Origin of the sequence: Streptomyces sp. NPDC058576 (assembly GCF_042718715.1) — a bacterium.
Classification (GTDB): Bacteria; Actinomycetota; Actinomycetes; order Streptomycetales; family Streptomycetaceae; genus Streptomyces.
This window is the reverse complement of record NZ_JBHXPF010000025.1, coordinates 55,130-106,644: the sequence shown is the minus strand read 5'-3', so window position 1 is coordinate 106,644 and position 51,515 is coordinate 55,130. Positions and strand designations below refer to the sequence as shown.

At 73.1% G+C, this 51,515-nt stretch carries 44 protein-coding genes and 1 pseudogene (1 of these 45 cut by a window edge); 16 read left to right on the top strand and 29 right to left on the bottom strand.

Annotated elements, in window-relative coordinates; genetic code table 11:
- Positions 1–74 precede the first annotated feature (74 nt).
- Positions 75–1,766 (bottom strand): tetratricopeptide repeat protein, encoded by a 1,692-nt coding sequence (locus ACFWRV_RS19400; protein WP_384336093.1) that lies wholly within the window; start codon positions 1,764–1,766, stop codon positions 75–77.
- A 92-nt stretch (positions 1,767–1,858) separates the two neighbouring features.
- On the opposite strand from ACFWRV_RS19400, the gene ACFWRV_RS19395 reads away from it, so the two are divergent.
- Complete coding sequence (locus tag ACFWRV_RS19395) at positions 1,859–3,226, top strand: FAD-binding oxidoreductase (protein ID WP_384336091.1); 1,368 nt, start codon at positions 1,859–1,861, stop codon at positions 3,224–3,226.
- A gap of 22 nt (positions 3,227–3,248) precedes the next feature.
- Here ACFWRV_RS19395 and ACFWRV_RS19390 read toward each other — a convergent pair whose 3' ends face one another.
- Positions 3,249–3,731, bottom strand: coding sequence for an SsgA family sporulation/cell division regulator (locus ACFWRV_RS19390; protein WP_384336101.1), 483 nt, complete (start codon positions 3,729–3,731; stop codon positions 3,249–3,251).
- A 270-nt stretch (positions 3,732–4,001) separates the two neighbouring features.
- Here ACFWRV_RS19390 and ACFWRV_RS19385 point away from each other — a divergent pair, with 270 nt between their 5' ends.
- Both ACFWRV_RS19385 and ACFWRV_RS19380 read left to right on the top strand, forming a co-directional pair.
- Positions 4,002–5,645, top strand: coding sequence for an RDD family protein (locus tag ACFWRV_RS19385; RefSeq protein ID WP_384336089.1), 1,644 nt, complete (start codon positions 4,002–4,004; stop codon positions 5,643–5,645).
- A gap of 179 nt (positions 5,646–5,824) precedes the next feature.
- Positions 5,825–6,493, top strand: coding sequence for an RDD family protein (locus tag ACFWRV_RS19380; RefSeq protein ID WP_384336087.1), 669 nt, complete (start codon positions 5,825–5,827; stop codon positions 6,491–6,493).
- Positions 6,494–6,501: 8 nt separating this feature from the next.
- Here ACFWRV_RS19380 and ACFWRV_RS19375 read toward each other — a convergent pair whose 3' ends face one another.
- Positions 6,502–6,825: a hypothetical protein gene (locus ACFWRV_RS19375; RefSeq protein WP_384336085.1), complete on the bottom strand. Its 324-nt coding sequence runs from the start codon at positions 6,823–6,825 to the stop codon at positions 6,502–6,504.
- Positions 6,826–7,253: 428 nt separating this feature from the next.
- Between ACFWRV_RS19375 and ACFWRV_RS19370 the strand changes: the two genes are divergently transcribed.
- Positions 7,254–9,656 carry an immune inhibitor A domain-containing protein gene (locus ACFWRV_RS19370; protein WP_384336083.1) on the top strand — a complete coding sequence of 801 codons (2,403 nt, stop codon included), beginning with the start codon at positions 7,254–7,256 and terminating at the stop codon, positions 9,654–9,656.
- A 124-nt stretch (positions 9,657–9,780) separates the two neighbouring features.
- Complete coding sequence (locus tag ACFWRV_RS19365; protein ID WP_384336081.1) at positions 9,781–10,260, top strand: hypothetical protein; 480 nt, start codon at positions 9,781–9,783, stop codon at positions 10,258–10,260.
- A gap of 31 nt (positions 10,261–10,291) precedes the next feature.
- Here the strand turns inward: ACFWRV_RS19365 and ACFWRV_RS19360 are convergent, their stop codons facing one another.
- Entirely contained in the window at positions 10,292–10,882 is a 591-nt protein-coding gene (locus tag ACFWRV_RS19360; protein ID WP_384336079.1) for an isochorismatase family protein, read from the bottom strand.
- A gap of 350 nt (positions 10,883–11,232) precedes the next feature.
- The gene (locus tag ACFWRV_RS19355; RefSeq protein ID WP_384336077.1) at positions 11,233–12,561 is read right to left on the bottom strand and encodes a nicotinate phosphoribosyltransferase; all 1,329 of its coding nucleotides are present in this window, start codon (positions 12,559–12,561) and stop codon (positions 11,233–11,235) included.
- Between the two features lie 79 nt (positions 12,562–12,640).
- On the opposite strand from ACFWRV_RS19355, the gene clpS reads away from it, so the two are divergent.
- The 4 genes from clpS to ACFWRV_RS19335 all read left to right on the top strand — a co-directional run bounded on the left by clpS (position 12,641) and on the right by ACFWRV_RS19335 (position 14,531).
- The gene (gene clpS / locus ACFWRV_RS19350) at positions 12,641–12,958 is read left to right on the top strand and encodes an ATP-dependent Clp protease adapter ClpS (protein ID WP_026290599.1); all 318 of its coding nucleotides are present in this window, start codon (positions 12,641–12,643) and stop codon (positions 12,956–12,958) included.
- 73 nt (positions 12,959–13,031) lie between these two features.
- A complete protein-coding gene (locus ACFWRV_RS19345) occupies positions 13,032–13,643 on the top strand; it encodes a DUF2017 domain-containing protein (protein WP_384336075.1) in 612 nt (203 codons plus the stop codon).
- A gap of 269 nt (positions 13,644–13,912) precedes the next feature.
- On the top strand, positions 13,913–14,251 hold the full coding sequence (locus tag ACFWRV_RS19340) for an SCO5918 family protein (RefSeq protein WP_384336073.1): 339 nt from the start codon (positions 13,913–13,915) through the stop codon (positions 14,249–14,251).
- 64 nt (positions 14,252–14,315) lie between these two features.
- Complete coding sequence (locus tag ACFWRV_RS19335) at positions 14,316–14,531, top strand: hypothetical protein (protein ID WP_384336071.1); 216 nt, start codon at positions 14,316–14,318, stop codon at positions 14,529–14,531.
- A 30-nt stretch (positions 14,532–14,561) separates the two neighbouring features.
- Here the strand turns inward: ACFWRV_RS19335 and ACFWRV_RS19330 are convergent, their stop codons facing one another.
- Positions 14,562–15,653 (bottom strand): acyltransferase family protein, encoded by a 1,092-nt coding sequence (locus ACFWRV_RS19330; protein ID WP_384336069.1) that lies wholly within the window; start codon positions 15,651–15,653, stop codon positions 14,562–14,564.
- Between the two features lie 97 nt (positions 15,654–15,750).
- A complete protein-coding gene (locus ACFWRV_RS19325; protein ID WP_384336067.1) occupies positions 15,751–18,021 on the bottom strand; it encodes an MMPL family transporter in 2,271 nt (756 codons plus the stop codon).
- 247 nt (positions 18,022–18,268) lie between these two features.
- Here ACFWRV_RS19325 and ACFWRV_RS19320 point away from each other — a divergent pair.
- Together ACFWRV_RS19320 and ACFWRV_RS19315 are read left to right on the top strand one after the other, a co-directional pair.
- Positions 18,269–19,814: pseudogene (locus tag ACFWRV_RS19320) on the top strand (alpha/beta hydrolase).
- A gap of 37 nt (positions 19,815–19,851) precedes the next feature.
- Positions 19,852–21,078, top strand: a complete 1,227-nt coding sequence (locus ACFWRV_RS19315) for a cation:proton antiporter (protein WP_384336065.1) — start codon at positions 19,852–19,854, stop codon at positions 21,076–21,078.
- Between the two features lie 138 nt (positions 21,079–21,216).
- Here the strand turns inward: ACFWRV_RS19315 and ACFWRV_RS19310 are convergent, their stop codons facing one another.
- Together ACFWRV_RS19310 and ACFWRV_RS19305 are read right to left on the bottom strand one after the other, a co-directional pair.
- Positions 21,217–21,654 carry a universal stress protein gene (locus ACFWRV_RS19310; protein ID WP_384336063.1) on the bottom strand — a complete coding sequence of 146 codons (438 nt, stop codon included), beginning with the start codon at positions 21,652–21,654 and terminating at the stop codon, positions 21,217–21,219.
- A gap of 1 nt (position 21,655) precedes the next feature.
- A complete protein-coding gene (locus ACFWRV_RS19305) occupies positions 21,656–23,158 on the bottom strand; it encodes an APC family permease (protein WP_384336061.1) in 1,503 nt (500 codons plus the stop codon).
- Between the two features lie 170 nt (positions 23,159–23,328).
- Between ACFWRV_RS19305 and ACFWRV_RS19300 the strand changes: the two genes are divergently transcribed.
- Complete coding sequence (locus tag ACFWRV_RS19300; protein WP_384336059.1) at positions 23,329–24,099, top strand: peptidoglycan recognition protein; 771 nt, start codon at positions 23,329–23,331, stop codon at positions 24,097–24,099.
- A gap of 17 nt (positions 24,100–24,116) precedes the next feature.
- Here ACFWRV_RS19300 and ACFWRV_RS19295 read toward each other — a convergent pair whose 3' ends face one another.
- The 14 genes from ACFWRV_RS19295 to ACFWRV_RS19230 form a co-directional block, all read right to left on the bottom strand.
- Positions 24,117–24,482, bottom strand: coding sequence for a PH domain-containing protein (locus ACFWRV_RS19295; protein ID WP_032781970.1), 366 nt, complete (start codon positions 24,480–24,482; stop codon positions 24,117–24,119).
- A 124-nt stretch (positions 24,483–24,606) separates the two neighbouring features.
- Entirely contained in the window at positions 24,607–26,565 is a 1,959-nt protein-coding gene (locus tag ACFWRV_RS19290; protein WP_384336057.1) for an ABC transporter permease, read from the bottom strand.
- A 75-nt stretch (positions 26,566–26,640) separates the two neighbouring features.
- Entirely contained in the window at positions 26,641–27,453 is an 813-nt protein-coding gene (modA, locus tag ACFWRV_RS19285; protein ID WP_384336055.1) for a molybdate ABC transporter substrate-binding protein, read from the bottom strand.
- A 98-nt stretch (positions 27,454–27,551) separates the two neighbouring features.
- Positions 27,552–27,947, bottom strand: a complete 396-nt coding sequence (locus tag ACFWRV_RS19280; RefSeq protein WP_384336053.1) for a molybdopterin-binding protein — start codon at positions 27,945–27,947, stop codon at positions 27,552–27,554.
- 208 nt (positions 27,948–28,155) lie between these two features.
- Positions 28,156–28,959 (bottom strand): VOC family protein, encoded by an 804-nt coding sequence (locus ACFWRV_RS19275; protein ID WP_384336051.1) that lies wholly within the window; start codon positions 28,957–28,959, stop codon positions 28,156–28,158.
- 142 nt (positions 28,960–29,101) lie between these two features.
- Entirely contained in the window at positions 29,102–29,302 is a 201-nt protein-coding gene (locus ACFWRV_RS19270; RefSeq protein ID WP_384336049.1) for a hypothetical protein, read from the bottom strand.
- 61 nt (positions 29,303–29,363) lie between these two features.
- On the bottom strand, positions 29,364–30,338 hold the full coding sequence (locus ACFWRV_RS19265; RefSeq protein ID WP_384336047.1) for a TerC family protein: 975 nt from the start codon (positions 30,336–30,338) through the stop codon (positions 29,364–29,366).
- A 24-nt stretch (positions 30,339–30,362) separates the two neighbouring features.
- A complete protein-coding gene (locus ACFWRV_RS19260; RefSeq protein WP_384336045.1) occupies positions 30,363–31,268 on the bottom strand; it encodes an enoyl-CoA hydratase-related protein in 906 nt (301 codons plus the stop codon).
- Positions 31,269–31,349: 81 nt separating this feature from the next.
- On the bottom strand, positions 31,350–32,759 hold the full coding sequence (locus ACFWRV_RS19255; protein ID WP_384336043.1) for a cytochrome P450: 1,410 nt from the start codon (positions 32,757–32,759) through the stop codon (positions 31,350–31,352).
- Between the two features lie 64 nt (positions 32,760–32,823).
- Complete coding sequence (locus ACFWRV_RS19250) at positions 32,824–33,414, bottom strand: ATP/GTP-binding protein (protein ID WP_205086219.1); 591 nt, start codon at positions 33,412–33,414, stop codon at positions 32,824–32,826.
- Positions 33,389–33,763: a DUF742 domain-containing protein gene (locus ACFWRV_RS19245; protein ID WP_384336041.1), complete on the bottom strand. Its 375-nt coding sequence runs from the start codon at positions 33,761–33,763 to the stop codon at positions 33,389–33,391. The genes ACFWRV_RS19250 and ACFWRV_RS19245 overlap by 26 nt, the downstream gene beginning before the upstream one ends.
- Positions 33,760–34,164, bottom strand: a complete 405-nt coding sequence (locus tag ACFWRV_RS19240) for a roadblock/LC7 domain-containing protein (protein ID WP_384336039.1) — start codon at positions 34,162–34,164, stop codon at positions 33,760–33,762. Before ACFWRV_RS19240 ends, ACFWRV_RS19245 begins: the two co-directional genes overlap by 4 nt.
- A complete protein-coding gene (locus tag ACFWRV_RS19235; protein ID WP_384336037.1) occupies positions 34,161–35,441 on the bottom strand; it encodes an ATP-binding protein in 1,281 nt (426 codons plus the stop codon). The genes ACFWRV_RS19240 and ACFWRV_RS19235 overlap by 4 nt, the downstream gene beginning before the upstream one ends.
- A 354-nt stretch (positions 35,442–35,795) precedes the next feature.
- Positions 35,796–36,806, bottom strand: coding sequence for a LacI family DNA-binding transcriptional regulator (locus ACFWRV_RS19230; RefSeq protein WP_384336035.1), 1,011 nt, complete (start codon positions 36,804–36,806; stop codon positions 35,796–35,798).
- 134 nt (positions 36,807–36,940) lie between these two features.
- Here ACFWRV_RS19230 and ACFWRV_RS19225 point away from each other — a divergent pair, with 134 nt between their 5' ends.
- Positions 36,941–37,885 carry a carbon-nitrogen hydrolase gene (locus tag ACFWRV_RS19225; RefSeq protein WP_384336033.1) on the top strand — a complete coding sequence of 315 codons (945 nt, stop codon included), beginning with the start codon at positions 36,941–36,943 and terminating at the stop codon, positions 37,883–37,885.
- Between the two features lie 22 nt (positions 37,886–37,907).
- Here ACFWRV_RS19225 and ACFWRV_RS19220 read toward each other — a convergent pair whose 3' ends face one another.
- From ACFWRV_RS19220 to ACFWRV_RS19210, 3 genes are read right to left on the bottom strand one after another with little or no spacing between them, the layout of a single operon-like run.
- Positions 37,908–39,119 (bottom strand): LLM class flavin-dependent oxidoreductase, encoded by a 1,212-nt coding sequence (locus ACFWRV_RS19220; RefSeq protein WP_384336031.1) that lies wholly within the window; start codon positions 39,117–39,119, stop codon positions 37,908–37,910.
- Positions 39,116–40,531 carry an NtaA/DmoA family FMN-dependent monooxygenase gene (locus ACFWRV_RS19215; protein WP_384336029.1) on the bottom strand — a complete coding sequence of 472 codons (1,416 nt, stop codon included), beginning with the start codon at positions 40,529–40,531 and terminating at the stop codon, positions 39,116–39,118. The genes ACFWRV_RS19220 and ACFWRV_RS19215 overlap by 4 nt, the downstream gene beginning before the upstream one ends.
- Complete coding sequence (locus ACFWRV_RS19210; RefSeq protein WP_384336027.1) at positions 40,528–41,796, bottom strand: MFS transporter; 1,269 nt, start codon at positions 41,794–41,796, stop codon at positions 40,528–40,530. Before ACFWRV_RS19210 ends, ACFWRV_RS19215 begins: the two co-directional genes overlap by 4 nt.
- Positions 41,797–41,971: 175 nt before the next feature.
- Between ACFWRV_RS19210 and ACFWRV_RS19205 the strand changes: the two genes are divergently transcribed.
- Positions 41,972–45,766, top strand: a complete 3,795-nt coding sequence (locus ACFWRV_RS19205; protein WP_384336025.1) for a BTAD domain-containing putative transcriptional regulator — start codon at positions 41,972–41,974, stop codon at positions 45,764–45,766.
- 201 nt (positions 45,767–45,967) lie between these two features.
- Here the strand turns inward: ACFWRV_RS19205 and ACFWRV_RS19200 are convergent, their stop codons facing one another.
- The 3 genes from ACFWRV_RS19200 to ACFWRV_RS19190 form a co-directional block, all read right to left on the bottom strand.
- On the bottom strand, positions 45,968–47,125 hold the full coding sequence (locus tag ACFWRV_RS19200; RefSeq protein ID WP_384336099.1) for an NADH:flavin oxidoreductase: 1,158 nt from the start codon (positions 47,123–47,125) through the stop codon (positions 45,968–45,970).
- 187 nt (positions 47,126–47,312) lie between these two features.
- Positions 47,313–48,377 carry a nucleotidyl transferase AbiEii/AbiGii toxin family protein gene (locus tag ACFWRV_RS19195; protein ID WP_384336023.1) on the bottom strand — a complete coding sequence of 355 codons (1,065 nt, stop codon included), beginning with the start codon at positions 48,375–48,377 and terminating at the stop codon, positions 47,313–47,315.
- The gene (locus ACFWRV_RS19190) at positions 48,374–48,982 is read right to left on the bottom strand and encodes a hypothetical protein (protein ID WP_384336021.1); all 609 of its coding nucleotides are present in this window, start codon (positions 48,980–48,982) and stop codon (positions 48,374–48,376) included. The genes ACFWRV_RS19195 and ACFWRV_RS19190 overlap by 4 nt, the downstream gene beginning before the upstream one ends.
- A 261-nt stretch (positions 48,983–49,243) precedes the next feature.
- Between ACFWRV_RS19190 and ACFWRV_RS19185 the strand changes: the two genes are divergently transcribed.
- Positions 49,244–49,930, top strand: coding sequence for a DUF3159 domain-containing protein (locus ACFWRV_RS19185; RefSeq protein ID WP_384336019.1), 687 nt, complete (start codon positions 49,244–49,246; stop codon positions 49,928–49,930).
- A 126-nt stretch (positions 49,931–50,056) separates the two neighbouring features.
- Positions 50,057–51,515, top strand: the 5' portion of a protein-coding gene (locus ACFWRV_RS19180) for a CocE/NonD family hydrolase (protein WP_384336017.1). The gene runs 446 nt beyond the window's last position; 1,459 of the gene's 1,905 nt are visible here — the first part of the coding sequence; it begins with the start codon at positions 50,057–50,059; its stop codon lies beyond the right edge, outside the window.

Here is a 51,515-nt window from a genome sequence, read left to right as displayed (position 1 = left end):
GGGCAGTACCCCGGGCCGCGGCGGCGTTCGCCGTTCGCCCTCCCGCTGTTCGTCCTCCCCTTCCAGCGGCTCGCTCACGTGCCCGTCGTCGCCGGGGCCGCGCTGCCCGCCTCGGCCTCCTCCCGCTTCTTCTCCTTCGACGCGGAGGGCGACGGGGACGTCGCGGGTGCCGTACGGGACGGGGCCGGGGCCGGGGCCTCGGGCTTCTTCGGCTCCGGCTTCTTCTCGGCCTCGGGCTCCTCCTCCGGCTCCGGGGCGGGCGGGGGCGGCGGCTGCATGTCGCCCGGTCCGTCCATCGCCGGCTCGCCCAGCGCGTCCAGCGCCTCCTGGGCCAGCGGCGCGGCGAGCGGCGAGAAGGCCGGGTTGGTACGCACGGCCTGCTCCAGACTCCGGCGCGCCGGACCGTAGTCCGCCAGCTTCCGCTGGATCACGCCCAGGTGGTACGCGTACGAGGCGTTCCGCACGCCCGTGCCGACGGCCCGCTCCGCGTACTCCAGCCCCTCCTCGGACTTCCCCGCCCGGTGCAGCGCCCAGCCCAGCGCGTCCGCCACCGCCGCACTGCGGTGCTGCCCCCGCCACTGGGCCCGCAGCAGCTCCACCGCCGCCTCCGGGTCCCCGTGGTCGGCCTCGAACCGGGCCAGCACCAGGGACTCGTCGACCCCGTCCTTCTTCGCCGCGGCCACCATCTCCCGCAGCGTGGCGTACTGGGTGCGGGCGTCCCCGTCCAGCCCCAGCGACTCGTACAGCTCGCCCAGCTCCAGCGCGTACTGCGGGCGAGGCAGCTTCTCCAGCGCGCTCCGGTACGCGCCGAGCGCCTCATCGGTCCGGTCCAGCGCGGCCAGGGCCCGGGCCCGGCCCGCCAGCGAGTCGTGGCTGCCGGCGTCCGTGCGCAGCGCCGCGTCGAACTGCGCCACTGCCTCCTCCGGTTCGCCCCGCTCCCAGGCCAGCTCGCCGAGCCGGTGCAGCGCCTCGGCCTTCTCGGCGGGCCGCGTCGCCCGGTCGGCCGCCTCCCGGGCGGTGGCCAGCGCGTCCTCGCGCCAGCCCTGGCCCCGGTACAGCTCGGCGGTGCGGGCCAGCGCCGGAACACCCTTGCGCAGCTCGCCGAACTTCTCCGTCGCCGCGGTCGCCGCCTTCTGGTCGCCGAGCCCCGTGTACGCGTCGATGAGGACCGGATACACGCTCCAGGCCTCCGGCTGCTGCTTCCTCACCGTCTCGCCCCACCGCTTCGCCGCGAGGAAGTCGTGCCGGGCGTTGGCCAGGGCCGCCAGGCCCACCCACGCCTCACCGTTCCCGCGCTCGCCCGGCCGCGCGTCCAGCGAACGCTTCAGGGCCTGTTCCGCGCGGGCGTAGTACGCCGTGTCCGCCGACCGCCGCGCCCACTCCACGTACGCCGCGCCGAGCGTCGCCAGGGACGGGGCGTCCTTCGGGTGGGACTCCACCCACATCTGCCGGTCCCCGATCAGCGCGGTCAGGTCCGACAACGAGGCCGGGGACCCCGCGGTCGTCGCCGCCTCGGCCCGCTCGACCGGCCCCGGCTCCTTCGGCCGTTCGCCCTCCCCGTCGTCCACCGCCACCAGCGCCCCGGCCAGCAGCACCCCGGCGGCCAGCGCGCCGAACGCGGCCCGGCGCAACGTCGTCCGCAGGGTGGGCGGCGGCGGGGGTACGGCGGTGGCGCCTTCGGCTGGCAGCACGTAAGGGTCCTGCGGGGACGGCTCGGGCGTCCGGCCGGAATCCGGGCCCTGCTGCGGCATGACATCCATGGCCATCACTCTGCGTCAGTCATACGAGCACACCGCGCCTTGAGATCGCCCCCCGCCCACGGGTTCACACCATTGGCCCCGGGTGACACGCTTGGATCATGAGCGATCTCCTCGAACGGCTGCGCGCGGGACTGCCTCCCGAGGCGCTGATCACCGATCCGGACGTCACCGCGTCCTACGCCCACGACATGGCGAGCTTCTGCGAGGCCGGCACCCCGGCCGTCGTGGTGCTCCCGCGCACGGTCGAGCAGGTCCAGCACGTCATGCGCACCGCCACCGCGCTGCGCGTCCCCGTCGTCCCGCAGGGCGCCCGCACCGGCCTGTCCGGCGCGGCCAACGCCTCGGACGGCTGCATCGTGCTCTCCCTGGTGAAGATGGACCGGATCCTGGAGATCAGCCCGGTCGACCGGATCGCCGTCGTCGAACCGGGCGTCGTCAACGCGGTGCTGTCACGCGCGGTGAACGAACACGGCCTGTACTACCCGCCGGACCCCTCCAGCTGGGAGACGTGCACCATCGGCGGCAACATCGGCACCGCGTCCGGCGGCCTGTGCTGCGTGAAATACGGGGTCACCGCCGAATACGTGCTGGGCCTGGAGGTCGTCCTCGCCGACGGGCGGCTCCTGACCACCGGCCGCCGCACCGCCAAGGGCGTCGCCGGATACGACCTGACCCGGCTCTTCGTCGGCTCCGAGGGCAGCCTCGGGATCGTCGTCAAGGCGGTCCTCGCGCTCAAACCCCAGCCGCCGCAGCAGCTCGTCCTCGCCGCCGAGTTCCCCTCGGCGGCCACCGCCTGTGACGCTGTGTGCCGGATCATGGAGCGCGGTCACACCCCGTCACTCCTCGAACTGATGGACCGTACGACCGTGCGTGCCGTCAACGCGATGGCCTCCATGGGCCTGCCCGAGACCACCGAGGCGCTCCTCCTCTGCGCCTTCGACACCCCCGACCCGGCGGCCGACCTCGCCGCCGTCGGCGAGCTGTGCACCGCCGCCGGGGCCACCGAAGTGGTCCCCGCGGACAACCCCGCCGAATCCGAGCTCCTCCTCCAGGCCCGCCGTATGTCCCTCACCGCGCTGGAGACCGTCAAGCCCGCCACGATGATCGACGACGTCTGCGTACCGCGCTCGCGGCTCGGCGCGATGCTCGCCGGCACGGCGGCCATCGCCGAGGAGTACGACCTCACCATCGGCGTCTGCGCCCACGCGGGCGACGGCAACACCCACCCCGTCGTCTGCTTCGACCACAACGACCCCGACGAGTCCCGCCGGGCCCGCGAGTCCTTCGACGCGATCATGTCGCTCGGTCTCGAACTCGGCGGAACGATCACCGGCGAACACGGCGTCGGCGTCCTCAAGAAGGAGTGGCTCGCCCGCGAACTGGGCGAGACCGGCGTCGAACTGCAGCGCTCCATCAAGGCCGCCTTCGACCCGCTCGACCTCCTCAACCCCGGCAAGCTCTTCTGACAGCCCTCCTGTCCGGCCGCTCTCACCCCTCACCGTCCTGCGACGGCGACTCGTCCGCCGACCACGGGTCGCTCAGCCACAGGTCGTCGGCCGGCAGCGGGGCCAGCAGCTCCGCCAGCGCCTCGTCGATGCCGAGCCGGTCGCTCTCGGTGCCCGGCGGCACCACCCGCAGGGTCCGCTCCACCCAGGCCGCCGCGGCGGCCGACTCCACCTCCAGCAGGGCGTTGCCGTCGGGGGAGGTGAGGGCCACGCAGATGACGCTGCGGTTCTCCACCTTCGTCGGCCAGATCCGCACGTCCCCGTGCCCGCACGGCCGGAACACGCCCTCCACCAGCAGCTCCCGGGCGAACGTCCAGTGCACGGGCGACTCGGAGCCGATGTGGAAGGCGATGTGCACGGCGTACGGGTCGTTCGTGCGGTACGTCAGCCGGGCGGGCACCGGGATGGACCGCTCGGGGGACAGGACCAGCTTCAGCTCCAGCTCACGTTCCACGATGCTCATCATCGACATGCACAGCCTTCCGGTGCTCATGGGCCGGTCCCGTGACCGTCCCGCACAAGGAGAGAGCGCCCTCCCCGCCACCTATTACGCGACTTCGCGAAAAAACTTCGGGCCGTGACGAAAGCCGTCCCGAAAGCGGTCCCGAAAGGGGCCCAAAGAGGTGGACCGGCCCGGGGGCGGGCGGCTGTCTGATAGATGTGGACCCTTGTATTGAGGCCGTCCGCCCGCCCGGCGGGGACGGCCTGAGGCCTCGAAGAGATACGGGACCCGCTGATGAGCGCGCCAACTCCGGCACCCGGTGACGAAAGCCCCCGCGAGGGCTACTACCCCGACCCTTCCATCCCCGGCTACGTCCGGTACTGGAACGGCGCTTCCTGGGTCCCCGGTACGAGCCGGCCCGCGCCCCGGCAGACCGGACCGGCCGCCGCCGCGCAGACCGCTCCGGTGGAGGAGACCGGTCCGATCTTCTTCGACGAGGAGGACGGCCTCCAGGACGGCTCGGTGGCCCGGACCGGTTCCGAAGCACCCGTCGCGGACCACGCGGACGCCGCCGACGCAGCGTCCGTCTGGCAGGCGGACACCGCACGCCAGAACGGTTTCGGCGGCGAACGGGACCGCCGCGTCGAGTGGGGCGGACCGGGGCAGGAGCCCGCCGTCCCCGGTCCCGCACGCCCGTCGGCGCCGGCCGACCCGAGGGCGCCGCTGACCCAGGACCCGACCGGCGGCGCGCTGCCGGGGATGCGGGAGAGCGGCGGCCGGCCCGCCGAGGAGGCCGGCGCGCGTCCGCCGACGGACGGGACGGTCACGATCCGCGCGGTCGGGCCGCAGCCGAAGGCGGTACGGGGGAGCGCTCCGGCGCCCCACGCCGCACCGCCGAACTCCGTTACGCCGCAGGGGCCGCAGAACGTGGGCGCACCGCGGAACAGCCTCGCCCCGGCCCCGGAGCCCCGCGCGCTTCCGGCGCAGGCACAGCAGGCACAGCAAGCGCAGCAGTCACAGCAGGCGCAGCAGTCACAGCAAGTGCAGCAGGCGCAGCACGCACAGCCGCTGGCTCCCGCCCCCGCCCCCGCACCGGCGGCCCCCACCCCGGCTCCCGCCCCCGCTCCCGCCCCCGCTCCGCAGGAAGTGCGCCAGGGACCGGTCCAGGCCCCCGCCGCCCCCGTACACACGCCGTCCCCCGCCCCGGTGCCGCCCGCGGCCCTGCACACGCCCCTGACGCCCGGCCCCGGCGGCGGCTCCGCCTCCTGGGCGCAGCAGGTTCACCAACTGGCCCAGCCCGAACCGCAGCAGCAGCACCAGGTTCAGCAGCCGCACCAGCACCCGGGCCAGCAGCCGCACCAGGGACCGGCGGCGGGGGCCGGGGCGGACCAGCCCGTCGTGCCCTGGAAGCCGCCGGTCGACGATCCCTTCCAGCAGCTCGCCCGCAACCAGGCCTCGGCCCGCCCCGCCGGGCTCGGCAAGCGGTTCGCGGCCCGGCTGGTCGACACCCTCGTACTCGGCGCGGTCGTCGGGGCGTTGGCCGTCCCGCTGACGGCCCGGGCGCTCGACCACATCGACCGGAAGATCACCGCGGCGAAGGAGACGGGGGAGACGGTCACCGTCTGGCTGCTGGACTCCACCACCGGGGGCCTGCTGGGGGCCCTGCTCGCCGCGTTCCTGCTCCTCGGCTTCCTCCTGGAGGCCCTGCCGACGGCCAAGTGGGGCCGGACGCTGGGCAAGAAGCTGTTCGGGCTCGACGTACGGGACATCGAGTCCCATGACGCCCCGTCCCTGGGCGCGGCCCTGCGCCGCTGGCTCGTCTACGGCGTGCTGGGGCTGCTCGTCCTCGGCGTGGTCAACGTCCTCTGGTGCCTGGTCGACCGGCCGTGGCGCCAGTGCTGGCACGACAAGGCGGCCCGTACCTTCGTCGCCGGCTGAGTCGGCTGAGTCGGCTGAGCGGGCTGCGCGCGCTGAGCGGCCCACGCGCATCCGTCCGCTTATCCGAAAACCTGGCCGGGCGGGTGGCGACATGCCGGTCTAGACTCGTATGCCGCCCCGCATCCCCCGAACGCACCTGAGCCGTTGCGGGGCCCGGTGGTGCGGGATGCACTGCCCCCATGAGCAACGACCAGCCGACGCCCGGCCAGCCGCCCGAGGACGACGATCCGTTCCTCAAGAAGCCGCAGGAGCCCCCGCCGCCGTCCGAGGGTCAGCCGTACGGCAGTGCGCCGCCCCCGCCGCCGCCTCCGCCCCCGCCGAACGACCCGTACGGCAGCGGCGGCGGTTTCGGGACGCCCGATCCGCTGGCCGGAATGCCCCCGCTCGCCGAGCCGGGGAAGCGGATCCTGGCGCGGCTCATCGACTTCCTCATCATCTCGATCCCGCTGTACCTGATCTCGCTGCCCTGGGGCGGCGCGGTCGACGTCAACGGGGACGGCGACGACGGGTTCGGCGACGCGGTCGCGAGCGGGTACAGCGGGCACCAGTTGCTCTGGTCGATCATCGGCCTGGTGGTCTACGTCGCCTACGACACCTACTTCACCCACAAGGACGGCCGCACGCTGGGCAAGCGGCTGCTGAAGCTGCGCGTCGCGATGCTCAACGACGGGCGGGTGCCCGACACCGGGGCCGCGCTGATGCGGGCGGTCGTGCTGTGGGCCCCGGCGCTGCTGTGCTGCCCGTGCCTGTGGTGGCTGATCAACATCGTGCTGATGTTCACCGACAAGCCCTACCGGCAGGGGCTGCAGGACAAGGCGGCCAAGACGGTCGTCGTGGCCGCCCGCTAGCGACGTGGCTAGCGGCGCAGCGAGTGCTCGTCCGCCCGCGCGGACGAACGGCCCGCCGTGACCCGCTCCCGGGCCCCGATGCCCTCCAGGGCGTGCTGCGTACGGGCGGCGGCGGAGGCCAGGTCGGTCGCCGACTGCCCGGCCCCGTCCGCCGCCCGGTGGCGGGGGAGCGGCAGGCGCAGGGCGACCAGCAGGCCGAGGGCCAGTGCGATCGTGCCGACGGCGGCCACGCCGACGCCGGACTCCGTGCGGAACAGCAGCAGCAGGGCGAGCGTCGTGACGACGACGGTGGCCGAACCGTAGGCGAACTGTGCGGCAGTCGGACGCGGCATGGCGGTTTCCGTCCTCGGGACGTCGGATGGGCGGGCGGCGTTCGGCACGGTGGTGCGCGCCGAACGACCCTACGACGGTGGATGCCCGACCGGGACCGGTAGTAAGCGTGACCTAACACACGGTACCGGTGCACAGGGGGCGCACGGAGTCACGGCTCTCACCAACCGGACAGCGGGGCGCGCCTGTTGACGTGTCTCGCCGGACCGGATCGGGCCCGGTGGCCGTTCCTTTGCCGTTCCCATGCCCTTCACATACCGTCCGCATACCGGAAGAGTGCTCCGCATAGTGCACTTGGTCTGTGCAAGTCAAGGTCTGTCTTTTCTCTCATAACTCCGATCGAATGTCGTCACTTGTGACGCGTTTACGCGCGCGGCCCGCTCCATACCCCCCTGGCCGCAGCGCGGACGCCCGGGGAGGACTGCTTCAAGTGACCAATCAGAGACGGGCGCTTCGCGCCGCCGCCGTTGTCGTGGCCATGGCTGCGACCGCCGCGACGGCGTCGACCTTCGCCACCGCCCAGGCGCATGACAGCTCATCAGGTTCCGGTGTCTCCACCGTCGACCGCCGTGACCCGGCGCCGGCCAAGGGGCATGTGGAGCACAACCTCGAGGGCCCCTTCAGCGAGCAGCAGGCCGAGCAGCGCGAGGCCGCGCTGGAGCAGGTGCTGGCCGGGGACAAGAAGGTGGCGAACCGGAGCGGCTCCAAGGTCGTCAAGCTCGGCGACAAGAAGTACGTGGAGCTCGGCCGGGAGAAGACCGACAAGATCTTCACCATCCTGCTGGAGTTCGGCGACCAGGTCGACGACGCCACCATGTTCGACCCGGACGGCGACGGTCCCAAGCCGCCCGTCAAGAAGTTCGGCGGCGCCCCCGGACCGGCGCACAACAAGATCGCCAAGCCGGACCCGAAGAAGGACAACAGCACCGCCTGGAAGTCCGACTACAACCAGGAGCACTTCCAGGAGCTCTACTTCGGCGAGGGCAAGGGCGTCCACTCGCTCAAGACCTACTACGAGAAGACCTCCTCGGGCCGCTACTCGGTCGAGGGCGAGGTCTCCGACTGGGTCAAGGTCCCCTACAACGAGGCCCGTTACGGCTCCAACTACTGCGGCCAGTCCAACTGCGCCAACGTGTGGGACGCGGTCCGCGACGGCGTGAACGCCTGGGTCGCCGACCAGCAGGCCAAGGGCCGCACCGACGCGGAGATCAAGGCGAACCTCGCCGAGTACGACGAGTGGGACCGCTACGACTTCGACGGCGACGGCAACTTCAACGAGCCCGACGGCTACATCGACCACTTCCAGCTGGTCCACGCCGGCGAGGACGAGTCGGCCGGCGGCGGTGCCGAGGGCACCAACGCCATCTGGGCGCACCGCTGGTACGCGTACGGCACCAACGCCGGTGCGACCGGCCCCGCGGACAACAAGGCCGGTGGCGCGCAGATCGGCGACACGGGCATCTGGGTCGGCGACTACACCGTCCAGCCCGAGAACGGCGGCCTGGGCGTCTTCGCCCACGAGTACGCCCACGACCTCGGCCTGCCGGACCTGTACGACACCTCCGGCGGCGGCGAGAACTCGGTCGGCTTCTGGTCCCTGATGTCGGCGGGCTCCTGGCTCGGCACCGGCAAGGGCGAGATCGGCAACCTGCCGGGCGACATGACCTCGTGGGACAAGCTCCAGCTCGGCTGGCTCGACTACGACAAGGCCAAGGCCGGCAAGACCTCGCTGCACAAGCTGGGCGTCTCGGAGTACAACACCAAGAACCCGCAGGCGCTCGTCGTCGAGCTGCCGAAGAAGGCCGTCACCACCACCGTCGTCAAGCCCGCCGAGGGGACGAAGCAGTGGTGGAGCGACATGGGCGACGACCTGTCGAACACCCTGACCCGCTCGGTCGACCTGACCGGCAAGTCCAAGGCCACGCTGGACCTTTCGGGCTGGTACGACATCGAGGCCGACTACGACTACCTCTACACCGAGGTGTCCGACAACGGCGGCACCAGCTGGACCGCGCTCGACGGCACCGCCGACGGCAAGGCCATCCCGCGTGACGCCAGTGACAAGCCGGCCCTGACCGACGTCTCGGGCGCGTACAAGAAGCTGTCCTTCCCGCTGGACGCCTACGCGGGCAAGAAGGTCGACCTCCGCTTCCGCTACCAGACGGACGGCGGCGCGGGCGGCAAGGGCTTCGCGGCCGACGCCATCACCGTCACGGCCGACGGCGCGGCGCTCTTCTCGGACAACGCCGAGGGCGACGACAACGGCTGGACCGCCAAGGGCTTCTCGCGGATCGGCGAGTCCTTCACCCAGGACTACCCGCAGTACTACATCGCGGAGAACCGCCAGTACGTCTCCTACGACGAGACGTTGAAGGTCGGCCCGTACAACTTCGGCTTCTCCGGCACCCGTCCGGACTGGGTCGAGCACTACGCGTACCAGAACGGTCTGCTGGTCTGGCTCTGGGACACCTCCCAGAAGGACAACAACACCTCCGTCCACCCGGGCCAGGGTCTGATCCTGCCGATCGACGCGCACGCCAAGCCGCTCACGTGGAAGGACGGCTCGCTCCTGCGCAACAAGATCCAGCCGTTCGACGCCCCGTTCAGCTGGTACCCGAACAAGGGCTTCACGCTCCACAACGCGGACGTGCCGCTGTACATCAAGCCCAGCCTGGGCAAGCCGGTCTTCGACGACCGCAAGGGCACCTACTGGTACAAGGAGAACCCCACGGGCAGTGTCAAGGTTTCTGACACGAACACCCGCATCTCCATCGTCCACGAGCCGCTCGACGGCCGGACGATGAGCGTGCTGGTCAGCCCCTCGGGCCGCTGATCAAGTAAAACCGCAGGTCACAGCGTCATCGGCCGTCGCCCCCTAGCGGGCGGCGGCCGATCGTGTTTAGGTGCGTCTTGTTCACATCCTTATTGACACGACGTCTCACGGGGGAGCGCGGAGCATGGCAGGCGGAGGTTTCTGCAGGTTGCCGAACGGCACGGTGGTGGTCGCCCTGACCCTCACCAGACCGGCCGACGGCACAGGTCCAGGTAGTGGTACGGGAGCGGGGCCCGGGGCCCCGGTACGGGTGCTGGTGCACGCGGTGAACCGGGCGCGCGCCCTGACCAGGCTGCGCAATCTGGGGCTGCGGGCGGTCTATCTGCGCGGCAACGACCAGCCGCCGACGCCGGACGAGATCACGGCGGTGCTGCACCACCCGGACGGGCTGCTGTGGCGGGCCGCCCCGCAGGCGGAGCCGGCCGTCCGGCCCGGCGGTCTCGGTCCTCAGCCCACCTCGTCGGCCCCATCGGCCCAGTCGGGCCACTCGCCCCAGCCCGCCCAGGTCAGCCAGCCGATCCAGTCGTGCCTGGAGCTGTGGCACCCGATCAGGGCCCTGCTGGGACCCGCCGGGTACGCCGGACCGGCCCGCCCGGCCGCGTAGGGCGCGAGCGGGCGGGGCCCGCCGGAGGGGGCTACGACGCGACGACCGGTGCGCCGGAGAGCTTCACGCCCGCCGTACGCAGCTCCGCCAGGGCCCGTTCCGTGGTCGCCCCGGAGACGCCCGCGGTCAGGTCGAGCAGCACATGGGTGACGAAGCCCTCACGGGCCGCGTCCAGCGCGGTGGCCCGTACGCAGTGGTCGGTGGCGATGCCCACCACGTCGACCTCGGTGACCTCGCGGTCGCGCAGCCACTGGGTGAGGCCGATCCCGTTCTCGTCCGTGCCCTCGAACCCGCTGTACGCGGCCGAATACGCCCCTTTGTCGAACACCGTGTCGATCGCCCCGGAGGCGACGGCGGGTGCGAAGTTCGGGTGGAAGCCGACGCCCTCCGTACCGGCGACGCAGTGCACCGGCCAGGAGTCGACGTAGTCCGGGGCGGTCGAGAAGTGGTCGCCCGGGTCGATGTGGTGGTCGCGGGTGGCGACCACATGGCGGTAGGCGGGCTGGGCGTCGCCGATCAGGTCGGTGATGGCTGCGGCGACGTCGGCACCGCCCGCCACCGCGAGGCTGCCGCCTTCGCAGAAGTCGTTCTGAACGTCCACGACGATCAATGCGCGGTGCATGGCGGGTGTCCTTCGGTGGGGGCGGGAGCGGGGGACGAGCGGGAGCGGGGAGAGCGGGAGCGGTGGGGGAACGAGTGGGGAAGCCGGGGTGTCCGGGTGGGGGCCGAGGGTTCGAGCCTAGGCACTGGAACGTCACAATCAAGCCCGTCCGCGAAACCCCCGGTTGCGGACCCGGCCGATCCGGACGCCGCGGCGGCCTCCGGCGGGCCGCCACGGGCACCCGGCGGTCCGCCCCGGGCCGTCGTCCGGGGGCGGGCTCGGGCCGGGCTCGGCCGGGCCCAGGAGTACTCGGCCACCCAGGAACCCCCGGCCGGGTGCACCCGGTCGGGCCCAGGTGCACCCGGTCGGGATCAGGCGTACTCGGTCGGGATCACCGGTTCGCCGCGCGACAGCTGGATCGCCGACATCGGCAGCCCCGCGCGCGCGGCCACGTGCCGCTCCCGGGCCGCCTCCAGCGGCTCGCGGGCGACCACCTCGCCGCCCCGCACCAGCTCCACCAGCAGCGGCCGGCCGGCCGCCTCCCCGGGCACGGGGCCGGTGCCGATCACCTCGGCCTCGGCGATCCCGTGCTCGTCGGTCCGGCGGGCGGCCCACTTGCGACCGCCCTTCGACGACTTCGCGCCGAGCGACTTCTTCGCCACCGGTACCAGCGGAGCGTCCGGCTCCGCCGAGCCGGCACGGGCCACCAGCTTGTAGACCATCGAGCAGGTGGGGTGCCCGCTCCCGGTGACCAGCTGGGTGCCGACCCCGTACGCGTCCACCGGCGCGGCGGCCAGTGAGGCGATGGCGTACTCGTCCAGGTCCGAGGTCACGACGATCTTCGTGCCCGTCGCCCCCAGCTCGTCCAGCTGCTGCCGTACCCGGTGCGCGACCAGCAGCAGGTCCCCGGAGTCGATCCGTACGGCGCCGAGCTCGGGCCCCGCGATCTCGACGGCCGCCCGGACCGCCTCGGTCACGTCGTAGGTGTCGACCAGCAGCGTCGTCCCCCGGCCGAGCGAGTCCACCTGCGCCCGGAACGCGTCGCGCTCGCTGTCGTGCAGCAGGGTGAAGGCGTGCGCGCTCGTGCCGACGGTCGGGATCGCGTAGCGGAACCCGGCCGCCAGGTCGGAGGTGGCGTCGAACCCGCCGACGTACGCCGCGCGCGCCGAGGCGACCGCCGACAGCTCGTGGGTGCGCCGCGCGCCCATCTCGATCAGCCGTCGGCCCCCGGCGGCGGCCGACATCCGTGAGGCGGCGGCCGCGATGGCGGAGTCGTGGTTGAGGATGGAGAGGATCACCGTCTCCAGCAGCACGCACTCGGCAAAGGACCCCTCGACCCGCAGGATCGGGGAGCCGGGGAAGTAGACCTCGCCCTCCGGGTAGCCCCAGATATCGCCGCTGAAGCGGTAGCCGGCCAGCCATTCGAGGGTCGGCTCGTCGACGATCTCCTGCTGCCGCAGGAAGCCGATCATCTCGTCGTCGAAGTGGAAGTTCTCCACCGCGTCCAGCACCCGCCCGGTGCCCGCGACGACACCGTAGCGCCGTCCCTCGGGCAGCCGGCGGGTGAACGCCTCGAAGACCGAGTGCCGGTCGGCGGTGCCGGCCTTGAGGGCCGCCTGCACCATGGTCAGTTCGTACTGGTCGGTGAAGAGCGCGGTCGACGGAACGCCGACCCGTCGCCCGAGGTCCGCTGAGTTCATGGCTGGGATGCTACCCCCTATTCGTCAAAGTGACGAGATGTGGGGTCCGTTTGTGCGCGGGACCCGCCCGGGTGGCAGCATGGGACAGGTGAGCGTTGCTACCCCGCTAGAGATCGAACGTCCCGATTCGGCCGAGGAGACCTTCGCGGTCCCCGAGCCCGACGTCCCGTGGGTGACGCTCGTCCACAACGACCCGGTCAATCTCATGAGCTACGTGACCTACGTCTTCCAGGCCTACTTCGGCTATCCGAAGGACAAGGCCCACCGGCTCATGATGGACGTGCACCAGAAGGGGCGCGCCGTCGTCTCCAGCGGGAGCCGCGAGGAGATGGAGCGCGACGTCCAGGCCATGCACGGCTACGGGCTGTGGGCCACCCTCACCCAGGACCGCAACTAGCCTCCGCGCTGCCGCGCCCACGGCGCCCCTGTCGTACCGCCCCTGCCCTGTTCGACCCACCATCGGAGATTCCATGGCCGGCCACTTCGAGGCCACCCCAGGCGGCGGCGCGGCCGTCGCGCTCGACGAGGTCGAGATCTCCATCCTGCGCTCCCTCGCCGTCCAGCTGCTGGAGCTGATCGGCCCGGGAGACCAGCCCGCCGACGGCGAGGATCCGCTCGCCGCCCTCTTCGCCGAGGGCCCCAGCAAGCCGCCGTCCGACCCGGCGCTCGCCCGGCTCTTCCCCGACGCCTACGGCGGCCCCGACCGGCCCGCCGAGGGCGGAAAGCCGGAGGAGGAGCTGCGCGAGCTGTCCGCCGAGTTCCGTCGCTTCACCGAGATGGACCTGCGCTCCGGCAAGCGCGAGGACGCCGTCACCGTCGTCCGCACCCTGGACGCGCTCTCGCCCGTCGGCGACGGCGGCGCGGTCCTCACCCTCACCGGTGACGAGTGCCGCAGCTGGCTCCGCTCCCTCAACGACCTGCGCCTGACCATCGGCACCCGGCTGGAGGTCGCCGACGAGGACGAGGGCGAGGAGGGCTCGCTCTACCGGCTCCCCGACGCCGATCCGCGCAAGCCCATGGTGATGGCCTACCTCTGGCTCGGCGCGCTCCAGGAAACGCTGGTCGAGACCCTCATGCCGTAGGGCGCGTCCGGCTCCGATCCGCCGGACACGCCCGAGGCGGCCTCCGGTCATTTCCGTAGGCAGCCTCCGTTGACACCGGGCCGGGGGGGCCCCCGGGGGGGGGGGGGCGCCCCCCCCGCGCCCCGCCCCGCACGCCCCGGTCCTTCTCCCGGCGCGCGCACCGAGTCTCCCCGTCCGGACTTCCGTCCGGGGCTGTTGTCCGGGGCTTCTGCAAGTCCCCTCCGTGCACTCGACACGTCCCCCGTGCACTCGACCCCTGTTGAGGAACCATGCGCTGTGTCATCGCCCGCTTCCCCTTCGATCTGTTCAAGAGCGAGGTGGAGGACTCGATGAAGGGCATCAAGCCCGAACCCGTCACGGGCGACGCGGTGGTCATCAGCCGCCGGGTCTACCCCGTCAAGCAGGTGGGTGAGGTGATCACCCGGCAGGACCGCCGTGACTTCAGCTCCGCCGAGGTCGTCCGGGCGCTGTCCAAGCTCGGCTTCACCTGCCGTACCGCCGAGTCGGCCGTGCCCGCGCCGGCTCCCGCCCGTACCCCGCTGGAGACGGCCTCCGTGCTGCTGGGGAATCCGGCGGCCACCGAAGAGCGCTCAGGCGACTCTCTGTAACAAGTGGCCGGACGCCCGGCGTCGGTCCCCGCCATGGCGCCCGGAGCCGACGAAGATCAACTGCATGAAGAGGAAGCTGACCGCATTAGGAGTGACGGTGGTGGCGTCCGTGCTGCCCGCCACCACCGCCGCCACCGCTGCCCACGCCGACGAGACGCACACCGGGTCCCACAACGGCCCGCAGGTGGCCCTGATCGCGACGGGTCAGATCGACGATCCGCTGGAGGACGTCCTGGAGCACGTCGCGGTGTTCGGCAGGACCGTCGTCACGGATTGCTGAACCCTCCCCGCCTTCCGGCCGTTCGGCGTCTCAGGACGCCCGGGCGGCCGGTGGCTTCTGCCGGGCCCACGCCATCCGCGGTTCCAGCAGCGGGCGCAGCAGCCGCCGGACCGGGGGCGTGCACAGCAGGGTGATGACGGCGATCGCGCCCAGGGTGACGGCGACCGTGCCCAGGGTGGTGTCGAAGAACGGGTCGTCGTAGAACCCCCCGTACTTCAGGCCCCGGACGACGAAGCCGTGGAGCAGGTACCCGTACAGCGTGCAGGTGCCGAGCGCGGTCATCCAGCTCCTGCCCTTGGGCACCCAGGCGAGGAAGCACGCGCCCAGCACGACCGCGGCCACGAACAGCAGCACGGTGGCGGTCGGGCCCGTCCACTCGGCGGTGTCCAGCCGGTCCGTGCTGCTCTTGCGGAAGAACCACGAGGTGGACGTCCGGGGCACCAGCCAGTACGCCGCGAGCAGGCCGAGGGCGAACACCGGCACCGAGACGACCCGCACCCAGGTGGAGCGCAGGAGCTGGAAGTGCTCCGGGCGCAGCCGCAGGCCGAGTACGTAGAACGGCAGGAACTGCAGGATGCGCTGGACCTGGAGGGACCCGTCCGCGGCCGGGGACAGCGTCGCGAGGGCGGCGACGGCGACGGAGACCAGCACCGGGAAGCGCACGGCCTGCCAGAGGGGGGTGGAGAGCCGCCAGAGGAAGAGGGCGGGCAGGAACCACAGCAGCCAGTAGGGCGAGAGCAGCGAGAAGGCGTAGTCCGGCTTGTCCGTCGCCCGCTCGAAGAGCGTGTAGAGCACCTCGAACAGGACGTAGGGCACCAGCAGGCTGGTGACCAGCTTCCACACCCGGTCCGGCCGCAGCTCGAAGTTCCGCGAGAAGTAGCCGGCTATCAGGATGAACACCGGCATGTGGAACGTGTAGACGAAGGTGTACGCGGTTTCCACGAGGCGGCCGGAGGGCAGCGGCTCCCACGCGTGAGCGATCGCCACCAGCACGATCGCCAGGTACTTCGCGTTGTCGAAGAAATGGTCCCGGCCGTCGGAAGGGGGCTTTCCGGTCTCCGGGGCGCCGGCAGCGGCGGTGGGACGCGGCTGCTCGGAGGTGGTGAGGGGCAGCTGAGGCATCCTGACACCCTAGAACGCGGACGAGTTCCCTCCTGCCACTGTGTCCCGCGTCACCGGCCGGGGGCGCCCGGTTCGCACCCGCGTCAGCCGCCCCGTGTCACCCGCGTCCGGCCCGTTCGGGCGGCGGCTGCGCGCTCCCCTCGGCGTCCAGGTGCGGCAGGATCCGGTCCAGCGGGCCGGGGATCCACCAGGCGGCCCGGCCCAGCAGGGTCATCACCGCCGGGACCAGCAGCAGGCGTACGACTGTGGCGTCGATGAGCACGCTGGCGGCGAGCCCGAGGCCCAGCATCTTCACCACGATGTTGTCGCTGATGACGAACGCGGCGAAGACGCTCACCATGATCAGCGCCGCGCAGGTGATGACCCGGGCGGTGATCTCCAGCGCGTGCGCCACGCTCGCGCGCGGATCCCCGGTGCGCACCCACGCCTCGTGGATGCGGGAGAGCAGGAAGATCTCGTAGTCCATGCTCAGCCCGAAGACGATCGCGAACATCATCATCGGGACGTAGCTCTCGATCGGGACGTCTCCCGACACCCCCAGCGCCGGGCCGCCCCAGCCCCACTGGAAGACCGCCACCACGACCCCGTACGAGGCCGCGATCGACAGGACGTTGAGCACGGCGGCCTTCAACGCGACGAGCAGGCCCCGGAAGACGGCCAGGATCACCAGGAACGCCAGGCCCACGACGACCGCGATGATCAGCGGCAGCCGGCTGGAGACGATGTCCAGGAAGTCGACCTGGGCGGCGGTCGTGCCGGTCACGTACGTGCTCGCGTCGTTGCCGGAGACGGCCCGGGGCAGGACGTCGTCGACGAGCCGGTTCGTCAGGGAGGTGGTCCGCTCGTCCTGCGGGGCGGCCACCGAGTAGGCGGTGGCGGTCAGCACGTCGCCGTCCGACGTCGCGGTCAGCGGGGTGATCACGGCCGCGTCCGGTACGCCCGTCAGCGCCTTCTGCGCCTGGTCGGCGAGGGCGGAACGGTCGCCGGACGGCACCTTGCTCTGGTCGATGACCAGGGTCAGCGGGCCGTTGGAGCCGGGGCCGAAAGCGCTCGACATCAGGTCGAAGGCGCGCCGGTCGGTGAAGGACTTCGGGTCGGCGCCGTCGCCGATGTGACCGAGCTGGATGAAGAGGAGGGGGAAGGACAGAACGGCCAGCACCACCACCCCGCCGGCCAGGAACCACCAGGGCCGCCGCTCCACCCGCTGCGCGTACCGGTGCCAGCCGCCGGGCTCCGCGCCCTCGGGGGCCGGTACGGTCTCGGCCACCGGTTTCCGGACCCGCAGCCGGTCGATGCGGCGGCCGATGAGACCCAGCACCGCCGGTACGAGGGTGAGGGCGCCGGCCACCGCGGTGACGACGGTGACCGCCGCGGCCAGGCCCAGCTTGCCGATGAACCCGATCCCGGAGACCCACAGGCCCGACAGCGCGATGATCACCGTGCAGCCGGAGAGCAGGACGGCGTGTCCGCTGGTGGCGGCGGCGTTCCCGGCGGCGGTCACCGGGTCCTGGCCGTCGATGAGGTTCTGCCGGTGCCGGGTGACCAGGAAGAGGGCGTAGTCGATGCCGACGCCGATGCCGATCATCGTGGCGAGCGTGGGGGAGACGGTCGCGAAGGTCGCGGCGGCGGCGAACAGGCCGAGCAGCGCCAGCCCGCACAGGGCGCAGATCAGCGCGGTGACCAGCGGCAGCACGGCGGCCAGCAGACTGCCGAAGCCGATCAGCAGGACCACGATCGCCACGCCGAAGCCGATCGCCTCGCTGGTGCGGTCGCTCGGCTCCGGCCGGGCCAGTTCGCCGAGCGAACCGCCGTACTCCACCTCCACCCCGGCCGAGCGCAACGGCTGCACGGCCTGGTCGACCCCGTCGAGATAGGACGGGTCGAGGGTGGAGGGCTGCACGCTGAACCGGACGGTGATGTAGGCGGTCTTCTGGTCCGTGGAGAGCGGGCCGGTGTTCGGGTCGGGCGGCGGGGGCGGGGTGGAGCCGGACGGCGGCAGCGGGTTCTGCGCGGACAGCACGTCCGGGAGCTTCTGGAGGTCGGTGACGGCCGTGGCGACCTGGTCGGAGAAGGAGGTGAGGGGTTTGCCCGCGTCGTGCAGCACCACCTGCGCGCTGTATCCGCCCGCCGAGGGCGCGTGCGCCTTCAGGACGTCGAGGCCGTCCTGGGACTGGGTGCCGGGCAGCGAGAAGTCGTCGGAGTAGTCGCCGCCGTACGCGTGCTGGAGGACCTGGAGCCCGGCGAGCGCGGCCACCCACAGGACGAGGACGGTCACGAAATGCCGGGCGCACCACTCGCCGGTGCGGCGCAGCGCACCCCGGCGGTGCGGGACGTCCTCCCGGTCCGTGCGGGCGTGTGACGACGGCATGCGGCTCTCCTGCCTCCCGCCCCGTTCCCGGTGAGGCGCACCCCCGGCCTCCTGCCGGGACGCCTCGGGGGTGTCGCGCTGACTTCGCATTCAACGGCCCCGGCCGTCGCCCGGCACGCCGGTGCGGGGGAACGGGTGACGCGGGCCGTCCGGGGGGCCGTCCGAGGGGGCGCCCGGGGGGTGTCCCCACCCCCGTCCACCGGGCTCCCGGATGGGCGGCGGACTCCCGCCCGGCCAGGCTGTGTCCATGACGAACTGGACCCGTAAGGCCTTACTCCTCACTGTCTCCGCCGCCGCCGCTGCCGGGACCCTGACCGCTGTCGGCGCGCCCGTCGCGCACAGCCGCCCGGCGGGACCCGCCGCGCCCCCGCTCGCCTGGGGGCCCTGCGCACCGATCCCGGGCACGCCCGTCCCGGCCGGGCAGCAGTGCGCCACGCTCCGCGTTCCCCTGGACTACCGCGCCCCCCGGCGGGAGCACCGTCGACCTGGCGGTCACCCGGCTGCGCACCGACCGGCCCGAGGCCCGGCGCGGCACCCTGCTGGCGCTCGCGGGGGGCCCCGGCGGATCGGGGGTGCAGCGGCTCGCGCAGAAGGGCGCGGCGCTGCGGGCGGCGACCGAGGGGGCGTACGACCTGGTCAGCCTGGACCCGCGCGGGGTCGGCGGCTCCACCAGGGCCGGCTGCGGGATCCCGGAGGCGGACCGGCACCTGGTGACGCTGCGGTCCTGGCCCGCGGCGGACGGCTCGATCACGGAGAACACCGAACGTTCCCGCCGCACCGCCACGGCGTGCGCGCGCGACGGCGGCCCGGTGGTGCGGTCCTTCAGCAGCCGGAACCAGGTCCGCGACATCGACCGGCTGCGCGCCGCGCTGGGCGAGCGGAAGCTGTCGGTCTGGGGCCACTCGTACGGGAGTTACGTCGCGGCCGGGTACGCGCAGGAGCACCCGGACCGCGTCGACCGGCTGGTCCTGGACAGCACCGGCGACCCGGACCCGGCGCGCGTGGGGTACGGCTGGATGGCGAACGTGGGCCCGGCCGTCGCCCTCCGCTTCCCCGATTTCGCGGCCTGGGCGGCGGACCCGGCCCGGGAGGCCGAGGGGCTGCGACTGGCCCGGCGCGCCGAGGACCTGGAGCCGATGTTCCTGGCCCTGGCCCGGGAGCTGGACCGCGAGCCGAAGGAGTCGGACGTGGCCGGCGTGCCGCTGACCGGCAACCTGCTGCGGCAGGCGCTCCACGGCAGCCTCAACGGCGATGCCGGGTTCGCGCCGCTGGCCCGGCTGATCCGGTCGGCGGGGGATCCGCAGGGCCGCCCGGTGCTGCCGCCGGAGCTCGCGGGCGCGCTGCCGGACGAGGACGCGTCGCTGACCATGGCGGTGATCTGCAACGACGTGCGCTGGCCCGGACCGGACTCCGGATACGCCCGCCGGGTCGCCGCCGACCGGGCCCGGTATCCGCTGACGGCCGGGCTTCCCGTGAACATCACCCCGTGCTCCTTCTGGAAGCACGACGAGGAGCCGAGGCCCACCCGGATCACCGGCGAAGGCCCCTCGAACGTCCTCATGATCCAGAGCCTGCGCGACCCCGCCACCCCGCTCGCCGGGGCCCTGAAGATGCGGGAGGCGCTCGGCGAGCGGGCCAGGATGGTCACCGTCGGACAGGGCGGGCACGGGATGTACCTGGGCAACGGCAATGTCTGCGGCGACCGGGCCGTCAGCGACTTCCTCGTCACCGGGAACCGCCCCGCCCGGGACACCCACTGCCCGAACGGAGCGGCCACCCCGGGGGTGTCATAACGGGTGATTCCGGGATGCTCCTTGCTATACACGAGCGATGGAGCACCCGGGAACCCTCGTCCTGATCATGGCCCTGGCGGTTCTCGCGCCGCTGCTCGGTTACGCGACCGGGCGGTGGCTGCCGGTCCCCGTCGTCATCTTCGAGATCGTGCTCGGGATCCTGGTCGGGCCCGATGTGCTCGGCTGGGCCCACCACGACCAGGTCATCGACGCCCTCTCCGACCTCGGGCTCTCGATGCTGATCTTCCTGGCGGGGTACGAGATCCGGTTCGCCGAGGTCCGCGGCGACACCCTGCGCCGGGCGGGCGGCGCCTGGGTCCTCTCGTTCGCCGCCGGGCTCGGCGTCGCCCTGCTGCTCAGCGGGGCGGACCTGGCGAAGAGCCTGGTCATCGGCACCGCGCTCACCAGTACCGCGCTGGGCGCGGTGCTGCCGATCCTGCGGGACTCGGGGCGGCTGGAGGGGCGGTTCGGGTCGGTGGTGATGGCGTTCGGGTCGGTGGGGGAGTTCGGGCCGATCATCGCGATGGCCCTGCTGTTCAGCGGCCGCAGCCCGGGTGCGGCGAGTGTCGTGCTGGCCGTGTTCGCCGTCGTCACGGCGGCCGCGGTGTTCTGGGCGATGCGGCCCCGGCCGCCGTGGTTCGCCCGGATCATCGCCGTGACCCTGCACTCCAGCGGCCAGTTCGCCGTCCGCTTCGTGATGCTGCTGCTGGCCGGGATGCTCGGGCTCGCCCATGTCTTCGGCCTGGACACGCTGCTCGGGGCGTTCGCCGCGGGGATGCTGACCCGGCTCGTCCTCCAGGGGGCGGTGCCCGAGAGCGGCGACGCGATCCTGGAGCGGGTCGAGGCGATCGGCTTCGGCTTCCTGGTGCCGTTCTTCTACATCGTCACGGGCATCGACTTCGACCTCGCGGCGCTCCTGGACGGCGGGCGTCCGCTGCTGCTCCTGCCGGTCTTCCTGCTGCTGTTCCTGCTCGTGCGCGGGGTTCCGGCGTACCTGCTGGCCCCGCGCGACCTGACCGGGCGGGGGTCGCGCCGGGCGCTGGGGCTGTTCGCGTCGACCTGTCTGCCGCTGGTGGTGGCGATCACCGCGATCGGCCTGGACGAGAAGGTGATCGGGGCGGGGGAGGCCGCCGCCCTGGTCGCCGCCGCGATGGTGTCGGTGCTGGTGTTCCCCCTGCTGGCGTTCCGGCTGCTGCGCGGGGAGGAGGACGGCGGGGACAAGTCCGTTCCGGGGCGCACGGCGGAGACCGGGGAGGCGTGGTGAGGTTCCGGGGCGGTGGTGAGCGGGGCGGGGCGCGGCGAACCGGCCTGTCCGGGTGCGCCTGAGGCTGCGGGGCGCGGTGAGCTTGCCCGTCCGGCCGCCTCCGACTGCGGGGCGCTGCGAACCGGCCCGTCCGGCCGGCTACGGCTGCGGGGTCTGCCCCTCCTCCGTCGGTACGCACAGCACCGGGACCGCCGACATGTGCAGCAGCTTGTGCGGGGTCGAGCCCAGCAGGGCCCCGCGCATCGGGCTCTCGCCCCAGGTGCCGACGACGATGACCCGGGCCCCGTGCCGTTCCGCGGCGTCCAGCAGCGCCTGTGCGGGCTTCTCGTCCAGCACCTCGACCGAGGCGGGGACGCCCGCCTCCCCGGCCGCCGTGAGCGCGTGCTCCAGGCCGGTGCGCCCGGCCTGCCGGATCGCGTCGTAGTGGCTGCGGTACTCGGCCCCGTCGCGCAGGCCCGGGGCGGCGGCCCCGTAGACGAGGACCAGCTCCTCCCCGTACGCGGCCGCCACCTCGATGGCGATGCGCAGGGCGCGGGCGGCGCCGGGGGACTCGTCGTAACCGAGGACGACCGACATCTCAGCGCTCCTTCCGGCTCGGGGCGTGCACCAGGTCCGGGTCCGCCACCCCGGGCCGCTCCTGCCAGAACACCGCGTCGCGCAGTCGCCACACCACCATCAGGACCACGCCCACCAGGGCGATCACGATGCCGATGACGAGCGGTGGACCGAGGCCGAACCAGGAGGTGCCGCTGTAGGAGTTGGCCGGGTCGGACATGTCGATGACCGAGCGGACCAGCAGCCAGGTCAGCAGCCCGGCGCCGACCACCGGGCCGAGGCCGATGAGCAGGAAGTTGCGCACGCTCTCGGTGAGATGGCGGCGGTAGTAGACGGCGCAGGCCACCCCGGTGAGCGCGTAGTAGAAGGCGATCAGCAGGGAGAGGGCGGTGAGCGAGTCGAAGAGGGCGTTGGTGGAGATCTGGTTGACCACGACGTACCAGGCGATGGCGATCCCGGCGACCCACCACGTACTGACGTCCGGGGTACGGAACCGGGGGCTGATGTGCCCGAAGTGCCGCGGCAGCGCCTGGCGTCGGGCCATGGACAGGGCGGTCCGGGACGCCGGGATGATCGTGGTCTGGGTGGAGGCGATCGCGGAGGTGGCCACCGCCAGCAGCAGGATCCAGTCCCAGCCGCCGAGGACGTCCCCGGCGAGCTGGGCGAAGATGAACTCCTCCTCGCCCGCGTTCTCCGCCAGGAACGCCGTTCCCGCGAAGGCGACGACCGCGATGGCGACGGACAGGTAGGTCACCAGGAGCACGACGGTGGACCACAGGCCCGCCCTGCCCGGGGCGCTCGCCGAGTTCTCGGTCTCCTCGGTGAGGTTGACCGCGGACTCCCAGCCCCAGTAGATGAACACCCCGAGCAGCAGCCCGCCGGTCAGCGCGGCCCCGCCCGCGCCGAAGGGGTCCAGCCAGCCGAGCGACGGTTCGATCGAGTCGACGCCGGTCGTGCCCGCGTACACCCGGTAGAGCGCCACCGCGACGAAAACCAGCAGGAACGCGATCTGGAGGAGGATCAGCACGTTCTGCACCTTCGCGGACAGCTCGGTGCCGATCACACAGAGGCCGGTCATCACGATGATCAGCAGCACGGTGAGCAGCTGGCGCACGAAGTCGTTCTCGACCCAGCCGTCCAGACCCACCGCCAGCAGCGTGAAGCTCACCGCCACATCGGCCAGCGAGCCCACCACCAGGACGCCGGTCATGGTGATCGCCCAGCCGCCCAGCCAGCCCGCCCACGGGCCCATCGCCCGGGTCACCCAGGAGAACGTCGTACCGCAGTCCTGGTCGACCTTGTTCAGGTAGTAGAACGCCGAGGCGATCAGCAGCATCGGCACGAACGAGGCGAACATGACGCCCGGGGCGTAGATCCCCACCAGGGCGACGATCGGACCGATGACGGCGGCCAGCGAGTACGCCGGGGAGGTCGCGTTCAGGCCGATGACAAGGGCGTCGACGAACCCGATCGCGTTCGGCTTGAGGCCGACATCCGGTTCGTCCCGCACACGGTCGTGGGCCATGGTTCCTCGATCCGCCGGGCACCCCCGCCGGGAGCGGGCGATGATCCGGATCTCATCGTAAGGAGACCCGGCGAAGGCCGCATTTCCGGAGGAAAGTCCCCGGCCGGTGGGGGTCACCCGAACGGCCCGCTCCTCTGCGAAGCGGGAGGTCAGGGCGCAGGGTGGAGTCCATGTGGTCCCGCCGAATCGTCCTGGGCGTTCTGGTCCTGCCCCTGGCCCTCCTGGTGTTCGGGGACGGCCCGGCGTTCCGCGCGCCGGAGACGGACCTGGCCACCGGACCCCGCCCGCCGCGCGGACTGCCGCAGCCGGCCGTCGTCAGCCGCCGGGACTGGGGCGCGGACGAGGACCTGGTCAGGGAGGGGCCGCACTACACGGCCCCGGCGCGGGCGGTGTTCGTGCACCACACCGGCAACCCCAACGACTACGACTGCGCGGACGCCCCCGACCTGATCCGGGCCGTCCAGCGTGACCACATCCGGCAGGACGGCTGGGACGACATCGGCTACAACTTCCTCGTCGACCGCTGCGGCACCATCTACGAGGGCCGCGCCGGCGGGGTCGGCCGCTCGGTGCTCGGCGCGCACACCAAGGGGTTCAACACCGACACGGTCGGCATCGCGGCCATCGGGAACTTCGGCGAGGGGGCCGAGGTGCCGAAGCCGATGATGGACGCGCTGGTGAAGCTCGCCGCCTGGAAGCTGCGGCCCGGGGCGGACCCGCTGGGCAGCGTCGACCTGGTCTCGACGAACGACGAGAGCCGCTTCGACAAGGGGCAGGTGGCCCGGCTGCACGTCATCTCCGGCCACCGCGACAGCTTCGAGACCCGCTGCCCCGGCGACGCGCTCTACGCGCTGCTGCCCCACCTGCGGGAGCGGGCCGCGAAGCTGCGCGCCGCCGTCCCCGGACACTCGGCGGCGGCCCGGCTGCGCCCGTCGTTCTGACCGGCCCCGGGGGGGGGCTAGCGGGCGACGAACTGCGTCAGTATCGCCTGCACCTCGTAGATGTCGACGCCCTTGGTGAACGTCTTCTGGAGCGGGGTCGGGTTGCCCGAGATCCAGATCTTCAGCTCGGCGTCGAGATCGAACGTTCCGGCCGTCTCCACGGCGAAGTGCGTGATGCTGCGGTAGGGCACGGAGTGGTACTCGGTCTTCTTGCCGGTGATGCCCTGCTTGTCGACGAGGACGAGGCGCCGGTCCGTGAACAGGATGGTGTCGCGGATCAGCAGGAACGCGGCGTGCACCTGCTCGCCCTGCCCGAGGAGCCGGGCGTAGTCCTGCTGGGCGGTGGCCGGGTTGATCGTGTGGGCGTTGCCGAACAGTGCCATGGGGTCCCCGTTTCTCCGTGCTTCCCGTCGTGTCCCGCGGGAGGTCGTGTCGTACTGGAGTACGTCTGCGGTGGGGTTCTGGTTCCCGCGCCGGACCGGCCGACACCTTCGGGCCGCCTCCCCGCTACAGCGGTACGACCGTCGCCTCGGTCGCCTTCACGCTGGTCCAGACGGTGCTCCCGTCGGCGATCCCCAGCTCGGCGGCGGCCCCCGGGGTGATCTCCGCGACCAGGTCCGGGGCCTCGGCCGAGGTGATCAGCAGCCGCAGCCGGCTGCCGCCCGAGGTGATCTCGCGGACCGTGCCCGGCCAGACGTTGCGGGGGGAGCCGGTGGGCCGCTCCCGGTGTACGGAGACGGCTTCCGGCGCGATGACCGCGAGGGCGTCCGTGCCCGCCGGGAGGGGTTCGGCGACCACGAGGTGGCCGCCGCCCTCCAGCGCGAGGCCGTCGGCGGTGGCGGTGCCGGGCCAGGCGTTGCGGCCCAGCATCCGGGCGACCCACGGCGAGCGCGGGTGCCGGGTTACCTCGGCGGGCGGCTCGTCCTGGACGGCCCGGCCGTCTTCCAGCACCAGGACCCGGTCGGCCAGCGAGACCGCCTCGACCGGGTCGTGGGTGACGATCAGGCAGACCCCGCCGAAGTCCGCGAGGTGCCCGCGCAGGGTGTGCCGCACCCGGGCCCGGGTGGTCTGGTCGAGGGCGGCGAGCGGTTCGTCCAGCAGCAGGAGGCGCGGGCGGGCGGCCAGCGCGCGGGCCAGGGCGACCCGCTGGGCCTGGCCGCCGGAGAGCTGGGCGGGCCTGCGGTGGGCGAGGTGGCCCACCCCGAGCCGGTCCAGCCAGCCCTGGGCCTCGCGCCGGGCCTCGGCGCGGGGCACGCCGTGGGCGCGGAGCCCGTACGCCGTGTTGGTCAGGGCGCTCAGGTGCGGGAAGAGCGCCCCGTCCTGGGGGACCCAGGCCACGCCCCGGCGGTGCGGGGGGAGGCCGGTGACGTCGTCGTCGCCGAGGCGCAGGGCGGCGTGCGCGCGGGGCGTGAGGCCGAGCAGGGCCCGCAGGAGCGTCGTCTTGCCCGCGCCGTTGGGGCCGACCACCGCGATGGTGGTGCCGGGGCCGGCGTCCAGGGTGAGGCGGGTGAAGCCGGTGACGTCGGCGTGCAGCGGCCAGGGCTCGGGCGCGACCTTCGGCGGTTGGTCGGCGGCGGGCTCGGGGAACGGGTCCGGGGCCGTGGCCGCCGGTTCGACCGGGCGGGCCGCCGCCGCCCGGCTCGCGAGGTCCCGGTGGTCGCCCGGGGTGCCGGTCCAGCGGCCCCGCAGCGCGATCAGGACGATCATCGCGATGGCCAGGAGCAGCAGCGACACCGAGGTGGCGGCCTCCGGCGAGTCCTGGAGCAGCAGATAGACCTGGAGCGGCAGGGTCTGCGTGGTGCCGGGGAGGTTCCCGGCGAAGGTGATGGTGGCGCCGAACTCGCCGAGCGCCCGCGCCCAGGTCAGGGCGGCTCCGGCGATCAGCCCGGGGGCGACCATCGGCAGCGTCACGGTGAGGAACACCCGGACCGGCGAGGCCCCGAGGGAGGCGGCGGTCTCCTCGTACCGGGGGCGCAGCCCGCCGAGCGCGCCCTCCAGCGAGATGACCAGGAACGGCATCGCGACGAACGTCGCCGCGAGCACGGCCCCCGAGGTGTGGAAGGGGAGCGTGACGCCGAAGGTGTCCTCCAGCCAGGGGCCGAGCAGCCCGCGCCGCCCGAACGCCAGCAGCAGCGCGACGCCGCCGACCGTGGGCGGCAGCACCATCGGCAGCAGCACCAGCGAGCGGACGAACGCCTTGCCGGGGAACGGCACCCGGGCCAGCAGCCAGGCCAGCGGCACCCCGAGCAGCAGGGAGATCCCGAGCGCCCACAGGGAGACCAGCAGCGAGAGCCGCAGCGCCTCGGTGGTGGCCTCGGCCGTGAGGTGGTCGCCGAGCTCGCCCCAGGAGGTACGGACCAGGATCCCGACGAGCGGCAGCATCAGGAACGCCACGGCCAGCAGGGCGGGCACCGTCAGGAGCAGGGGCGCGCGGGCCCCGGAGGTGCGGCGGCCGGGACGTCTCATCGGTGACCTCGTGGGGCTCGAAGTGCGGTGCCCGGCAGCCCCGTCGGACGGTACGGGGCTGCCGGGCGGGTGCGGTTACGGCTGCTGGAAGCCCGCGCCCTGGAGGATCTTCTGTGCGGCGGGCGTGGAGAGCCAGGCGACGAACGCGGCGGCGGCCTCGCCGTGCTTGGACGCCTTCAGTGTGGCGGCCGGGTAGGAGGCGATGGCGTTCTGCGCGTCCGGGATCTCGATCGCGTCGACCTTGTCGGTGGCGGTCTCGGCGTCGGTCTTGTAGACGAGCCCGGCGTCCGCCTCGCCCAGCTCGACCTTGCTGAGGACCGCGCGCACGTTGGGCTCCTGGGAGACCGGCTTCACCTCGATCTTCTGCGCGTCGAGGATCTGCTCGCTGTAGCGGCCCACCGGCACCTCGGGGGCGGCCAGGACGACCTTCAGCTTCGGGTCGGAGAGGTCCTTCAGGCTCTCGACCTTCTCCGGGTTGCCCTCACCGGTGGCGATGACGAGGCGGTTCTTGGCGATGACGGCGGGCTTCCCGGTGTCGCCCGAGAGGCCGTCCATCGTCTTGGTGTCGGCGGTGACCAGCGCGTCGGCGGGGGCGCCCTGCTTGACCTGGGCGGCCAGCTCCTGGGAGCCCGCGAAGGAGAACGTCACCTTCGTGCCGGGGTTCTCCTTCTCGTACGCGGCCCCCGCCTCCTTGAAGACGTCGGTCAGGGAGGACGCTGCCAGCACGGTCAGGTCGGCCTTCGGGGCGCCGGAGGAGGTGGACCCGGAGCCGCTGTCCTTGTCCTTGGCGGTGCCGGAGTCGTCGCTGCCGTAGGCGGCGAGCGGGACGAGGAGGGCGGTGGTCAGGACGGCGGCGGCCGCACGGCGGCGGGTGATCAGCAGAGACATGAGGGTGGGACTCCTTGGATGCGTGCGCGGTCGGCGGGCGCCGGCCGGGCGGGGTGCCGTGCGGGGCACCGGTACGGGGGCAGCGGCGGGCCGTCGTCCTAGGTGCGGTCGATGTGCACGCTGGTCGACTTCACGCGGGCGGTCGCCTGCATGCCGACATCCAGGCCCAGCTCCTCGACCGCCTCCCTGGTCAGGAGCGAGACGAGCCGGTGCGGACCGGCCTGGATCTCGACCTGGGCCGCGACATCGCCGAGTTTCACCGCGGTGACGATGCCCGGGAACGCGTTGCGGGCCGAGGTGTAGGGGGCCTCGTCCTCACCGCCCGCACCCTGGCCGACCTCGATCGAGAAGGCGGCCAGCGCGCGGCCGTCGATCAGGCGGCGGCCGGCCTCGTCGCGATGGGTCGCGACCCGGCCGGCGTCCGCCCAGCGGCGGGCGGTGTCGGGGCTGACCCCGAGAAGTCGTGCTGCCTGGCCGATTGTGTAGGACTGCATGTGCGACACGCTAGGCCAACAGGGCTGGCATTTACCATTCTCTGGACGATGTTCCATCGCAGATGCGAGGAGTCTCGGAGGAACGTACGGGGGAACGTACGGAGGAGCGTGCAGTGAGGTGCGGAGGGTGCGCGACGGCGCGGCGGACATACGGACGGGCCGCGCCGGTTGCTCCGGTCGCGGCCCGTCGGCGGTCGAGGGTCCCGGGTCAGGTCACCGGGCTCGTCGCCGGCATCTCGCCCTCGGTGGTGGTCACGTCGATCACGGTGAACGCCGCGCCCTGCGGGTCGCTGATCGCCGCGAACCGGCCGAACGGGCTGTCCGTCGGCCCGTACCGCAGCACCCCGCCGCGCTCGGTCGCCTTCGCCACCGCCGCGTCGCAGTCCGGCACGGCGAAGTACACGTTCAGGTACGAGGGCAGATCGGGCGGGAAGTCCTTGTCCATCAGCATGCGGCCGAGGACCGTCTCTCCCTGCACGTCGAACATGGAGAAGTCCATGGACTCGTCGTCGAACTTCCGTGCCGTGTACGGGAAGACCGCCGGGTAGAACGTGTCGACCGCCTTCGTGTCCCGGGTGAAGACCTCGCCCCAGCAGTATCCGCCGGGCGTGCCCATCTCCGTCTCGAACCCCTCGTGGACGTTCGCCTGCCAGATGCCGAACACGGCTCCGCCGGGGTCGCGGGCCAGCGCCATCGTGCCGAACTCGCCGACCTCCATCGGCTCCACCAGCACCTCGCCGCCGTGTTCGCGGACCTTCGCGGCGGTCGCGGCGGCGTCCTGCGACGCGAGGTAGAGACACCAGGCCGAGGGGGCCCCTTCGGTGCCCTGCATGGGCGGGGAGACGGCGGCGGCCGCCTTGCCGTCCGCGTACGCCTGCGTGTAGTCGCCGAACTCCGGCGAACTCTCGCCGAACGTCCAGCCGAGGACGTCTCCGTAGAAGCTCTTGGCGCCCTCGACGTCGGCGAACATGGCGTCCGCCCAGCAGGGGGTGCCCTCGGGTTGTACAGCCATGGCGCGCCGGTCCTTCCCTGGAGTCCTGGTCTTCGGCCCCCGTCCGTACGACCAACGCTAGTCAGCCGGGGGCCGGTCCGCGCGTCGGGCGGACCGGCCCGGGGTGGACGTCGTGACCCGAGGACGTCAGGACGCCGGGACGTCAGTGCCGCGAGCGGTGCCGTGAGTGCCGTTCCTCGGGGGCGTAATCCGCGCAGTCGGGGTTCTCGCAGGGGCCCGCGCGCCATACCGGGACGAAGATCCCGAGGGACTTGTGGCGGTGGATTTCGGAGTGGACGGGCTGTTTGCAGGTGGGGCACATGAAAGCGGCCCGCTGGTGGAGGTCACGCTTTTCGTTGTCCATTTACTCACGATAGGCCCGGCGGGAGATTTTGGACAGTCTTTCCCTTTGCTTTGCCTCGGCCTTACTTGCTCGAATCGGCGTCGGACGCGTCCGCACCGTCCGGGCTCGGCGGCGGCCGGCGCATGCTCAGGGTCACCGACACCGCCAGAATGACGACGATCACCGCCAGGCTCACCGGCGACGGAATCTCCGGGATCGAGGTGCTGATCATCTTGTGGCAGGCCTGGAGGACGAGCTTGACCGCGATGAAGGCGAGGATGATCGCCAGCCCGTGGCTCAGGTAGTGGAACCGGTCCAGCAGCCCCGCCAGCAGGAAGTACAGGGCCCGCAGCCCCAGGATCGCGAAGGCGTTGCTGGTGTAGACGATGAACAGGTCGTCGCTGACCGCGAGCACCGCGGGCACGCTGTCGACCGCGAAGATGAGGTCGGCCGCCTCGATCGCGGCGACCACCGCGAGCAGCGGGGTGGCGACCCGCCGGCCCTCCTTGTGGACGACGAAATGCGTGCCGGAATAGTCGTCCTGGACCGGCATGATCTTCCGCAGCAGCCGCACCGCGAAGCTCTTGCCCGGATCGAAATTCTCCTCCTGGCCGCTGAGGATTTTATAGCTGCTGTAGAGAAGGATCGCGGCGAAGAGGAACAGGACGAACGTGAAGCGGTTCACCACCGCGACGCCCGCGGTCAGGAAGATCGCCCGGAACACCAGCGCGCCGATGACCCCGAAGAAAAGCACCCGGTGCTGATACTCCCGGGGCACCTTGAAATACGCGAAGATCAGCGCGAAGACGAAGAGGTTGTCGACCGAAAGGCTCTTCTCCAGCAGCCAGGCGGTCGTGTACTCCGTCCCGGCGGTCGTCCCGAGGGTCAGGAAGACCACCCCGCCGAAAATCAGCGCGAGGCTCACCCACAGGGCGCTCCACAGCCCGGCCTCCTTGAAGCCGATGACATGCGCCTTGCGGTGCGCCAAGAGGTCGACCGCCAGCGAGACGACGACGGTCACGGCGAACACGATCCACAGCCACACCGGTACGTCCACGCCGGAGACCTCCCACTCGGGTTTTTACGAGTGTGACCCGCCCGCCCCGTTGCCGCCCGCCGGAGGGCGCCGTGTGGCGGCCGCGACCGAGGCCATCAGCTCCGCGTCGAGGAACGCGGGATCGGCCAGCCGGGTGGCGGCGGCGTAGGAGTTCAGCAGCGCCTTGGTGACCCGCAGCGCGGCCTCCGGCCGGCGGACCACCGGCTTCGCCCAGGCGGCGACCGCGTCGTCCAGCTCCGCCTCGGGCACCACCCGCTGGAGCACGGACAGCTCGCGGGCCTCGGCGGACCCGAAGGCCCGCCCGGTCAGGATCAGCTCGCGCACCCGGGCCGCGCCCACCTCGTGGATCAGCCGGGGCAGCAGTCCGCCCCAGGCGGTCGGCAGCCCGAGCGCCAGCTCCGGCAGCCGGAAGGAGGCCGTGTCCGCGCCGACCCGCAGGTCGCAGGCGAGGGCCAGCGCGAACCCCGCGCCGACCGCCTTGCCCTGCACCCGGGCGATGGTCACCGCCGGGCCGCCCGAGATCGCCTCGCAGACCCGGCGGGCCTTCTCGCCGGCGACCCGGATGCCCCGGCCCGTCGGGTCCTCCTCCAGCCACTGACCGAACTCGGTGCGGTCCCCGCCCAGACAGAAGTCGTCCCCAGCACCGCTGAGCACCAGCACCCGCACCTCCGGGTCCGGGACGGCGACGATGTCCAGCAGCTCGTCGAGCATCGCCTCGGTCACCGCGTTCCCGCTCGCGGGCGCGTCCAGCTCCACGTGCAGGACGGCTCCCTCGCGCCGGGCATACACCGGCGGCGCGACCGTGCGCAGGGTGGGGAAACGGTCCAGCACGCGTGACAGAAGCGTCCGCGCCTCCAGCTTCGTCGGCGCCGCGCCCAGGCAGTAGTGCACCCCGCCGCCGAGCGTGAGGCGGCTGCCGCCGCGCAGCATGCCGAAAGCCTCCGGATCCGGGTTCCGCCGCGGATCGCGTTACCGATGCCCGTTGTCACATGCGAATGGTTGGCCCGTGAGTCATACGCGGAACACGTCGAGGAACGAACTCCACCAGCCCTTCTGCTTCTTGGCCGGCTCCCCGGCGTGACGGGGTGTCACCGGCGCGGCCTGAGGAGCGTTCCGGTACGGGTCGGGCAGCTGGGCCGAGGTCTGGGCCGGCGGCTGCACCCCGGCCGACGACCGCCGCGCGGCCGTCGGCGTGAACCGTACGGGCAGCGCGACCAGTGCCCGGTGGAAAGGGCCCGGCCGCCAGGCCACGCCCGACGCGGGCACGGCCAGCGAGAGGTCCGGGACGGTGTTGAGGATCCTCTCGATCGCGGTCAGCGCGATCAGCGTCGCGGGCGACTTGGCCGGGCACACGTGCGGGCCCGCGCCCCAGGCCAGGTGGGCGCCCTTGCTCAGGGTCTGGCGGGCGTCGGTGAGCCCCGGGTCGCTGTTCGCGGCGGCGAAGCTGATCAGCACCGGGGTCTCCGCCTTCAGCGTCACCCCGTCGAGCTCGATGTCCCGCACCGGGTAGTGAGTCGCGTAGTTGGCGATCGGCGGGTTGTTCCACAGGACGTCGTCCAGCGCGTCCTCGACGAGCATCCCCGAACCGCGCCGCTCGGGCGCGCCCGGCTGCTCACCCGCGAGCATCAGCAGCAGCGCGCTACCGATCAGATTGCGCTCCGGCTCCACGCCCGCGCCCATCAGAATCACCAGCTGGTCCTTCAGCTCCTCGTCCCGCAGCCCCGCCGGGTGCTGGATGAGCCAGGAGGTGATGTCCTCGCCGGGCTGACGGCGCTTGAGCGAGACCAGTTCCATCAGACACTCGGTCAGCTCGGCGTTGGCGCGGAGCACGTCCTCGCCGTCGAAGATCGCCGACATCGAGCGGGTCAGCCGGTCGCCGATGTCGCCGGGGCAGCCGAAGAGCTGGTTGAACAGCAGCAGCGGCAGGAGCTTGGCGTACTCGTTGAGCAGGTCGGCGGTGCCGCGCTCGATGAACTGGTCGATCAGGTAGTCGGCGATCCGCTCGACGTCCCGGCTCAGCCGGCTGCTCTTGAGCCGGGCCAGCGACTCGGTGACCGCCTTGCGCAGCCGCAGGTGCTCCGCGCCGTCGGTGAACAGGCAGTTGGGCCGGTAGACCATCATCGGCAGCACCGGGCTGTCCATCGGTACGGCGCCCTCGCGCAGCGCGGCCCAGCGCCGCGAGTCCCGGGCGAACAGCGCCGGGTTCTGCAGCACCCGCAGCGCCGCCTCGTGTTGCACGATCAGGGTGGCGTCCACCCCGGGTGCCAGCTCGACGGGCGCGGCGGGGCCGTGCGCCCGCGCCTCGTCGTAGAAGCGGTGCGGATCGGCGGCGAACTCCGGTCCGTACAGCGACGTCTGCTGCTGGTGCATGGGGCACCCGGCGGGGGCGCTGTACGGGGTGGCTCCCGGCGACGGGTCCATGGCGGCTTCCTCGGTGTGATCGCGGGGCCCGGTCGGCCCCGGCTTCGGATACGTTTCGGGTGCGTCAGGCCGCGTGCGCCAGGAGATGGCGGACCAGGGTGATCAGGGCCTGCGCCGAGGACCGCTGGTCCCGGGCGTCGCAGAAGACGACCGGGGTGTCCGGCAGCAGGTCGAGCGCCTCGCGCAGCTCGTCCTCGGCGTGCTGCGAGTACGGGTCGAAGCTGTTGACGGCGACCGCGTACTCCAGCCCGTACGTCTCGACCAGGTCGATGACCGGGAACGTGTCGGCGAGCCGCGCCGGGTCGACCAGGAGCAGCGCCCCCAGCGAACCGCGCGCCATGTCCTCCCACAGCTCCACGAACCGCTGCTGCCCCGGCGTGCCGAACAGGTAGAGCACCAGCTCGTCGCTGAGGGTGAGCCGCCCGAAGTCGAGGGCGACCGTCGTCGTCGTCTTGTCGGGCGCCCCGCGCAGATCGTCGACCTGGGCCGCGGCCTGGGTCATCCGCTCCTCGGTGCGCAGCGGCGTGATCTCGGACAGCGTGCCGATCAGCGTCGTCTTGCCCACCGCGAAGTGCCCGACGACGAGGATCTTCGCCGCGCGCTGGACCGCGTCCGGCACATAGATGCTCTCAGCCGAACCGGACTTGGAGTCCATGCAACACCTCTTCGAGGATCTTCCTGTCAACGAGCTGGGCCGGCGGCGGCGCCTTCCGGCGCAGCAGGTGTCCCTGCTGGTTTAAATCCTGGAGCAGAAGGCGGGCCACCCCGACCGGCAGGCCGAGGTGACCGGCGACCTCGGCCACCGACAGATAGCCGCCGGAGCACAGCTCCCAGATCGCCTTGACCTCGGGGCTGGGGTTCGGCGGCAGCCGGCTCTCGGGGGCGAGGGTGACCAGCGTGACGAGGGAGAGATCCTCCGCGTCGGGCAGCCCGCGTCCGCCGGTGATGACATAGGACCGGACGAACCCGCTGCTGACCTGCTGCTCCTCGCCCGGCGCCGTCATATCTCGCTGCCGGCGTTCTGGCGAGGAGGCGTGGTCATCGCCTTCCCCAGCGCGGTCACCTGCTGCTGCATCCGGAAGGACATCGCCTCCATGTCCACGTCGGCGGCGGCGGTGGCGGCGAGATAGGCGCCGGTGCCGGCGGCGATGAGGAAGATCCAGCCGTCCTCGTACTCCAGGAGCGTCTGCCGCCAGCGGCCCGGGTTGCGGGTTCCGATGAAGGGGGCGACGGCCCGGCTGAGGGACTGCATGGAGCTCATGGCCGCGGCGACGGTCTCCGCGTCGTCCCGGCCGATCTCGCTGGAGTTGGCGAGCAGCAGACCGTCGGCGGACACCAGGATCGCGTGCCGGGCGCCGGGCACCTGGAGCAGGTCGTTGAGCACCCAGGACAGATCGGGGTTCACTGGAACTCGGGTCCTTCCGTCGTCGTCGTGTCGCGTCCGGACCGGGTGCCGCGCTGGAACGCGCCCAGTCGGGAGGCGGTCTCCTCGTTGCTGCGCACGGGCTGCGGTTCGGCCGAGGGCACCGCGGAGACCGGGCTCTTGCGACGACGCTTCGGCAGCCCACCGGCGGTGGTGGTGATCTGGGCCAGCGGCTGGGTCGCGGTGTCCGGCTGGGCAGTGGGCGGGAAGAGCGGGGTGGGCGCCGGGGCCTGCGGCTGGAACTGCCCCCCGGTCTGCCACTGGTCCGGCTGCCGCCCCTGCGGCGCCGGGGTGAAGGCCGCTTCGGGTGCTTCCTGCGCTTCGGGTGCTTCGGCCGGTGCGGCCACCGGCGGCGCCTCCGTGGTGAGCAGTTCGTCGGGGATGAGGACCACCGCGCGTACGCCTCCATAGGGGGAAACGGAGTCCACCGAGACCCGGAAGCCGTAGCGGGCGGCGAGCATCCCGGAGACGGCGAACCCGAACTGCGGCGGAATGCCGAGGCTGGAGACGCTGATCGCGGCCTGGGGGGAGAGGAGGGCCGCCGCGCGGTCCTTCTCCTCCTGGCCCATGCCGAGACCGGCGTCGTCGACGATCAGGCAGACCCCCGTCGGCACGGCCTGGATGTTGATCTCCACCGGGGTGCCGGGGGCGGAGTAGTTCGTGGCGTTGGCGAGCAGCTCGGCGAGGACCACGGCGACCGGCTCGACCGCGCGGCTGACGACGGAGAAGTTCACCTGGCCGTTGACCCGGACCCGGTCGAAGTGCCGGATACGGCCCTGGGCGCTGCGGGCCACGTCGAAGACGGAGGCCACGGTCTCGCGCCGGCCGAGCCAGCCGCCGCAGAGCACGGCGATGCCCTGGGCGCGCCGGCCGAACTGGCTGTTGGCGTGGTCCATGGCCATCAGGTCGGCGAGGATCCCGGGATCGTCGCCGTACTTGCGCTGGGCCTTCTCGATCACGACCTGCTGCTCGTCGGCGAGGCCCTGGAGGGTGCGGACGGCGGCCTTCAGGACGGCCTTCGTCTCCTCCTCGGCGTCCTTGCGGACCTCGGCGAGTTCGGCGGACTGACGTTGGAGCAGCGTGTTGTGGACGACGTGGAGTTCGTCCCGCTGGTGCAGGAGGGCGTCGCGCTCCTGGCGCAGCTCGGCGTGGTTTCTGCGCAGCTTGACGTTGGTCGCGCGAGCGCGAAGAACCGCACCCACGGCGACCAGGGCTACGACAACCAGCGCCCAGATGACAGGGCCCTGTGGAAATGTCATGAGACTCACTTCAAGTGCCATGGCGGAAACGGCTTGACACCCCATCAGGCGGCACGCGGTCGGGGCTCGTTCGCCACGACCGTGCGCCGCTTCGGGAGGTGCCCCTCCGAAGGTGGGGCCGAGGAATCCATTCCTCCCGGAATGCCCCCATACGCCATCAGCCCACTGGAAGTAAGATGATCTTATCACTGGCCACGCGGCAGAAAGTCAAGGCCGCCACGCCCGTTGCCACTTGACGCAGAATGTTCACGTTGCGGAGATGTGGAGAAGGGGTTTCCGGCCCGACTCTCTTCATGCGGTGCGGAGTTGGGGACCCGGGAGTGGATCTCCTGGCCCTCCCCGGTGCGCGGTGGGTCAGCCCGGCGAACCGGTGGACGCGCGGGTCTCCAGGGACCAGGCGTGGCGGCGCACGGTGTCGGGGGCCGCACGGTCCGCGAGGATGTCGCAGAGCAGCTCGGCGCAGGCGCGCCCGTAGGCGGCCGGGCGCAGGTCGACGGCGGTGACGGGCGGTTCGGCGCCTCGGGTGGCGGGGCCGTCGACGCAGGACGCGACGAGCAGGCGGGGGCCGGGAGCGCCCACCTGCCGGCCGAGGGCGGCCGCCGCGCGCAGGACGCCGGGGGCGGAGCCGTCGGGGGCGCAGATCACCGCGTCGACCGCGGGGTCCGCGGTGAGCAGCGCCCGGGTGGTCTCCTCGGCCTCCGCCGGGGTCGCCGCGAACGGGACGGTCCGCAGCGCCACCTCCACCCCGTGGGCCCGCCCCCAGGACCGGGCCGTCGCGCGCAGGGCGGTCGCCCAGGCGGAGGAGCCGGCCGGGGCCAGCAGCGCGGGGCGGCGGGCGCCGCGCTCGGTGACGTGGTCGAGGAGTGTGGTGAGCGAGGCGGCGTTGTCGCAGACCACGGCGCCGCTGGGGCGGGTGGCCGGGCCGAGGTAGCGCTCGCCGGTCACCACCGGGACGCCCGCGTCGAGCAGCCCGGGCACCGCGCTGTCACCCGCCTCGGGGTCGATCACCAGCAGCCCGTCCACACGCGAGGCGATCCGGCCGCCCGCCGCCCCCGAGGGCGCGAGCAGCACCATGTCGAGCCCGTCCTCCTGGGCGCGCTCCACCGCCCCGAAGGCGAGGTTCATGTAGTAGTCCAGCCGGGTCGCGGTCGCCGGCAGATGCAGGCCGACGGCCCCGGTGCTGGCGCGGCGCAGCCGCCGGGCGGCGCTGTTGGGGCGGTAGCCGAGCCCCTCCGCCACCGCGCGGACCCGCTCCCGGGTGGCCTCGGCGACCCGTCCCGAGCCCTGGAGCGCGTCCGACACGGTGCTCTTGGAGACCCCGGCGGCGCGGGCCACATCGAGCAGGGTCACGGTCCGGGAGGTCACGGGGGTGAAGTCTAGACGCCCGGCGAGGGATGGGGCGAAGGGTTGCCGGAACGTTCCGGCAGGGTTAGATTCGATGCCAGTGCCGGAACGTTCCGGCAAGCCCCCGTCCCCGCCCCACGCCCCTGGAACTGGTCATGCGTCTGATCACCGCGTACAACCCGCCCGCCTCCCCGACCCGGACCCGCCCCGCCGAGCGCGCCCCCCTGCGCGTCGCGGCCGTCCAGCAGCGCTGGCACCGCGATCCGGACGAGCACCGCGCCGCCCTGCGGGAGGGCATCCGGCTCGCGGCGGCGGAGGGCGCCCGGGTGGTCTGCCTCCAGGAGCTGACGCTCTCGCCGTACTTCGCGGTCGTTCGCCGCGCCGACCACCCCGAGCCCGCCGGACCGGAGGAGCTGCTGACGGGCCCCACCTTCACGTTCGCCGCCGAGGCCGCCCGCGAGCACGGGGTGTACGTACACGCCTCGCTGTACGAGAAGGCCCCGGCCCCCGGCGGCGAGGACGACGGCCTCGGCTACAACACGGCGATCCTCGTCGCCCCCGACGGCACCCTCGCCCAGCGCACCCGCAAGACCCACATCCCGGTCACCGAGGGGTACTACGAGGACGACTGGTTCCGGGCCGGGCCGGCCGGCGACGACGCCTTCCCGCTGGTCGAGGTCGACGAGGCCCGCTTCGGTCTGCCGACCTGCTGGGACCAGTGGTTCCCGGAGCTGGCCCGCGCCTACTCCCTCGCCGGGGCCGACGTCCTCGTCTACCCGACCGCCATCGGCTCCGAGCCCGGCTTCCCCGGTTTCGACTCCCAGCCGCTCTGGCAGAAGGTGATCACCGGCAACGCCATCGCCAACGCCACCTTCATGATCGTCCCGAACCGCATCGGCGCCGAGAACGGCCTCACCTTCTACGGCAGCTCCTTCATCGTGGACCCGTACGGCCGCGTCCTGGCACAGGCCCCCCGCGACGAGCCCGCCGTCCTGGTCGCCGACCTCGATCTCGACGCCCGCCGCGACTGGCTGGAGCTGTTCCCGTTCCTGACCACCCGCCGCCCCGACGCGTACGGCCCGCTCACCGAGACCCGCTGAGGGCGGGAGAGCGCGGCAGGGGTCAACCCGCCTTCGCGTAACGGCTCGCGGGCCGGGCCAGGCCCAGGTGTTCACGGAGCGTCGTCGACGCGTACGCCGTCCGGAACGCGCCGCGCCGCTGGAGCTCCGGCACCAGCCCGCGCGTGATCGCGGTGAGGTCGTGCGGCAGGACGCCCGGGCGGAGCCGGAAGCCGTCGAGCCCGGCGGTACGCCAGTCCAGCAGCAGGCCGGCCAGGTCGCCGGGCGTTCCGGTGAAGACCGCGGCGTCGGACGCGAGCCGGGCCCCGGCCCACGCGTCCAGACGCTCCTTGCGGCGCTCGGCCTCGCCCGGCTTCTCGTCCAGGAGGACCACCAGATCGGCGAACCGCCGCAGCGGCCGGTCCCGCACGTCCCGGCCGGTGCGCTCCACCGCCGTGCCGACCTCGGCGAGGACCGCCGCGGCCCCCGCCCGGTCGTGCGGCGTGAGGTGCACGACGTCCGAGGCCAGCGCCGCGAACTCGTACGGCACCGAGGCGTGCGCCAGGCTCACCACCGGCGGCGCGCCCTGCGGAGAGCGGGGCGTGATCGAGGGTCCCTTGACGGAGAAGTGCGTGCCCTCGAAGTCGATGTGGTGCACCTTGTCGCGGTCCAGGAAGCGGCCCGTGGCCGCGTCCCGTATCTCCGCGTCGTCCTCCCAGCTGTCCCACAGCCGCCGCACCGCCTCCACCGCTTCCGCGCCCTCCGAGAACAGCCCGCTCAGCCGGGCGGCGATCAGCTCCGGGTCGGTCACGTCGTCGTCGGTGAGCTGCGGGGTGGTCCGGCGGCCGAAGTGCCGGGCGTCGGCGGCACGGGAGGAGATCTGCGGCCGCCAGCCCGCCCGGCCCCTGCTCGCGTGGTCGAGCGTGGCGATGCCGATGCCGACGTGGAACGGCTCGGTGTGCGTGACGTTCGTGGTCGGGACCAGCCCGATACGGGTGGTGAGCGGCGCGAGGTGGGCGGCGAGCAGCACCGCGTCCACGCTGCCCCGGACCTGGTCGGTGCGGTCGTCGGGCCGGTGGAAGGCGGCGGACTGGAGGCCGGGGGCGTCCTCGAACGTGACGTAGTCGAGCAGTCCGCGCTCGGCCTCGGCGACCAGACCCGCCCAGTACGCGGCGGACAGCAGCTCGCCGGGCCGGGCTCCGGCGGCCCGCCACGCCGCCGGATGCCAGCCGGCGCCGTCGAGCGCGACGGCGAGATGCAGAGGGGCGCCGGTCATCCGAGGCTCTCCTTCTTGTCGTTCGCGGACCGCCGGGGCGCGTCGGCGGACAGGCCGAGGTGGTCCCGCAGCGTCGTTCCCGTGTAGTCCTCGCGGAACACGCCCTTCTCCTGGAGCAGCGGCACCACCCGGTCCACCACGTCGTCCAGGCCGCCGGGCGTCAGATGCGGTACGAGGACGAAGCCGTCGGCGCCCTCCGTCCGCACGAAGTGGTCGATGGCGTCCGCGACCGTGCGCGGACTGCCGACGAACGTCGGCCGGCCGCCGACCTCGATCATCAACTCCCGTATGGAAAGGCCCCGTTCTTCGGCGAGCTTCCGCCACTGCCGGGCTGTCTCGGCCCGCCCCCCGCGGAACACCGAGTGCCCCTTCAGGACGTGCGCGTCGGCCTCCGGCTCGATGTCGGGCAGCGGGCCGTCCGGGTCGTGGCCGGACAGGTCGCGGCCCCAGACGGCCTCCAGGTGGGCGATGGCGGTCTGCGGGCTCACCAGGTCGCGGCTGATCTCCTCCGCGTACGCCGCGGCCTCCTCGTCGGTGTCGGCGACGACCGCGTTGGCGGTGGGCAGGATCTTCAGGTCGTCCGGCGCACGCCCGTACCGGGCCAGCCGCCGCTTCACGTCCCGGTAGAAGGCGCGGGCCGCGTCGAGCCGGTTGTGCTTGCTGAAGACGACGTCGGCGTCGGACGCGGCGAACTCGCGGCCCGCGTCGGACTCGCCGGACTGGATGATGACCGGGTGCCCCTGCGGTCCCGGCGGGGTGGTGAACCGGCCCGCGATGTCGAAGTGCCGCCCGTGGTGGGCGAACCGGCCCGCTCCGGCCCGTACGAACTCGCCCGCCGCCGCGTCGGCGCGCAGGTCGCCGTCCGACCAGCTGTCCCACAACGTACGGGCCACGGACAGGAACTCGGCGGCCCGGGTGTACCGGTCGGCCTCCGGCAGGAAGCCGCCGCGGCGGAAGTTCTCGCCGGTGAACGCGTCGTAGCTGGTGACCACGTTCCAGGCGGCCCGCCCGCCGCTGAGGCGGTCGAGCGTCGCGAACCGGCGCGCCACCTCGTACGGCTCGTTGAAGGTCGCGTTGACCGTGGCGGCGAGCCCGAGGCGGGTGGTGACGGCCGCCAGCGCGCCGAGCACGGTGAGGTTCTCCGGGCGGCCCGCGATGTCCAGGTCGTAGATCCGGCCCCGGTGTTCGCGCAGCCGCAGCCCCTCGGCGAGGAAGAAGAAGTCGAACTTTCCGCGTTCGACGGTCTGCGCGAGCCGGATGAAGGAGTCGATCGCGATCTGGCTCTCGGACCGGGGATCCGACCAGACGGTCACGTTGTGGATGCCGGGCAGCTGAGCCGCCAGGTGGACCCGCCTGGGGACCTGCCTGGGGTGGTGCGGATGTCCGGTGGGGCGCGTCTGCCTGCTGCTCATCCCCGGTCCTCGCTTCCGCTTTCGGGCGTGGCGGCGATGGTGTGCCGCCGGGCGGGGAAGCCCGCGCCACGGGCGTCCAGCACGACCGCGAGCACCGGCAGCAGGAGCAGCAGCACGGTCCAGGGGAAGGACTCGCTGCCGACGGCGTCGAGGAGGACCCCGCCGACGATGCCGCCCGCCGCCATGGCGGCGTTCCAGAGCGTGACCAGCATCGCCTGGGCCGCGTCGGCGGACGCCCCGCCCGCGTCGCCCACGGCGGTCTGGAGCAGGGTGGGCATCCCGCCCCAGCCCAGGCCCCACAGCACGGCGGCGGCGTAGACGAGCGCGGTGGTGTCGGAGAGCGCGGCCAGGAGGGCCGCGGCGACGGCGACCAGCAGGGCGCCCGCGACGGTGAGACCGCGCAGCCGGTCCTGGATCAGGACCCCGGTGATCCAGATGCTCGCCAGCGAGGCGGCGCCGAAGACGAGGAGGATCAGCCCGGTGGAGCCGCCCAGGCCGAGGTCGTCGAGGTACGCGGCGATGTACGCGTACAGGATGGTGTGGGCCAGGACGAAGACCAGCGTCACGAACAGGACCGGGCTCACCCCCGGGATGCGCAGCGTCCGCAGCATCCTGGGCCGCTCGCCGGGCCCCTGTCCGGCGAAGTCCGGCACGGCCGCGGCGATCCACAGCAGGAGCAGCACGGTGAGCCCGGTCATCGCGAGGAACGCCACGCGCCAGCCGAGCGCGTCGCCGAGGAAGGTCCCGGCGGGCACGCCGAGTGACAGGGCCACCGGGATCCCCGCCATGGCGACGGCGATGGCCTTGCCCTGGAGGTGGACGGGGGCCATCCGCCGCGCGTACCCGGCGAGCAGCGCCCAGGCCAGACCGGCCGCGACTCCGGCGAGGAACCGCGCGGCCATGGTCAGTTCGTAGACGGACGACAGTGCGGTGACCGTGTTGGCCAGGGCGAAGCCGCCCATCGCGGCGAGCAGCAGCCGCTTGCGCCGCCGGCCGGCGGTGGCCGCGGTGAGCGGGATCGCGGTGAGGGCGGTGCCGATCGCGTAGACCGTGACCGTCTGCCCGGTCGCGGACTCGCTCGCCCGGAGATCCGCGCTCATCGCGGGGAGCAGGCCTGCGGGGAGGGTCTCGGTGAGGCTGGTGATGAAGACGGCGGTGGCGAGGGCCAGCAGGGCGAGGAGGGGGAGCTTCTGCTGCCCCTGCCCGCTGCTCCGGGGCTCGGGCGCCGCGGGGGCGGCGGCGGTGGTGTCGGGTGCGGTGCTCATGGGGTCTGCTCCGGGTCTCCCGGTACGTGGGTGGCCTCGACGGGCGGGCACGACTGTGCGCCGGAGGGCTTCGGGAAACCTTCGGGAGTCCTTCGGGAAGTCCTGGGAGAGACCTGGGGGAGTCCCTCGGGAACGCTGGCGACCAGCTTCTTTCCCCGCATGTACGGTGGCGCGTATGCGGTTTGGGGTGCTCGGGCCACTGGTGGTGGGGGACGGCGAGGGGAACGACGTCACGGTCCCCGAGCGCAAGGTCCGGGCCCTGCTGGCGGATCTCCTCGCCCACGACGGCGGCCCGGTCTCCGCCGACCGGCTCATCCACGACCTGTGGGGCGACGCGCCGCCCGGAAAGCCTGCGGGTGCGCTCCAGGCGAAGGTCTCCCAACTGCGCCGGGTGCTCGGCCGGGACCGTGTGGTGCGGCAGCCCCCGGGCTACCGGCTGCGGCTGGAGCGCGGTACGGACGAGGTGGACGCCGACCGCTTCCGGGACCTGGTCACCGAGGCCCGCCCCGTACGGGATCCGAGCGCTCGGGCCGCGCTGCTGACCGAGGCGCTCGGCCTGTGGCGGGGCCCCGCCTACGCGGACTTCGCGGACGCCCCGTTCGCCCGGGAGGCCGCCCAGCGCCTCGCGGAGCAGCGGCTGTCGGTGCTGGAGGAGCAGGCTGAGGCCCGCTGGGAGGCGGGGGACCACGTGCTGCTCGCCGGCGAGCTGGCCGACCTCGTGGCCCGGCACCCGCTGCGGGAGCGGCTGCGCGCGGTCCAGATGCGGGCGCTCTACTCGACGGGGCGCCAGAGCGATGCCCTCGCGTCGTACGAGGACCTCAGAGGCCGCCTCGTCGCGGAGCTGGGGGTTGATCCCGGCCCCGAACTCGCGGCTCTGCACGGGGCCGTGCTGCGGCAGGACCCGCTCTTGATGCCGATACCGGGGCGGGGGAGGGGGTCGATGACTGCGCCGGTGCCGGTGCCGGTGCCGGTGTCTGTGCCTGTGCCTGGTCCTGTGCTGGAGTCTGTGCCCGTGCCTGAGTCTTTGCGGGTTCCGGTGTCTGTGCGGGTGCCTGCGTCCTCGGTCTCGCGGGTTCCCGCGGTCCCTGTGGGGAACCTTCCGCTGCCCCTCACGCCCCTGGTCGGGCGTCGCGGCGCACTCGCCCGGATCTCCGAACTCCTTGCCGGAGAGCGGCTGGTGACCCTCACCGGCCCTGGCGGAGTCGGCAAGACCCGGCTGGCGGTCGCTGCGGCCACCGCCGAGAGGGACCGTGCCGCGACCGGCGGGGCGGGGGACAACGCCCTCGGGAACAGCGGTCCGGGGGAGAGGGCTCCGGGGGAGAGGGCTCCGGGGAACCGCGGCCCGGGGGACAGCGGTCCTGGGAACAGCGGTCCGGGGGACAGTGGCCCGGGGGACTGCGCCCCTGGGAACAGCGGTCCGGGGGACAGCGGCCTGGGGGACTGCGGTCCGGGGAACAGCGGCCCGGGGAACAGCGGTCCGGGGGACAACGGCCGCGAGGAAGGATTCTGGCTCGTCGAGTTCGCGGGCGTCCCTGCGGCCACGCCCGCCGACCTGGCCCAGATCGTCGCCGCGACCCTCGGCATCCGGGACGACGCCCCGAGCGCCGCGCCGGGCGCGGGACCCGGCGCCGGGGTCCTTTCGCTGCCGCACCGCCTGGCCGCCGCCCTCCGCGACCGCCGGACCCTGCTGGTCCTGGACAACTGCGAGCACGTCGTGGACGCCGCCGCCGGACTCGCCGAGCTGCTTCTGCGTACCGCCCCCGGACTGCGCGTCCTCGCCACCGGTCAGGAACCCCTCGGCCTGGCGGGCGAAGCGGTGTTCCTGGTCGAGCCGCTCCCGCCGGCCGAGGCCGCCCGGCTGTTCGTGGAACGAGCCGGGGCCTCGGCCCCCGGCTTCCCCCGCGACCCGGACGGGCCCGAGCGCGAGGCCGTCGACGAGATCTGCCGCCGCCTCGACGGCATCCCGCTGGCTCTGGAGCTGGCCGCCACCCGCGTACGGAGTCTGGGTGTACGGGAGTTGGCGGCTCGCCTGGGCGACCGCTTCCGGATCCTGACCACCGGACGGCGGGGCGCCCCGGCCCGCCAGCAGACCCTGCGGGCGGTGATCGACTGGAGCTGGGAGCTGCTCGGCGACGCCGAGCGCGTCGTCCTGCGCCGCCTCGCCGTCCATCGCGACGGCTGCGACCTTGCTGCGGCCGAGGCGGTGTGCGCGGGGGACGGCGTCGCCCGGGAGGACGTGCTCGACCTCGTCGGGCGGCTCGTCGACCGTTCCCTCGTGGTCGTGGCGACCGGTCCCGACGGCCCCCGCTACCGGCTCCTGGAGTCCGTCGCCGCGTACGCGACGGAGCAACTGCACGCGACGGAGGGCCTCGCGACCGTCCGCGAGCGCCACCTGCGCCACTACCTCGCGCTCGCCGGGCGCGCCGAACCCCATCTGCGCGGGGCTGGACAACGCCGCTGGCTGGACCGGCTGGACGCCGAGGCCGGGAATCTGCGGGTGGCCCTCGACCAGGCGGTGCGCCGCGCGCCGACCGCCCGGTCCGCTCCGACCGCCCCGACCGCCCCGACCGCCCCGACCGATGCGGGCGCGGCGGGCGAGGCGGTGCGGGCGGCCGGGGCTCTCGCCTGGTGGTGGCTGCTGCGCGGCCGCCACACCGAGGCCCGCCGGAGTCTGCACGCTGTCCTGGCGGCGGCACCCCGGGAATCTCGCGACGCAGCCGAACTCGTCCTTTTGCACCGGGCGTTCGCCCTGCTCACCGGCGCGTCCGCAGGCTCCGCCACGTCCGGGGCGGGGGCCAGCGCGGGTGGGGTGGCGACGTCCGAGGCGGGGGCCAGGGAAGGTGTGGCCGCGACGTCCGGGGCGGGGGCCAGGGAAGGTGTGGCCGCGACGTCCGAGGCCGGGATCGTGGCCGTCGCCGAGGCCGTCCCCGACCCCGTGCGGCGGGCCCGTGCGCTGTGGCTGTGCGCGTACGGCCTGTTCAGCGCGGGCGACACGGCCGCGGCCGAGGCGCTGAACGCCCGCGCGCTCGCCCTCTTCACCGCCGCGGACGACCCGTGGGGAACGGCGGCCACGCTCGGCCTGCGGTCGACGCTCGCGCTGATCGGCGGTGACCTCGACGGACTCGGCCGCGACGGTCGGCGCAGCGGCGCGCTCTTCCGCGAACTGGGGGACCGTTGGGGCGAATTGCAGACGGTGTCCCCGCTCGCCGCGCTCGCCGAGATCAAGGGCGCGTACGAGGAGGCCGAGCAACGGCAGCTCGAAGGGCTGCGCATGGCGCGGGAGCTGGGTCTTGAGGCGGAGGTGTCGGCCCGGCTCTCCGGGCTGGGCCGGCTGGCGCTGCTCGCCCGCGACTGGGACCGGGCCCGCGACCTGCACGAGCAGGCCCGGCGCATCGCCGCCGAGCAGGGCTACACGTACGGCGAGATCCACTCCGGGATGGGCCTCGCCCTCGGCGCCCGCCGCACCGGCGACCTCGACGCCGCCGAGGCGCACCTCCTGCGCCTCCGCGACGGGTTCGCCGCCGTGTCGTCCCGGGCGGGAGACCACCTGCTCTGCGCGGAGCTCGGCTTCATCGCCGAACTCCGGGGCGCGGCCGGCCCGGCCGCCGCGCACCACCTGCGCGGCCTGGACATCGCCCGCGTCCTCGCCGAGCCGCGCGCCCTGGCCCTGTCCCTGGAGGGGCTGGCCGGAGCGGCCGCCTCGGTGGGGCGTACGCCGGAGGCCGCCTGCGCCGCCCGACTCCTCGGCGCCGCCGCAGCCGCCCGCCGCCGGGCGGGCGCCCCGCTGCCGCCCGCCGAACGCGGCGACGTCGACCGCGTCACGGCGGCGGCCCGGGCGGTCCTGGGTGCGGCGGCCTTCGCGGAGGCGTTCGATGGCGGGGACCGGGGCGGCCGGGAGAGCGCCGAGGACGCGGTGTGCGAGGCGCGGAAGCTGCTGGACCCGGGCGGCCCGCCCGCGCCGCGCACCTGACACCCGGACCCGGACCGGAGCCGCTGCGCCGTACGCCCCGGAGCCCGGCACCGGAACGTACCTGAAGCAGAGCCGTGCGCCGCCCGAAGTACGCCCCTGACCAGCCGGAAGCGGCGTTCCCGGAGGCTGTCGACGTACCCGCCTCGAACCCCGACGCACTCCCGCGGCGGTGGAGCAGGGCCGGGCCGCTCCTCCCTGGGGTCAGCGCAGGGTCGTCAGCATCTCCGCGGAGAACGGGATGATGTCCTCGGTGCGCCCGCGCAGCGACTTCGCCGCCCACTCGGGGTCGGCGATCAGCGCCCGGCCGACGGCCACCATGTCGAACTCGTCGCGCTCCATCCGGTCCACCAGCTGCTCGATGCCGGTGACCCGGGAGTCGTCGCCCTGGAAGGCGCTGAAGAAGTCACCGTCCAGGCCGACCGAGCCGACGGTGAGGGTCGGCCGCCCGCTGATCTTCTTCACCCACCCGGCCAGGTTCAGGTCGGAGTCCTCGAACTCCGGCAGCCAGTAGCGGCGGGTGGACGCGTGGAAGACGTCGACACCGGCCTCGGCCAGCGGCGTGAGCAGGGCGTCCAGTTCCTCGGGGGTCCGGGCGAGCTTCGCCTCGTAGTTGTCCGACTTCCACTGGGACATGCGGAAGAAGAGGGGGAAGGCGTCGGAGACGGCGGCGCGGCAGGCGGCCACGATCTCGGCGGCGAAACGGGTCCGGGCGACCAGGCCGCCACCGTAGGCGTCGGTACGCCGGTTGCTGCCGGACCACAGGAACTGGTCGATCAAGTAGCCGTGGGCGCCGTGCAGTTCGACGCCGTCGAAGCCGAGGCGCTCGGCGGCGGCCGCCGCGTCGGCGAAGGCGGCGATGACGTCGTCGAGGTCCTGCTGCGTCATGGCGCGCCCCTTGGGCTCGCCGCTCAGGGACAGGCCCGAGGGACCGACCGGCTCGGCGTCCGGGACGGGCCCGGCGCCTTCGGTGCGGGTGACGCCCACGTGCCACAGCTGCGGGATGATCGCGCCGCCCGCCCGGTGCACGGAGTCCGCGACGTCTCGCCAGCCCGCGAGCGCGGCCTCGCCGTGGAAGCGCGGGACCCGGTCGCTCGTCCCCGCGGACGCGTGGTCGACGTAGGTGCCCTCGGTGATGATCAGCCCGACGTCACCGGCGGCCCGGCGGGTGTAGTAGTCCGCCACGTCCTGCCCCGGAACGCCGTCCGGGGAGAACTGCCGGGTCATGGGCGCCATCGCGATCCGGTTCCGGACGGTGAGCCCGCGAACCGAGAACGGGCGGGAGAGGGTGGCCGCCGCGCGGGCGGCGGCGCTCGCGTCCGCCGCCTCCCGCACGCCTGCCGGGGCTGCCGGGGCCGTCACGTCTGTCACGTCTGTCACGTCGGGTTCCTGTCCGTTGTGGGGGTGGTCCACCCGGCCCCAACGCGCTCGCGCCGCGTGGCCATCCCGGCAGCGGATCCGATGCGGGTAAAGAGTAGGCAAAGAACGGAGTCAGCCTCCGGTGCCCAGGACCGGCCTGATCACCGGATCCGACGCCCCACCGTCCGGGTCATTGACCGGAGCCGGAGCCGGAGCCGGAGCCGGATGCGTCGGTGGAGCCGGAGGCGTCGGTGGCCCCGGCGAACGTGGGAGCCAGCGCCGCCCGCAGCCGGTCGGCGAACTCCGCCTCGCGGTCGGCGAACTGCGGATACTCACCGACGAAGTGATGCCATTCGACGTACCCGAGCGCCGCGTCCAGATCCTCGCGCACCACCCGCTCCCGCCCGGTCTCCGGCCACCCCCCGCTCAGCCGGAACACTTCCTGGAGCAGGGCGTCCGGGAGGGGGTGCCGCTCCGCGAGCAGGGTCGCGTCGTAGAGGTCCTTGCCCTGCGTGTACATGTCGCTGATCAGCCACAGCACCTTCCAGGCCAGGGACAGCGCCGGAGTGGCCCCGTACAGGACCTCGCCGGACGACAGGAGGATCCGCTCCGGCGGATCGGGCAGCTGCTCGCCGAACACGAAGTCCAGCTGCACCCAGCCGCCCGGGGTGCCGGGCGCCTCCCAGGGCAGCATCATGCGACGGCCCGGCACCCTCTCGTACGTCCAGATGTCCTCGCACACGGCCCCGGCGGCGCGGATCCGCACCCCGTCGGCGCCTTCCGCGGCCCGTGCCTCGGCCGCCGCCGCGACTCCGGCCAGCAGCGCCGAGGTCCGTTCCTCCTCCATCCGCCACGACGCGGGAGCGACCACGAAGTCGAGATCGCCGGGCTCGCGTGCCTGCTCGCCGAACCACAGGGCCATCAGCGCGCTGCCCCGTACCACCAACGCCTCGGCCCACGGCGACGCCGCGACTCCGTCACGTACGGCGGCGAGCGCCAAGGCCCGCGCGGCCTGCCAGGCCCGGGTCGCCCCGGGGGAGGGGAAGACCGGGTCGGCGGTGCGGAAGGCGTTCGGGTACTGCTTGAGCGCCGGGTCGAAGACGGTGTGCTGTACGGCGTCGTCGTCCAGCACCCGCAGCATCGTCCCGGGCACGGCGTCCCGGAAGGGCCGCCGCGCGCCCAGCCCCGCGTCGGCGTGCACGGGCTCGGCGGCCGGGACCACCGTGGGAAAGGGCGGGCGCTGTTCGCTGCTCATGCTGCTTCCAACCATCCTTCGTCCAGCTCCGGACCGCTGTCCAGGAGCACGTACTCCCGCTCCACGTCGATCACTTCGTACGCCGTCAGCTCCGCGAGGAGCGCGTCCAGCATCAGCGCCGCACGCCGGTCGCCGGCCCGGTGGCAGCGCTGGGTGACGAAACGCTCCTCCCGGCCGTCCGCCCGTCGACGGCGCGCATTCCACGAGACATGCGCCCCGTGCCGCACGGCCAGGGCGGCGAGGGCTTCCCGGCCGTCGCCCGCCGGTTCGAGCAGCAGCTTCACGTGATGCTCGAAGTGCCGCCCGCCGTGCGGGTGTCCGGCGTCCGGCACGTCGGCCTCGTCGCGCGGCACCTCCACCGCCCATGGCGCGCACTCGACCTTCACGCGCGCCACGGCGAACCCGTCCCCGGCCAGGGCCGCCCCGGCCTCGCGGACGGCGGCGAGCTCGTCGTCGTAGGACGGCCGGCTCCCGCGCAGCGTCAGCATCGGCTGGGAAGCGGTCCGGCCTCGCGCCAGCTCGATGTGCGTGAACTTCACGTCGGGGCGGAGGGCGGCCCAGCGCTCCAGCCTGCGCAGCTCGTCGCCCTCGCACAGCAAGGTCATATGGCTCTCGTACACCGGGACAGCATGCCGCAGCCGAGGCGAACGGGCATGCGAATACTCCGGGCGCTCCGTGCTGAGCGCGCGGCGTCGGGCGGCGGCATGGCTGTGACCATGACATCCGTCATGCCGATCCATGACAGTCGGCATCCCGCCGGGCCGCCGCACCCGGGCAGGTTGGAGTTACGCACACGATCACGGAGACCGCCGGAGCGGTGGGCATGCCCCACCGCCGGGCGACAACCGGGGAGTTGATCTCGCACCATGACGGCATCCGTACACCCCTCCCGCACCGGGGGCGGAGCACAGGAACCGGGCGGCACGCCGGGGAAGCACGCGAAGCAGCAGACCGCGCTGGAGCAGCTGGGCGGCCCGGCCGGCCTGGTCTACACGATGCTGCCCGTCACGGCCTTCGTCCTCGCCAACGCCGCCCTCGGACTGACGGGAGCCATCGTCACCGCCCTCGGCGCCGGTCTGGCGATCACCGTGCTCCGCCTGGTCCGCAAGGAGCCCCTCCAGCCCGCCCTGTCCGGCCTGTTCGGCGTCGCGGTCGCCGCGTTCGTCGCCTGGAAGACGGGGTCGGCCAAGGGCTACTTCCTGCTGGGCATCTGGTCCAACCTCGCGCTCTGCGCGTTGTTCCTGCTCTCGGTCGTCGTCCGCCGGCCGCTGGCCGGAGTCGTCTGGGGCGCGCTCAACGGCACCGGGACCGCCTGGCTGCGGGACAAGCCGTCGCGGCGCGCCTACGACATCGCCACGCTCACCCTGACCGCCGTCTTCGCCGCCCGGTTCGTCGTCCAGCAGTGGCTGTACGACGAGGACCGGACCGGCTGGCTGGCCTTCGCGAAGCTCGCCATGGGCTACCCCCTGCTCGCCGTCGCTCTTCTGGTCGTCCTCTGGGCGGGCCGGAGTTCGGCGAAGCGGCTCAAGGCGGCGGCCCCGGCCGACCGGTGACCCGGGCCTCCGCCCCGGCCAGGACCAGCTCAGCGCAGCACAGCACAGCCCCGACACCGCACCACCAGGGAGGAACAGTTGAAACCCCACCGACCGACCCACCGAACCGCCCACCGACCGACCCACGTGTCGCCCCACGCGTCCACCCACCGACCGATCCACCGAACGCCCCGGACGCACCGGGCGGCCGGCCTGGCCACCATCGGTCTCATCACCGCCATCGCCCTGACCGGCACGCTCGTCGCCCCCGCCGTCGCGGCCCCGCCGGAAGCCGGGACCGCGGCCACGACCGCAACGAGGACCGCAACCGCGACGGACGGCGTCACGCACGAGGAGAACGACCGCGTCCCCGAGGGCGCGGTCTGGACCCAGCACTACTTCCCGTCCTCCGACGGCTCCGGCACGGAGCTGCATGCCGACGTCCTGCTGCCGGAGGGCCTGGCCAAGGGCGAGAAGGTGCCGGTGATCCTGTCGGCGGGCGCGTACTTCGGGCACGCCGGGGAGATCGTTCCCGAGGACCACGAGCGCTCCGGCCCCTCGGCCCGCTTCCAGGACTTCATGGAGGGCGCCGACCTGTTCAAGGAGGGCTACGCGTTCGTGATGGTGGACACGCGCGGCTTCGGCGGCTCCACCGGCTGCCTGGACTTCGGCGGCCCCGGCGACCGGGCCGACATCAAGGCCGCGATCGACTGGACCGCGGACCGCCCGTGGTCCACGGGCGCGGTGGGGATGTACGGCAAGTCCTTCGACGCGCTCACCGGGCTCATCGGCAACAACCTCGACCAGGACGCGCTGAAGGCCGTCGTCGCGCAGGAACCGGTGTGGGACGCGTACCGGCTCATCCACTCCAACGGTGTGCCCCGCCCGAACACCGTCGCCACCGCCAGTACGTACAACTCCATCGCCGCGATGCCCGGGATGAAGGACGACGACGCCCGCTACCGGGCCAACGCCCGCTGGGAGGAGAAGCACCCGGAGTGCTTCCCGCTGAACTCGGACGGCTACCGCATCGCCGACCCGGCCAACCCGTACTGGACCGAACGCGACCAGGCGGAGAAGGCCGAGGGCACCGACACCCCGCTGTTCTTCACCCAGGGCTTCATCGAGTCCAGCACCAAGCCCGAGGGGATGCGGGAGTTCCTGGCCAACCACCAGGGCCCGCAGCGCGGTTGGCTCGGCCCGTGGGACCACGTGAGGGGCAACGAGAAGGACGAGAAGGGGCGCCTGGCCATGGGGCGTGCGGGCTGGTTCGAGGAGACGATGTCCTTCTACGACCAGTATCTCGAGGGCGAGAAGCCGACGGCCGCCCACCCGCCCTACGCCATCCAGGACTCCACCGGCGCCTGGCGCGCCCAGAAGACCTGGCCGGAGGCGGACCGCGCGGTGACCGTGCCCCTCGGCGACGGCGTCTACGTGGACGACGGCGAGGCCCCCTCCACGGGCGGGACGCCCGCCAATACGCCCGCGAAGAAGCCTGGCGAGACGTCCGGCAAGGCGCTCGGGAAGAAGCCTGGCGGGACGCCCGGCGAGACGTACGAGAAGACCTCGCAACGGACCTCGGAGCCCGCCAACAGCTATGTCATAC

Bases quoted from the DNA above. Each gene is read 5' to 3' on its own strand.
- ACFWRV_RS19400 (WP_384336093.1), bottom strand. From the start codon at position 1,766: ATGGCCATGGATGTCATGCCGCAGCAGGGCCCGGATTCCGGCCGGACG.
- ACFWRV_RS19395 (WP_384336091.1), top strand. From the start codon at position 1,859: ATGAGCGATCTCCTCGAACGGCTGCGCGCGGGACTGCCTCCCGAGGCG.
- ACFWRV_RS19390 (WP_384336101.1), bottom strand. From the start codon at position 3,731: ATGATGAGCATCGTGGAACGTGAGCTGGAGCTGAAGCTGGTCCTGTCC.
- ACFWRV_RS19385 (WP_384336089.1), top strand. From the start codon at position 4,002: ATGAGCGCGCCAACTCCGGCACCCGGTGACGAAAGCCCCCGCGAGGGC.
- ACFWRV_RS19380 (WP_384336087.1), top strand. From the start codon at position 5,825: ATGAGCAACGACCAGCCGACGCCCGGCCAGCCGCCCGAGGACGACGAT.
- ACFWRV_RS19375 (WP_384336085.1), bottom strand. From the start codon at position 6,825: ATGCCGCGTCCGACTGCCGCACAGTTCGCCTACGGTTCGGCCACCGTC.
- ACFWRV_RS19365 (WP_384336081.1), top strand. From the start codon at position 9,781: ATGGCAGGCGGAGGTTTCTGCAGGTTGCCGAACGGCACGGTGGTGGTC.
- ACFWRV_RS19360 (WP_384336079.1), bottom strand. From the start codon at position 10,882: ATGCACCGCGCATTGATCGTCGTGGACGTTCAGAACGACTTCTGCGAA.
- ACFWRV_RS19355 (WP_384336077.1), bottom strand. From the start codon at position 12,561: ATGAACTCAGCGGACCTCGGGCGACGGGTCGGCGTTCCGTCGACCGCG.
- clpS (WP_026290599.1), top strand. From the start codon at position 12,641: ATGGGACAGGTGAGCGTTGCTACCCCGCTAGAGATCGAACGTCCCGAT.
- ACFWRV_RS19345 (WP_384336075.1), top strand. From the start codon at position 13,032: ATGGCCGGCCACTTCGAGGCCACCCCAGGCGGCGGCGCGGCCGTCGCG.
- ACFWRV_RS19340 (WP_384336073.1), top strand. From the start codon at position 13,913: ATGCGCTGTGTCATCGCCCGCTTCCCCTTCGATCTGTTCAAGAGCGAG.
- ACFWRV_RS19335 (WP_384336071.1), top strand. From the start codon at position 14,316: ATGAAGAGGAAGCTGACCGCATTAGGAGTGACGGTGGTGGCGTCCGTG.
- ACFWRV_RS19330 (WP_384336069.1), bottom strand. From the start codon at position 15,653: ATGCCTCAGCTGCCCCTCACCACCTCCGAGCAGCCGCGTCCCACCGCC.
- ACFWRV_RS19325 (WP_384336067.1), bottom strand. From the start codon at position 18,021: ATGCCGTCGTCACACGCCCGCACGGACCGGGAGGACGTCCCGCACCGC.
- ACFWRV_RS19315 (WP_384336065.1), top strand. From the start codon at position 19,852: ATGGAGCACCCGGGAACCCTCGTCCTGATCATGGCCCTGGCGGTTCTC.
- ACFWRV_RS19310 (WP_384336063.1), bottom strand. From the start codon at position 21,654: ATGTCGGTCGTCCTCGGTTACGACGAGTCCCCCGGCGCCGCCCGCGCC.
- ACFWRV_RS19305 (WP_384336061.1), bottom strand. From the start codon at position 23,158: ATGGCCCACGACCGTGTGCGGGACGAACCGGATGTCGGCCTCAAGCCG.
- ACFWRV_RS19300 (WP_384336059.1), top strand. From the start codon at position 23,329: ATGTGGTCCCGCCGAATCGTCCTGGGCGTTCTGGTCCTGCCCCTGGCC.
- ACFWRV_RS19295 (WP_032781970.1), bottom strand. From the start codon at position 24,482: ATGGCACTGTTCGGCAACGCCCACACGATCAACCCGGCCACCGCCCAG.
- ACFWRV_RS19290 (WP_384336057.1), bottom strand. From the start codon at position 26,565: ATGAGACGTCCCGGCCGCCGCACCTCCGGGGCCCGCGCGCCCCTGCTC.
- modA (WP_384336055.1), bottom strand. From the start codon at position 27,453: ATGTCTCTGCTGATCACCCGCCGCCGTGCGGCCGCCGCCGTCCTGACC.
- ACFWRV_RS19280 (WP_384336053.1), bottom strand. From the start codon at position 27,947: ATGCAGTCCTACACAATCGGCCAGGCAGCACGACTTCTCGGGGTCAGC.
- ACFWRV_RS19275 (WP_384336051.1), bottom strand. From the start codon at position 28,959: ATGGCTGTACAACCCGAGGGCACCCCCTGCTGGGCGGACGCCATGTTC.
- ACFWRV_RS19270 (WP_384336049.1), bottom strand. From the start codon at position 29,302: ATGGACAACGAAAAGCGTGACCTCCACCAGCGGGCCGCTTTCATGTGC.
- ACFWRV_RS19260 (WP_384336045.1), bottom strand. From the start codon at position 31,268: ATGCTGCGCGGCGGCAGCCGCCTCACGCTCGGCGGCGGGGTGCACTAC.
- ACFWRV_RS19255 (WP_384336043.1), bottom strand. From the start codon at position 32,759: ATGGACCCGTCGCCGGGAGCCACCCCGTACAGCGCCCCCGCCGGGTGC.
- ACFWRV_RS19250 (WP_205086219.1), bottom strand. From the start codon at position 33,414: ATGGACTCCAAGTCCGGTTCGGCTGAGAGCATCTATGTGCCGGACGCG.
- ACFWRV_RS19245 (WP_384336041.1), bottom strand. From the start codon at position 33,763: ATGACGGCGCCGGGCGAGGAGCAGCAGGTCAGCAGCGGGTTCGTCCGG.
- ACFWRV_RS19235 (WP_384336037.1), bottom strand. From the start codon at position 35,441: ATGACATTTCCACAGGGCCCTGTCATCTGGGCGCTGGTTGTCGTAGCC.
- ACFWRV_RS19225 (WP_384336033.1), top strand. From the start codon at position 36,941: ATGCGTCTGATCACCGCGTACAACCCGCCCGCCTCCCCGACCCGGACC.
- ACFWRV_RS19220 (WP_384336031.1), bottom strand. From the start codon at position 39,119: ATGACCGGCGCCCCTCTGCATCTCGCCGTCGCGCTCGACGGCGCCGGC.
- ACFWRV_RS19215 (WP_384336029.1), bottom strand. From the start codon at position 40,531: ATGAGCAGCAGGCAGACGCGCCCCACCGGACATCCGCACCACCCCAGG.
- ACFWRV_RS19210 (WP_384336027.1), bottom strand. From the start codon at position 41,796: ATGAGCACCGCACCCGACACCACCGCCGCCGCCCCCGCGGCGCCCGAG.
- ACFWRV_RS19205 (WP_384336025.1), top strand. From the start codon at position 41,972: ATGCGGTTTGGGGTGCTCGGGCCACTGGTGGTGGGGGACGGCGAGGGG.
- ACFWRV_RS19195 (WP_384336023.1), bottom strand. From the start codon at position 48,377: ATGAGCAGCGAACAGCGCCCGCCCTTTCCCACGGTGGTCCCGGCCGCC.
- ACFWRV_RS19190 (WP_384336021.1), bottom strand. From the start codon at position 48,982: ATGACCTTGCTGTGCGAGGGCGACGAGCTGCGCAGGCTGGAGCGCTGG.
- ACFWRV_RS19185 (WP_384336019.1), top strand. From the start codon at position 49,244: ATGACGGCATCCGTACACCCCTCCCGCACCGGGGGCGGAGCACAGGAA.